This is a genomic window from Streptomyces gilvus, from assembly GCF_022513565.1.
In the GTDB taxonomy this organism is placed as follows: domain Bacteria; phylum Actinomycetota; class Actinomycetes; order Streptomycetales; family Streptomycetaceae; genus Streptomyces; species Streptomyces gilvus.
The window spans coordinates 1-56,237 of the sequence record NZ_JAKWBE010000027.1; the positions used below are offsets into that span (position 1 = coordinate 1).

General features: G+C 72.1%; 51 protein-coding genes and 4 pseudogenes (1 of these 55 running past the window's edge). 21 read left to right on the plus strand and 34 right to left on the minus strand.

Translation table 11 applies throughout. From position 1 onward, the window contains the following. From MKW14_RS31355 to MKW14_RS31365, 3 genes and pseudogenes are all read left to right on the plus strand, one after another. Positions 1-132, plus strand: a pseudogene (locus tag MKW14_RS31355) (RNA-guided endonuclease TnpB family protein); the annotation flags it as partial. Between the two features lie 124 nt (positions 133-256). Then, entirely contained in the window at positions 257-670 is a 414-nt protein-coding gene (locus MKW14_RS31360; protein WP_133046906.1) for a roadblock/LC7 domain-containing protein, read from the plus strand. A 123-nt stretch (positions 671-793) separates the two neighbouring features. Further along, positions 794-1,771, plus strand: coding sequence for a DUF6397 family protein (locus tag MKW14_RS31365; RefSeq protein WP_240868327.1), 978 nt, complete (start codon positions 794-796; stop codon positions 1,769-1,771). A gap of 1 nt (position 1,772) precedes the next feature. Here the strand turns inward: MKW14_RS31365 and MKW14_RS31370 are convergent, their stop codons facing one another. Next, positions 1,773-2,639 (minus strand): acyl-CoA thioesterase, encoded by an 867-nt coding sequence (locus MKW14_RS31370; protein WP_240868330.1) that lies wholly within the window; start codon positions 2,637-2,639, stop codon positions 1,773-1,775. A gap of 19 nt (positions 2,640-2,658) precedes the next feature. Next, entirely contained in the window at positions 2,659-5,172 is a 2,514-nt protein-coding gene (locus MKW14_RS31375) for a DEAD/DEAH box helicase (protein WP_240868332.1), read from the minus strand. A 145-nt stretch (positions 5,173-5,317) separates the two neighbouring features. On the opposite strand from MKW14_RS31375, the gene MKW14_RS31380 reads away from it, so the two are divergent. Then, positions 5,318-6,112: a metal-dependent hydrolase gene (locus MKW14_RS31380; protein ID WP_240868334.1), complete on the plus strand. Its 795-nt coding sequence runs from the start codon at positions 5,318-5,320 to the stop codon at positions 6,110-6,112. Positions 6,113-6,151: 39 nt separating this feature from the next. Here MKW14_RS31380 and MKW14_RS31385 read toward each other — a convergent pair whose 3' ends face one another. The 5 genes from MKW14_RS31385 to MKW14_RS31405 all read right to left on the minus strand — a co-directional run bounded on the left by MKW14_RS31385 (position 6,152) and on the right by MKW14_RS31405 (position 11,791). Next, positions 6,152-6,631 (minus strand): carboxymuconolactone decarboxylase family protein, encoded by a 480-nt coding sequence (locus MKW14_RS31385; protein ID WP_240868336.1) that lies wholly within the window; start codon positions 6,629-6,631, stop codon positions 6,152-6,154. A gap of 104 nt (positions 6,632-6,735) precedes the next feature. Continuing rightward, positions 6,736-6,996 (minus strand): type B 50S ribosomal protein L31, encoded by a 261-nt coding sequence (locus MKW14_RS31390; protein WP_240868338.1) that lies wholly within the window; start codon positions 6,994-6,996, stop codon positions 6,736-6,738. A 32-nt stretch (positions 6,997-7,028) separates the two neighbouring features. Next, positions 7,029-7,505: a DUF5709 domain-containing protein gene (locus tag MKW14_RS31395; protein WP_240868341.1), complete on the minus strand. Its 477-nt coding sequence runs from the start codon at positions 7,503-7,505 to the stop codon at positions 7,029-7,031. A 720-nt stretch (positions 7,506-8,225) separates the two neighbouring features. Beyond that, the gene (locus MKW14_RS31400) at positions 8,226-10,007 is read right to left on the minus strand and encodes an ABC transporter ATP-binding protein (RefSeq protein WP_240868344.1); all 1,782 of its coding nucleotides are present in this window, start codon (positions 10,005-10,007) and stop codon (positions 8,226-8,228) included. Next, entirely contained in the window at positions 10,004-11,791 is a 1,788-nt protein-coding gene (locus MKW14_RS31405; protein WP_240868346.1) for an ABC transporter transmembrane domain-containing protein, read from the minus strand. Before MKW14_RS31405 ends, MKW14_RS31400 begins: the two co-directional genes overlap by 4 nt. A 185-nt stretch (positions 11,792-11,976) precedes the next feature. Here MKW14_RS31405 and MKW14_RS31410 point away from each other — a divergent pair, with 185 nt between their 5' ends. Then, the gene (locus MKW14_RS31410) at positions 11,977-13,575 is read left to right on the plus strand and encodes a peptide-N4-asparagine amidase (protein ID WP_240868348.1); all 1,599 of its coding nucleotides are present in this window, start codon (positions 11,977-11,979) and stop codon (positions 13,573-13,575) included. 153 nt (positions 13,576-13,728) lie between these two features. Here the strand turns inward: MKW14_RS31410 and MKW14_RS31415 are convergent, their stop codons facing one another. Continuing rightward, positions 13,729-14,187, minus strand: coding sequence for a MarR family winged helix-turn-helix transcriptional regulator (locus MKW14_RS31415; RefSeq protein WP_240868350.1), 459 nt, complete (start codon positions 14,185-14,187; stop codon positions 13,729-13,731). A 111-nt stretch (positions 14,188-14,298) separates the two neighbouring features. Between MKW14_RS31415 and MKW14_RS31420 the strand changes: the two genes are divergently transcribed. Together MKW14_RS31420 and mltG are read left to right on the plus strand one after the other, a co-directional pair. Then, positions 14,299-16,101 (plus strand): ABC transporter ATP-binding protein, encoded by a 1,803-nt coding sequence (locus tag MKW14_RS31420; protein ID WP_240868352.1) that lies wholly within the window; start codon positions 14,299-14,301, stop codon positions 16,099-16,101. 43 nt (positions 16,102-16,144) lie between these two features. After that, the gene (gene mltG, locus MKW14_RS31425; RefSeq protein ID WP_240868354.1) at positions 16,145-17,002 is read left to right on the plus strand and encodes an endolytic transglycosylase MltG; all 858 of its coding nucleotides are present in this window, start codon (positions 16,145-16,147) and stop codon (positions 17,000-17,002) included. A gap of 12 nt (positions 17,003-17,014) precedes the next feature. On the opposite strand, the gene MKW14_RS31430 is transcribed toward mltG, so the two are convergent. From MKW14_RS31430 to MKW14_RS41655, 6 genes are all read right to left on the minus strand, one after another. Next, positions 17,015-18,100 carry an NAD(P)-binding domain-containing protein gene (locus MKW14_RS31430; RefSeq protein WP_240868355.1) on the minus strand — a complete coding sequence of 362 codons (1,086 nt, stop codon included), beginning with the start codon at positions 18,098-18,100 and terminating at the stop codon, positions 17,015-17,017. A 42-nt stretch (positions 18,101-18,142) separates the two neighbouring features. Continuing rightward, positions 18,143-19,297, minus strand: coding sequence for an LLM class flavin-dependent oxidoreductase (locus MKW14_RS31435; protein ID WP_240868358.1), 1,155 nt, complete (start codon positions 19,295-19,297; stop codon positions 18,143-18,145). 4 nt (positions 19,298-19,301) lie between these two features. Then, entirely contained in the window at positions 19,302-20,324 is a 1,023-nt protein-coding gene (locus MKW14_RS31440) for an ABC transporter substrate-binding protein (protein WP_240868360.1), read from the minus strand. Between the two features lie 75 nt (positions 20,325-20,399). After that, a complete protein-coding gene (locus MKW14_RS31445) occupies positions 20,400-21,170 on the minus strand; it encodes an ABC transporter ATP-binding protein (protein ID WP_240868362.1) in 771 nt (256 codons plus the stop codon). After that, positions 21,143-22,054, minus strand: coding sequence for an ABC transporter permease (locus MKW14_RS31450; RefSeq protein ID WP_240868365.1), 912 nt, complete (start codon positions 22,052-22,054; stop codon positions 21,143-21,145). The genes MKW14_RS31445 and MKW14_RS31450 overlap by 28 nt, the downstream gene beginning before the upstream one ends. 135 nt (positions 22,055-22,189) lie before the next feature. Beyond that, the gene (locus MKW14_RS41655) at positions 22,190-22,273 is read right to left on the minus strand and encodes a putative leader peptide (RefSeq protein WP_343234701.1); all 84 of its coding nucleotides are present in this window, start codon (positions 22,271-22,273) and stop codon (positions 22,190-22,192) included. 121 nt (positions 22,274-22,394) lie between these two features. Here MKW14_RS41655 and MKW14_RS31455 point away from each other — a divergent pair, with 121 nt between their 5' ends. Further along, positions 22,395-22,823 (plus strand): YjbQ family protein, encoded by a 429-nt coding sequence (locus MKW14_RS31455; RefSeq protein ID WP_240868366.1) that lies wholly within the window; start codon positions 22,395-22,397, stop codon positions 22,821-22,823. A 13-nt stretch (positions 22,824-22,836) separates the two neighbouring features. On the opposite strand, the gene MKW14_RS31460 is transcribed toward MKW14_RS31455, so the two are convergent. Then, complete coding sequence (locus MKW14_RS31460) at positions 22,837-23,460, minus strand: hypothetical protein (RefSeq protein ID WP_240868368.1); 624 nt, start codon at positions 23,458-23,460, stop codon at positions 22,837-22,839. Between the two features lie 143 nt (positions 23,461-23,603). Between MKW14_RS31460 and MKW14_RS31465 the strand changes: the two genes are divergently transcribed. Then, on the plus strand, positions 23,604-24,509 hold the full coding sequence (locus MKW14_RS31465; protein WP_240868369.1) for a Sco1979 family transcriptional regulator: 906 nt from the start codon (positions 23,604-23,606) through the stop codon (positions 24,507-24,509). Positions 24,510-24,530: 21 nt separating this feature from the next. Here the strand turns inward: MKW14_RS31465 and MKW14_RS31470 are convergent, their stop codons facing one another. After that, positions 24,531-25,346: an SAM-dependent methyltransferase gene (locus MKW14_RS31470; protein WP_240868371.1), complete on the minus strand. Its 816-nt coding sequence runs from the start codon at positions 25,344-25,346 to the stop codon at positions 24,531-24,533. A gap of 259 nt (positions 25,347-25,605) precedes the next feature. Between MKW14_RS31470 and MKW14_RS31475 the strand changes: the two genes are divergently transcribed. Further along, positions 25,606-26,868 (plus strand): MFS transporter, encoded by a 1,263-nt coding sequence (locus MKW14_RS31475; RefSeq protein ID WP_240868373.1) that lies wholly within the window; start codon positions 25,606-25,608, stop codon positions 26,866-26,868. Between the two features lie 86 nt (positions 26,869-26,954). Beyond that, the gene (locus tag MKW14_RS31480) at positions 26,955-27,383 is read left to right on the plus strand and encodes an OsmC family protein (RefSeq protein ID WP_240868375.1); all 429 of its coding nucleotides are present in this window, start codon (positions 26,955-26,957) and stop codon (positions 27,381-27,383) included. Here the strand turns inward: MKW14_RS31480 and MKW14_RS31485 are convergent. Beyond that, complete coding sequence (locus tag MKW14_RS31485; RefSeq protein ID WP_240868377.1) at positions 27,380-27,790, minus strand: VOC family protein; 411 nt, start codon at positions 27,788-27,790, stop codon at positions 27,380-27,382. The two genes, MKW14_RS31480 and MKW14_RS31485, sit on opposite strands and share 4 nt — an antisense overlap. A 166-nt stretch (positions 27,791-27,956) precedes the next feature. Here MKW14_RS31485 and MKW14_RS31490 point away from each other — a divergent pair, with 166 nt between their 5' ends. Beyond that, positions 27,957-29,681 carry a hypothetical protein gene (locus MKW14_RS31490; protein ID WP_240868379.1) on the plus strand — a complete coding sequence of 575 codons (1,725 nt, stop codon included), beginning with the start codon at positions 27,957-27,959 and terminating at the stop codon, positions 29,679-29,681. 68 nt (positions 29,682-29,749) lie between these two features. On the opposite strand, the gene MKW14_RS31495 is transcribed toward MKW14_RS31490, so the two are convergent. The 7 genes from MKW14_RS31495 to MKW14_RS31525 form a co-directional block, all read right to left on the minus strand. Then, on the minus strand, positions 29,750-30,391 hold the full coding sequence (locus tag MKW14_RS31495; protein WP_240868382.1) for a cutinase family protein: 642 nt from the start codon (positions 30,389-30,391) through the stop codon (positions 29,750-29,752). A gap of 95 nt (positions 30,392-30,486) precedes the next feature. Next, entirely contained in the window at positions 30,487-31,746 is a 1,260-nt protein-coding gene (locus MKW14_RS31500) for a PucR family transcriptional regulator (RefSeq protein ID WP_240868384.1), read from the minus strand. A gap of 119 nt (positions 31,747-31,865) precedes the next feature. Beyond that, positions 31,866-32,813, minus strand: a complete 948-nt coding sequence (locus tag MKW14_RS31505; protein ID WP_240868386.1) for an alpha/beta hydrolase — start codon at positions 32,811-32,813, stop codon at positions 31,866-31,868. Between the two features lie 9 nt (positions 32,814-32,822). Then, positions 32,823-36,755, minus strand: coding sequence for a type I polyketide synthase (locus MKW14_RS31510; RefSeq protein ID WP_240868388.1), 3,933 nt, complete (start codon positions 36,753-36,755; stop codon positions 32,823-32,825). Continuing rightward, on the minus strand, positions 36,752-38,494 hold the full coding sequence (locus MKW14_RS31515; protein WP_240868390.1) for a fatty acyl-AMP ligase: 1,743 nt from the start codon (positions 38,492-38,494) through the stop codon (positions 36,752-36,754). The genes MKW14_RS31510 and MKW14_RS31515 overlap by 4 nt, the downstream gene beginning before the upstream one ends. 87 nt (positions 38,495-38,581) lie before the next feature. Next, on the minus strand, positions 38,582-40,123 hold the full coding sequence (locus MKW14_RS31520) for an acyl-CoA carboxylase subunit beta (protein WP_240868392.1): 1,542 nt from the start codon (positions 40,121-40,123) through the stop codon (positions 38,582-38,584). 170 nt (positions 40,124-40,293) lie between these two features. After that, a complete protein-coding gene (locus tag MKW14_RS31525; RefSeq protein ID WP_240868394.1) occupies positions 40,294-40,815 on the minus strand; it encodes a CGNR zinc finger domain-containing protein in 522 nt (173 codons plus the stop codon). 26 nt (positions 40,816-40,841) lie between these two features. Here MKW14_RS31525 and MKW14_RS31530 point away from each other — a divergent pair, with 26 nt between their 5' ends. Next, on the plus strand, positions 40,842-41,339 hold the full coding sequence (locus MKW14_RS31530) for a GNAT family N-acetyltransferase (RefSeq protein WP_240868396.1): 498 nt from the start codon (positions 40,842-40,844) through the stop codon (positions 41,337-41,339). Positions 41,340-41,381: 42 nt separating this feature from the next. Here the strand turns inward: MKW14_RS31530 and MKW14_RS31535 are convergent, their stop codons facing one another. Then, a complete protein-coding gene (locus tag MKW14_RS31535; RefSeq protein WP_240868398.1) occupies positions 41,382-42,281 on the minus strand; it encodes an amidohydrolase family protein in 900 nt (299 codons plus the stop codon). A 112-nt stretch (positions 42,282-42,393) separates the two neighbouring features. Here MKW14_RS31535 and MKW14_RS31540 point away from each other — a divergent pair, with 112 nt between their 5' ends. Together MKW14_RS31540 and MKW14_RS31545 are read left to right on the plus strand one after the other, a co-directional pair. Continuing rightward, on the plus strand, positions 42,394-43,560 hold the full coding sequence (locus tag MKW14_RS31540; protein WP_240868401.1) for a cytochrome P450: 1,167 nt from the start codon (positions 42,394-42,396) through the stop codon (positions 43,558-43,560). Positions 43,561-43,612: 52 nt separating this feature from the next. Next, positions 43,613-44,818 carry a cysteine desulfurase-like protein gene (locus MKW14_RS31545; protein ID WP_240868403.1) on the plus strand — a complete coding sequence of 402 codons (1,206 nt, stop codon included), beginning with the start codon at positions 43,613-43,615 and terminating at the stop codon, positions 44,816-44,818. Positions 44,819-44,822: 4 nt separating this feature from the next. Here MKW14_RS31545 and MKW14_RS31550 read toward each other — a convergent pair whose 3' ends face one another. Beyond that, positions 44,823-45,644 carry a DUF1684 domain-containing protein gene (locus MKW14_RS31550; RefSeq protein WP_240868405.1) on the minus strand — a complete coding sequence of 274 codons (822 nt, stop codon included), beginning with the start codon at positions 45,642-45,644 and terminating at the stop codon, positions 44,823-44,825. A gap of 95 nt (positions 45,645-45,739) precedes the next feature. Further along, positions 45,740-46,348, minus strand: coding sequence for a nucleoside deaminase (locus MKW14_RS31555; RefSeq protein ID WP_240868408.1), 609 nt, complete (start codon positions 46,346-46,348; stop codon positions 45,740-45,742). A 177-nt stretch (positions 46,349-46,525) separates the two neighbouring features. Between MKW14_RS31555 and MKW14_RS31560 the strand changes: the two are divergent. Continuing rightward, positions 46,526-46,798: pseudogene (locus tag MKW14_RS31560) on the plus strand (amidohydrolase family protein); the annotation flags it as partial. Positions 46,799-46,883: 85 nt separating this feature from the next. On the opposite strand, the pseudogene MKW14_RS31565 reads toward MKW14_RS31560, so the two are convergent. The 4 genes and pseudogenes from MKW14_RS31565 to MKW14_RS31580 all read right to left on the minus strand — a co-directional run. Continuing rightward, positions 46,884-47,029 (minus strand): annotated as a pseudogene (locus MKW14_RS31565) (alpha/beta hydrolase); the annotation flags it as partial. 17 nt (positions 47,030-47,046) lie between these two features. Further along, on the minus strand, positions 47,047-48,018 hold the full coding sequence (locus tag MKW14_RS31570; protein WP_240868560.1) for an alpha/beta hydrolase: 972 nt from the start codon (positions 48,016-48,018) through the stop codon (positions 47,047-47,049). Between the two features lie 186 nt (positions 48,019-48,204). Further along, positions 48,205-48,576: pseudogene (locus tag MKW14_RS41370) on the minus strand (tetratricopeptide repeat protein); the annotation flags it as partial. Positions 48,577-48,710: 134 nt separating this feature from the next. Continuing rightward, positions 48,711-49,358, minus strand: coding sequence for a TetR/AcrR family transcriptional regulator (locus tag MKW14_RS31580; protein ID WP_240868410.1), 648 nt, complete (start codon positions 49,356-49,358; stop codon positions 48,711-48,713). 58 nt (positions 49,359-49,416) lie between these two features. On the opposite strand from MKW14_RS31580, the gene MKW14_RS31585 reads away from it, so the two are divergent. The 5 genes from MKW14_RS31585 (at position 49,417) to MKW14_RS31605 (ending at position 54,625) form a co-directional block, all read left to right on the plus strand. Continuing rightward, positions 49,417-50,103, plus strand: coding sequence for a class II aldolase/adducin family protein (locus MKW14_RS31585; protein ID WP_240868412.1), 687 nt, complete (start codon positions 49,417-49,419; stop codon positions 50,101-50,103). Beyond that, positions 50,100-51,026 carry a carbohydrate kinase family protein gene (locus tag MKW14_RS31590; protein WP_240868417.1) on the plus strand — a complete coding sequence of 309 codons (927 nt, stop codon included), beginning with the start codon at positions 50,100-50,102 and terminating at the stop codon, positions 51,024-51,026. Before MKW14_RS31585 ends, MKW14_RS31590 begins: the two co-directional genes overlap by 4 nt. An 87-nt stretch (positions 51,027-51,113) precedes the next feature. Beyond that, complete coding sequence (locus MKW14_RS31595; protein WP_240868419.1) at positions 51,114-52,667, plus strand: MFS transporter; 1,554 nt, start codon at positions 51,114-51,116, stop codon at positions 52,665-52,667. A 93-nt stretch (positions 52,668-52,760) separates the two neighbouring features. After that, positions 52,761-53,693: an NAD-dependent epimerase/dehydratase family protein gene (locus tag MKW14_RS31600; RefSeq protein WP_240868421.1), complete on the plus strand. Its 933-nt coding sequence runs from the start codon at positions 52,761-52,763 to the stop codon at positions 53,691-53,693. Beyond that, positions 53,690-54,625 (plus strand): RNA polymerase sigma-70 factor, encoded by a 936-nt coding sequence (locus tag MKW14_RS31605; RefSeq protein WP_240868423.1) that lies wholly within the window; start codon positions 53,690-53,692, stop codon positions 54,623-54,625. The genes MKW14_RS31600 and MKW14_RS31605 overlap by 4 nt, the downstream gene beginning before the upstream one ends. 9 nt (positions 54,626-54,634) lie before the next feature. Here the strand turns inward: MKW14_RS31605 and MKW14_RS31610 are convergent, their stop codons facing one another. The 3 genes from MKW14_RS31610 to MKW14_RS31620 form a co-directional block, all read right to left on the minus strand. Further along, entirely contained in the window at positions 54,635-55,060 is a 426-nt protein-coding gene (locus tag MKW14_RS31610; RefSeq protein WP_240868425.1) for a VOC family protein, read from the minus strand. After that, positions 55,057-55,830: a helix-turn-helix transcriptional regulator gene (locus tag MKW14_RS31615; protein ID WP_240868562.1), complete on the minus strand. Its 774-nt coding sequence runs from the start codon at positions 55,828-55,830 to the stop codon at positions 55,057-55,059. The genes MKW14_RS31610 and MKW14_RS31615 overlap by 4 nt, the downstream gene beginning before the upstream one ends. Before the next feature lie 351 nt (positions 55,831-56,181). After that, positions 56,182-56,237 carry the end of a glucarate dehydratase family protein gene (locus MKW14_RS31620; protein WP_240868428.1) on the minus strand. The gene runs 1,192 nt beyond the window's last position, so only the last 56 of its 1,248 coding nucleotides appear in the window; the start codon falls outside the window, past its right edge; its stop codon occupies positions 56,182-56,184.

Consider the following 56,237-nt stretch of genomic DNA (forward strand, 5'->3'; position numbering starts at 1 on the left):
ATTCTGGCGGCCGGGCTGGCCGTGTCTGCCTGTGGAGACGGTGTAAGACCTCAACGGGAGTCCTCCCGGACGGGGCGGTCGTCGGTGAAGCAGGAAGCCTCACCTGCGAGGGTGGGAATCCCCCGCCCTTAGGCGGGGGAGGAAGTCAACTTCTGTGCCATGCCCCTATCCTCCTTGCCCGCGGGCGCGATCGTGGGGAAGGGTGGCGGGGAGTTCCTCCGGCCAGGGGGAGTCGTCACACGGGGAGATCCGGAACATGGCGCAGAACCAGACACTTGGCTGGCTGCTGGACGACCTGACCGAGCGCGTCGAACATGTGCGTCACGCGCTGGTCCTGTCCAACGACGGGCTGGTGACGGGAGCGAGCACGGGACTGCGGCGCGAGGACGCCGAGCATCTGGCCGCCGTCTCGTCCGGGCTGCACAGCCTGGCCAAGGGCTCGGGACGCCACTTCGGCGCGGGCAGAGTACGCCAGACGATGGTCGAGTTCGACGACGCGGTGCTGTTCGTCACCGCAGCCGGCACCGGCAGCTGTCTGTGCGTGCTCAGCGCCGCGGAGGCCGACATCGGGCAGATCGCTTACGAGATGACCCTGCTCGTCAACCGCGTCGGCGAGCACCTCGACGTGGAGGCCCGACAGCCCGACCGGTCCCCGTTCCCAGACGCCTGACCTGCTGATTCTCCCTCACCCGTGGAGTTATCCACAGGCCCGCCACGAGATCCGCCCCGGCGGCTACGGTTTTTCCGAGGCCGCACGAACGGCGGCGGCCACCTACTCCACGGGGGAGAGATCATGTCGGGCAACATCGTCACACCATCGACCGCCCAGGCGTACACGCCCAGCCGCGCCGCACGGGAACTGGGGCTGAAGCGAGGCGAGTTCGACCTCGCGGCCGATCTCGGACTCGTCCGTACCGTCCCCGACGAGGGCGGGGGCGGACGGCGCGTCACCCGCGCCGAGATCGACCGGCTGCGCGCCGGGGACGGTTTTCCCGGGACACTGCTGCAACGCGTCGACGTCGTCGGCACCACGGCGGGCGCGGCTCTGCTGGAGGTCTCCTCCGGCAGGTTCACCCGCCTCGCCCGGCTGGGCATGATCGTGCCGGTGCGCTTTTACCTCAACCGCTATCGGGCCGTGGTCTGGCTCTATCTGGCCGAGGAGCTACGGCAGTTCGCGGCCGACGACGACAACAAGCCCCTCCTGAGCGGCCGTACGCCGGCCGATCTGCGCCAGAAGCTGGAGGAGGGCATGGACGCGCGGCGGCGCAACTGGCGCGGTCGCCGGCTCGGGTTCCTGACCCGGCAGGCCGCGGGCCACCCCTGGGCCAGGGCAGCGGCCGTCGCCTCGATGCTCGACCCCCTCCAGGTCGCGGACATCGTCAAGGACCCGTACGAGCACGCCCACCTGAGCCGGTTCCTGCCCAAGCCCCTGTCCTACGGCGCCCCCGGCTCTCCCGCCGCACAGCTCGCCGAGCGGATCCTGAAGGCCGACGAACCGGACGAGATCAGCTGGTTCCGCGCCGACCTCGCGCACGCCCTGGACATCGCCCGCGCACAGCACCCGGCGCCACGGCCGCGGCAGGCGCGGACGGTTGCGGAAGAGCCGAGGCCGGCCCCCGCGTCGGCCGAGGAACCGAAGCAGCCCGCGCCCCGGGCGCGGGAGGAACGGATGCACCCGGTACCACCGGCGGCGCAGCCGGCCCCGCCCGCCGTCGACGCAGGCGACCGCTCCCGGGGGCTGCTCGGCTGGCTGCGCCGCAGAAACCCCTGACCTACAACGGACGGAACAGACCCTCCTGGACCACGGACACCAGCAGGCGTCCCTCCACGTCGTAGATCCGCCCACGGGCCAGGCCACGGCCGCCCGTCATGACCGGCGACTCCTGGTCGTACAGGAACCACTCGTCCGCGCGGAACGGCCGGTGGAACCACATGGCGTGGTCCAGCGACGCGATGTCGAAGCTGCGCGGACCCCACAGGGGCTGGACCGGGATGCGCACGGCGTCCAGCAGGGTCATGTCGCTGGCGTAGGTCAGCGCGCAGGTGTGCACGACCGGATCGTCGCCCAGCGGTCCGACCGCGCGCATCCACACGGCGCTGCGCGGCTCGGCGTCCTTGATCTCCTCCGGGGTCCAGCGCAGGCGGTCCACGTAGCGGATGTCGAAGGGCTGACTGCGCGCCATGCGCTGCAACTGCTCGGGCAGCGCGCCGTGATGCTCCTGGATCTCCTGCGTGACCGTCGGCAGGGACTCCGGGTCCGGGACCTTGCGGGTCGGCGGCAGCTGGTGCTCGAAGGGACCTTCCTCAGGCTTGTGAAAGGAGGCGGTGAGATTGAAGATCGTGCGGCCCTGCTGCACGGCGGTGACCCGGCGCGTGGTGAACGACCTGCCGTCGCGGACCCGCTCGACCTGGTACACGATCGGCACGCCCGGCCGGCCCGGGCGCAGGAAGTACGCGTGCAGCGAGTGCACGGGGCGGTCGCCCTCCGTGGTGCGAGCGGCGGCGACCAGCGCCTGGCCCGCCACCTGGCCGCCGAAGACCCGCTGCAGGGACTCGTGGGGGCTCAGGCCACGGAAGATGTTGACCTCGATCTGCTCCAGGTCGAGCAGGTCGACCAGTCTCTCGGCCGGGTTCGTCATGGGTGCGTCGCTCCTTGGCTCACAGCTGTCCGACGTCGGTGACACGGACGACCGCACGTCCCTCCGCGTCGGAGGCCGCGAGGTCGATCTCCGCGCTGATGCCCCAGTCGTGGTCGTCGTTCGGATCGTCGAAGATCTGCCGGACCCGCCAGAGACCGTTCCGCGGCTCCTCCTGGATGACCAGCAGCTTGGGGCCGCGGGCGTCGGGGCCGGTGCCGAGGTCGTCGTACTCGTCCCAGTACTTGTCCATCGCCTCGCCCCACGCCTCAGCGTCCCAGCCGGAGTCGGCGTCCAACTCGCCCAGCTCCTCCACCTGGTCCAGGGCGGCGAGCTCGACCCTGCGGAACAGGGCGTTGCGGACCAGGACACGGAAGGCGCGCGCGTTGGCGGTGACGGGCTTGACCTCGTCCGCCTTCTCCTGGGCCTCCTCGGCGGTCATCTCCTCCGGGTTCGCCAGCTGCTCCCACTCGTCCAGCAGGCTGGAGTCGACCTGGCGGACCATCTCGCCGAGCCACTCGATGAGGTCCTGCAGGTCCTCGGACTTCAGGTCGTCGGGGATGTTGTGGTCGAGGGTCTTGTAGGCGCTGGCGAGGTAGCGCAGCACGATGCCCTCGGTGCGGGCCAGTTCGTAGAAGGACACCAACTCCGTGAAGGACAGCGCCCGTTCGTACATGTCGCGGATGACGGACTTCGGCGACAGCGGATGGTCGCCGACCCACGGATGGCTCTTGCGGTAGGTGTTGTACGCGTGGAAGAGCAGTTCCTCCAGGGGCTTGGGGTAGCTGATGTCCTGGAGCCGCTCCATGCGCTCCTCGTACTCGACGCCGTCCGCCTTCATTGCGGCCACGGCTTCGCCCTTCGCCTTGTTCAGCTGGGCGACGAGGATCTGCCGGGGGTCGTCCAGCGTCGACTCGACGACGGAGACCATGTCCAGGGCGTAGGACGGCGACTCGGGGTCGAGGAGCTCGAACGCGGCCAGCGCGAAGGTGGACAGCGGCTGGTTGAGCGCGAAGTCCTGCTGCAGGTCCACTGTGAGACGGACGATGCGGCCGCTGGCGTCCGGCGTGTCGAGCTTCTCGACGATGCCGCCGTCCAGCAGCGAGCGGTAGATCGCGATGGCCCGGCGGATGTGCCGCAGCTGCTGCTTGCGCGGCTCGTGGTTGTCCTCCAGCAGATGCCGCATCGCCTCGAAGGCGTTGCCCGGGCGGGCGATCACCGACAGCAGCATCGTGTGCGTCACCCGGAACCGGGAGGTCAGCGGCTCCGGCTCGGAGGCGATGAGCTTCTCGAAGGTGTTCTCCGTCCACCCGACGAAGCCCTCCGGCGCCTTCTTGCGCACGACCTTGCGACGCTTCTTCGGGTCGTCGCCCGCCTTCGCGAGTGCCTTCTCGTTCTCGATGACGTGCTCGGGCGCCTGCGCGACGACGAAGCCCGCAGTGTCGAAGCCGGCCCGCCCGGCCCGGCCCGCGATCTGGTGGAACTCACGCGCCCGCAGCGTGCGCACCCGGTTGCCGTCGTACTTGGTCAGCGCCGTGAACAGCACGGTGCGGATGGGGACGTTGACGCCGACGCCGAGGGTGTCCGTACCGCAGATGACCTTCAGCAGGCCGGCCTGGGCGAGCTTCTCCACCAGTCGCCGGTACTTGGGCAGCATGCCGGCGTGGTGGACGCCGATGCCGTGCCGGACGTAGCGGGAGAGGTTGCGGCCGAACTTGGTGGTGAAGCGGAAGTTGCCGATCAGCTCGGCGATCTGCTCCTTCTCCTCCTTCGAGCACATGTTGATGCTCATCAGCGCCTGCGCCCGCTCCACGGCCTGGGCCTGCGTGAAGTGCACGATGTAGACCGGTGCCTGCCGGGTCTCCAGCAGGTCGGTGAGGGTCTCGGTGAGCGGGGTGAGCCGGTACTCGTAGGAGAGGGGCACCGGGCGGGTGGCCGAGCGGACCACCGACGTGGGGCGGCCGGTGCGGCGCGTGAGGTCCTGCTCGAAGAAGGACACGTCGCCGAGCGTCGCCGACATCAGGATGAACTGCGCCTGCGGGAGTTCCAGGATCGGGATCTGCCAGGCCCAGCCGCGGTCGCCCTCCGCGTAGAAGTGGAACTCGTCCATGACGACCTGGCCGACGTCCGCGTCCTTGCCGTCGCGCAGCGCGATCGACGCCAGCACCTCGGCGGTGCAGCAGATCACGGGAGCGTCGGCGTTGACGGAGGCGTCGCCGGTCAGCATGCCCACGTTCTCGGTGCCGAACAGCTTGCACAGCTCGAAGAACTTCTCCGAGACCAGCGCCTTGATCGGCGCCGTGTAGAAGGTGACCTCGTCCCGGGCCAGCGCGGCGAAGTGGGCACCCGCCGCGATCATGCTCTTGCCGGAGCCGGTGGGCGTCGACACGATCACGTTCGCGCCGGAGACCACCTCGATCAGCGCCTCCTCCTGGTGGGGGTAGAGCGTCAGACCGCGCTCCTGGGCCCACGAGTCGAAGGCTTCGTAGAGGGCGTCGGGGTCGGCGGTCGAAGGAAGCTGATCGATGAGTGTCACGGACCCATCTTGCCTGGCGTCCTCCTTCATAGGGGAATCGGATGCGAGGTCGAAGATCACGACCAGTACGCTGTGTCACCGACGGAGCGTCAGCGCACCCGGTCAACTGGACAGCGGCACACGAGGAATGGGGCGGGGAACGGCCATGATGGGACCAGCACACTCACTGTCGGGCGCCGCGGCCTGGCTCGGCGTCGGTGCCGCGGCCGCCGCGGCGGGACACCCGATGCCCTGGCCGGTCCTCCTGGTCGGTGCCCTGATCTGCGCCGGAGCGGCCCTCGCCCCGGACCTCGACCACAAGGCGGCCACCATCTCCAGGGCGTTCGGGCCGCTCTCACGCGGGCTGTGCGAGATCGTCGACAAGCTCTCCTATGCCGTCTACAAGGCGACGAGGAAGCAGGGCGACCCGCGCCGGTCCGGCGGCCACCGCACGCTCACCCACACCTGGCTGTGGGCGGTCCTGATCGGTGCGGGTTCGGCGGCCGCTGCCGTGACGGGTGGCCGTTGGGCGGTCCTCGCCATCCTCTTCGTCCACATGGTGCTGGCCATCGAGGGCCTGCTGTGGCGGGCGGCCCGCGGTTCCAGCAGCGATGTCCTGGTCTGGCTGCTGGCGGCGACCAGCGCCTGGATCCTCGCCGGGATACTGGACAAGCCGGGCAACGGCTCGGACTGGCTGTTCACGCAGCCGGGCCAGCAGTACCTGTGGCTGGGGCTGCCGATCGTGCTCGGGGCGATAGTCCACGACATCGGCGACGCGCTCACCGTCTCCGGCTGCCCGATCCTGTGGCCGATACCGCTGGGCCGCAGGCGCTGGTATCCCGTGGGCCCGCCCAAGGTCATGCGGTTCCGGGCGGGCAGCTGGGTCGAGCTGAAGGTGCTGATGCCGGCGTTCATGCTGTTGGGCGGGGTGGGCTGCGCGGCGGCGCTGAACTTCATCTGAGCGGGCCCCGAGAGCCGGCCCCCACCCCGGCCGGCCGGGTCAGTCCCTCCACTGCTGGGCCGGGGACACCCCGGGCAGCGGGCGGCCGATCACGGCGAGCGGGATGTAGAAGAAGACCTGGCAGATGGCGATGATCAGGGTGGCCAGGGCCTTCTCCTCGTAGTGCTCGGCGGCCCGCGCGTACAGCTCGTCGGAGACGCGCTCGCCGTGCGGGTTGGGGGTGAGCACCGCCTCGACCAGGGCGAGGGCGACCCGTTCGGCGTCGGAGAAGCAGGGCGCGTCCTTCCAGGTCGCCACGCCCATGATCCGCTCGTCGGACTCGCCGGCCTCGCGCAGATTGCCGGTGTGCAGGGTGGTCAGATAGGTGTTCCCGACCAGCTGGCCGGCGCGCAGTTGCAGGAGGCTGATGGTGGTCTGCGGCACGGAGCCGTTGCCGGTGGCCTTGAACAGGGCGCCGTTGACGGGACCGAACTCGGGGACCAGCTTGAGCGGGTTGGACAGGCGCGACCGGGCGGTCATGGCGTTTCCTTCCGTCGTCCTCGGGATGCTTGCGTTGGACTGACGGATCCCGAGGGACGGATGTGACCGGCGAACGCCAAGAGTTTCCCGGAGGCTCCCCCCGCTCAGGCCCCCTGCCCCGCGCCCGAACCGTAGCGGCGTTCGAACTGGGCGATGCGGCCCTCCGAGTCCACGGTGCGGGCCTTGCCGGTGTAGAAGGGGTGGCTCTCCGAGGAGATCTCCACGTCCACCACCGGGTAGGTCTCGCCGTCGTCCCACTCGATGGTCTGGTCGCTGCTCGCGGTGGACCGGGTGAGGAAGGCGTAGCCGGCGGCGCGGTCGCGGAAGACGACGGGGTGGTAGTCGGGGTGCTTGTCCTGCTGCATGCCTGCTCCTTGCCGTGCGCGGTAGAGGTGGATCAGCCGGACAGCGCGTCCTCGTCGACGATGTGCATGGCGGCTTCCTCGGCGGAGGCCGCCGCGCCGTCGATGCCCACGTCGGTGGCGACCAGCGCGCTCTCCTCGTCCTCGTGCGCGCCCTCGTCGGGGGCCACGAGCCGGCCGGAGCGGACGGCGCCGACCTCGTTGTCCAGGAGTTCCCCGTCGGTGCCGTCGCAGTCGCCGAGACCGTCGCCGTCGCCCTCGCCGTCACCGAGGTCGGGCAGTTCCTCGGCGAGCCGCTGGTCCAGCGTCTCCCCGCCCCGCCGTTCGGCGGCCGTCACACCGAGGTGCTCCACGGCCCAGGGCCGCTCCGGAGGGGACCAGCCGCGGTCGAGGGGGTCGCCCACACCGTCGTACTCCAGGGTGTCCTCGGAGTCGAGCAGCCCCGTGTCCTCACGCTGGTCGTCTCCGTCGGGCTGGTAGACGTCGTCTCCCCATCCGTCGGCGCTGTTCACGGGTACCTCCAGGTGCTGGGGACCGGCCCTCACCGCGCCGGGCGTCGCCGCCGGGCGCGGAGCACAGGCTGTGCCGGGGACGCGTCCACGGTCCCCGGGCACTCCCCGAGCCGGTGCCGATATCCAGCCTTCCACCCCGGTTCGCCACCGCGCAACGGCACGGGGCGAGGAGGCGCCGGGGGACCGTGCGGAAGGGCCGTGGGCCCCACTCGGCCTTCGTGTGTCCCGCCGGAGACGTGGTGTCGGTCCGAGGGGCGCCGTCACCTCGGTGACGGGTGACGGGTAGCGGGTAACGCCACCGCGCCGGTGGCCGTCGGGCCTGTGCCGACGGGCGCGACTCACCTTTCGCCCACGGGCCCGCTCGGTCTCGGGCCTTCCGGCTCGCCGGTTCGCCTACGGGTCCTCTCGGTCCCGGGCTTTCCGGCTCGCCGGTGCGCCTGGCTCGCCCGGTCCTGCGCCTCCCGACTCCCATGGGCGCACAGGCCGACGGGTGCGGCGCCTCCCGGCTCGCGCCCGTGCGTGGGCCGACGAGGTGCCGCATGTGCTGGCTCACCCTGCGCCGCACGGCCCACCCGGTGCGGCGCCTCCCGGCTCGCGCCCGTGCACGGGCCGACGAGGTGGCGCATGTCCTGGTTCACCCCCGCGCTGCACGGTCCGCCAGGCCCCGCGCCCCCTGGTTCACCCCCGCGCCGCACGGCCGACCCGCCCCGCGCCCCCGGCTCACCCGTGCCAAGAGCGCCACAGGGCCGCGTACGCGCCCTCGGCGGCGACCAGCTCGTCGTGGCTGCCCAGTTCGCTGATGCGGCCGTTCTCCACGACGGCGATGACGTCGGCGTCGTGGGCGGTGTGCAGGCGGTGGGCGATGGCGACGACGGTGCGGCCGTCGAGGACCCGGGCGAGGGAGCGTTCGAGGTGACGTGCCGCGCGCGGGTCCAGCAGCGAGGTCGCCTCGTCCAGGACCAGCGTGTGCGGGTCGGCCAGTACCAGCCGGGCCAGCGCGATCTGCTGGGCCTGGGCCGGGGTGAGCGCGGTCCCGCCCGAGCCGACCTCGGTGTCCAGGCCGTCGTCCAGGGCCCGTGCCCAGCCGTCGGCGTCGACCGCCCCGAGGGCCGCCCACAGCTCGGCGTCCACCGCGTCGGTCCGTGCGAGCAGCAGGTTGTCGCGCAGGGAGCCCACGAAGACGTGGTGCTCCTGGTTGACCAGGGCCACATGGGAGCGGACGCGTTCGGCGGGCATGCGGGACAGTTCCGCGCCGCCGAGGGTGATGCGGCCGTCCCCGGGCGCGTAGATCCCGGCGAGCAGCCGGCCCAGGGTGGACTTGCCCGCGCCCGAGGGACCGACCAGCGCCAGCCGGGTGCCCGGGGCGACCTCCAGGGAGACCTGGCGCAGCACGTCCACGCCCTCGCGGTAGCCGAAGCGCACCCGCTCGGCGCGCACGTCCCGTCCGTCCGGTGCCAGGGACTCCTCCCCGGCGCCCGGTTCGATGTCCCGCACACCCACCAGCCGGGCCAGCGACACCTGGGCCACCTGCAGCTCGTCGTACCAGCGCAGGATGAGGTTGACGGGGTCCACGAGCATCTGGGCGATCAGGGCGCCCGTCGTCAGCTGGCCGACCCCGATCCAGCCCCGGAGCACGAACACGCCGCCGATCATGAGCACCGAGGCGAGCACGGTGGCGTGGGTGAGGGTGATGACCGGGAAGAGGACCGAGCGCAGCCACAGCGTGTAGCGCTCCCAGGCCGTCCACTCCCTGACCCGGCGCTCCGACAGCTCGATCCGGCGGTCGCCGAGGCGGTGGGCCTCGACCGTGCGTCCGGCGTCCACGGTCTCGGCGAGGGCGGCGGCCACGGCGGCGTATCCCGCCGCCTCGGAGCGGTAGGCGGACGGTGCCCGCTTGTAGTACCAGCGGCAGCCGACCACCAGCAGCGGCACGGCGACCAGCACGGCCGGTGCCAGCGGCGGCACCGTGACCACGAGCCCGCCGAGCAGCAGCACCACCCACACCACGCCGATCGCCAGCTGCGGTACGGCCTCGCGCATCGCGTTGGCCAGCCGGTCGATGTCGGTCGTGATCCGGGACAGGAGATCGCCGGTGCCGGCCCGTTCCAGGACGCCCGGGGGCAGTCCGACCGACCGGACGAGGAAGTCCTCGCGCAGGTCGGCCAGCATCCGCTCGCCGAGCATCGCCCCGCGCAGCCGCACCTCACGCACGAACACCGCCTGGACGGCCAGCGCCAGCGCGAACAGCGAGAGGACGAGCGGCAGATGAAGCTCCCGCGCGCCGTCCGACACCCGCTGCACGAGGTCGCCGAGCAGCCACGGGCCCACCAACGAGGCCATGACGGACGCCGTGTTGACGCCGATCAGGACCAGGAAGGCACGCCGGTGGCGGCGGAACAGTTCGGCCACATACGCGCGTACGGTCGCGGGGGCGCCGACCGGCAGGGTGTTCGCCGTCTTCGGTGCCGCCGGGTCGTACGCCGGTGGCGCCACGCCGATCATGCTGTCTCCTCGATCTCTTCGAGTTCCTTAAGTACGCCGCTCAGCACGGCCTCTTCCTCGGTCTCCCGGGTCACCACGGCCCGGTAGCGGGGCTCGCTGTGCACCAGTTCGCGGTGGACGCCGACCGCCACGACCCGGCCCTCGTGCACCAGCACGACCCGGTCGGCGTGGTCCAGGAGCAGCGGCGAGGAGGTGAACACCACGGTCGTGCGCCCCTCGCGCAGCCCGCGCACGCCCTGCGCGATCCGTGCCTCGGTGTGCGAGTCGACGGCCGAGGTCGGCTCGTCCAGCACCAGCACCTCCGGGTCGGTGATCAGCGACCGGGCCAGCGCGAGCCGTTGTCGCTGCCCGCCCGACAGGGACCGTCCGCGCTCGGTGATCCGCGTGCCCATGGGGTCCTCGGCGTCCAGCGACGCCTGGGCCAGCGCGTCCAGCACGTCCCCGCACTGCGCGGCCGCCAGCGCGTCCTGGGCGCTGACCTTCCCCGAGGCGGGAACATCGAGCAGTTCGCGCAGCGAACCGGACAGCAGGACGGGGTCCTTGTCCTGGACGAGGACGGCCGTGCGGGCCGTGTCCAGCGGCAGCTCGTCGAGGGGCACCCCGCCCAGCAGGACGGACGTGTCCTGTTCCGCCGGGTGGCCGCCCAGCCGTTCGGCGAGCAGGCCCGCCGCGTCCGGGTCGCCGCACACCACCGCGGTCAGCCGGCCGGCGGGGGCCAGCAGACCGGTCGCGGGGTCGTACAGATCACCGCTCGGCACGTCGGCCCCGCGCACGCCCTCGGTGTCCGTGGCCCGCTCCAGCGACAGCACCCGCGCGGCCCGCTTGGCCGAGGGGCGCGAGAAGGAGTACGCCATGGCGATCTCGTGGAAGTTCTGGAGGGGATAGCTCAGGACCATCACCGAGCTGTAGACGGTGACCAGTTCGCCGATGGTGATGCGCCCCTGCCGGGCCAGATGGACGCCGTACCAGACCACGACGATCATCAGGACGCCCGGGAGCAGGGTCTGGACGGCGGCGATCAGGGACCACATGCGGGCGCTGCGGACGGCGGCGTGGCGGACCTCCTGGGAGGCGCGGCGGTAGCGGTCGAGGAACAGGTCCTCGCCGCCGATGCCGCGCAGCACGCGCAGCCCGGCGACCGTGTCCGAGGCCAGCTCGGTGGCGCGGCCGGCCTTCTCGCGCTGGAAGTCGGCCCGCCGGGTGGCCCGGGGCAGCAGTGGCAGCACGGCCAGCGCCACCACCGGCAGGCCCGCGGCGACGACCACGCCGAGCGCCGGCTGGTAGAGCAGCAGGGCGACGCAGACGACGACCACGGTGAGGGCCGCCGCGGTGAACCGGGACACGGCCTCCACGAACCAGCCGATCTTCTCCACGTCACCGGTGGAGACGGCCACGACCTCGCCGGCCGCCACGCGCCGGGTCAGAGCCGAGCCCAGTACGGCCGCCTTGCGGGCGAGCAGTTGCTGCACCCGGGCCGCGGCGGTGATCCAGTTGGTGACGGCCGTGCGGTGCAGGAAGGTGTCGCCCAGCGCGATGCAGAAAGCGCACAGCGCCAGCAGCCCGCCCGTCAGAGCCAGCCGGGTGCCGGAACGGTCCACCACGGCCTGCACACTGAGGCCCACACAGAACGGCAGCGCGGAGACCGCCACGAAGTGCAACAGTCCCCAGGCGAGCGACTTGAGCTGTCCGCCCAGCTGATTGCGGGCCAGCCACCACAGGAATCGGGGTCCCGAACGCGCGTCCGGTACGCCGGGATCGGGATAGGGAAGGTCTTGAATCTGCATGACGACTGACGTCCCGGTGGCTCGTGTCAGGGGGGTGGAGGGAACCGCTCACGGCGGCAGCAAACCGTGACAGGTTCGCCTCGCAGCGTGGTCGCTGGCAAACGGTTTTTCTGCGCGCGGCGCTCCGGCTCTTTTGCCGGAGGCCTCATTGCCAGGAGGGGGTGATTCGCCGTAGAACACCGGCCATGAAGAGACGGATCGTCATGTTCATGCTTGCCTGGACGACCCTCCTGGCGAGTGTCCTCCTCGGGGCGGGGCCGGCCCGATCGGCCGACGTACCCGCCGAGTTCGGCACCGACTGGCACGACCCGGTCACCGCGGCCCCGCCCGTGGCGAAGCCGCACGGCAAGTCCTGCCAAGTCACCCTCGCGGAGGCACAGTTCCGGGACTTCACCCCCTACAAGGGCATCTACACCCCGCCGTCGGGCTGCGGCGACCGCTGGAGCAAGGTCGTGCTGCGCCTCGACGGCAAGGTCAAGGGGCGGCAGTACGACCGGCTCGGCTATCTGCACGTCGGCGGCGTCGAGATCCTCCGTACCTCCACCCCCGAACCCTCGCCCGACGGCATCGCCTGGTCCGTGGAGAAGGACGTCACGCGGTACAGCGACACCTTCCGCAGCAGCCAGGACGTGGAGATGCTCATCGGAAACGTCGTCGACGACACCTACACCGGCGTGATCGACGTCAAGGTCACGCTCACCTTCTACGCAGGGAAGCCGACCGCCGCCGCGACCCCCGACAAGGTCCTCACCCTCGGCGCGGGCAACACCCTCACCACCCCGCGCAACAGCGAACGCGTCCTCGCCGAGGTCTACGCCACCGGATCGGGCGGCGGCTGCGAGGAGTTCTGGTATCTCGCGGTGCCCGACAAGGCGCCGTACTCCTGCCAGGCCGACGGCGGCCCCTACCGGGAGGTCCAGATCAAGGTCGACGGCCAACTGGCCGGAATCGCCGCGCCGTTCCCCCACGTGTGGACCGGAGGCTGGTCCAACCCCTTCCTCTGGTACGTGATTCCGGGCCCCCGCGCCTTCGACGTCAAGCCGATCGAGTACGACCTCACCCCCTTCGCGGGCCTTCTCGACGACGGCCGTCCGCACAAGCTCGAGGTCTCCGTCGTGGGCGTGCCCGAGGGGCAGAGCGGCTGGAGCGCACCGGTCAAGGTGCTGGTGTGGCAGGACGCCAAGAGGGCACAGGTGACGGGCGGACTGACCGAGAACCGGTCGGGGACCCTCACCAACTCCTCCACCTACACCGCCGGTTCACCGGAGCGCGTGGACACCGTGGCAGGCCACGCGCTGACCGTCTCCGGATATGTCGACACCTCGCACGGCCGGGTGGCGACCACCGTCCGCCGCACGCTCGCCAACACCTCCGTGCACCGCTGGACCGACGGCGAGAACACCGATGCCCTCGACGCCACCTGGACGGACGACGAGTCCGTCACCGTCGCCGGACGCGGACCGGCCCGGACGACGGCCACGCACCGGACGTACACGATGAACGGCTCGACCACGATCGGCGACGACGCCCGGCTGCGCACCGTGCTGACCCTCGGCGACCGTGCCGCGGTGACCGAGACGCGGGGCGGCCGGCGCACCGGCTGGTCACGGCTGGACGACACGGTCAGCGGGGACGCCACGTACACGACCGGGGTTCCGCGCGACCAGCGGCACGCGGTCGGCACGACGAGCGAGCGGTATCGGCTGTACGGGTCGCGCGGGTGCTACGACCGTTCCCTGACGGCCGTTCAGGGGGTGCTCACGGAGGACCGTACGCGCTGCTGATCGAGCCGTGTGCGAGGCGTCACACGGGTGGGGGTCGCTCGCGCAGTTCCCCGCGTCCCTGAAGGTGGGATCACCGGTCCGACCTCGAAGGGGCGCGGGGAACCGTGCGACCAGCCACGAACCACCCGCAGCCGCCCATCAAGCGGCACCCCCCTACCCGCAGCGCGCCCCGAGTTCCGGCCCCCCGTCCACCAACGTGTCCAACAACCCCCCCAACAGCTCCCGCTGCTCCTCGCTCAACGGCGCCAGGATCTCCGCCGCGGCCGCGCGCCGAGCGCCCCGTACCTCGCTCAGCGCCTTGCGGCCCTCGTCCGTGAGCTCGATCCGGATGACCCGGCGATTCGTCGGATCCGGCACCCGGCGCACCTTGCCGTTCGCCTCCAGACCGTCGACCAGGGAGGTCACGGCGCGCGGGACCACCTCCAGGCGCTCGGCGAGATCGGCCATGCGCGGGGGTGAGCCGTAGTGCGCCAGCGTGCGCAACAGCCGGGACTGGGCCGGGGTGACCCCCAGGCCGCACTGCTCGATGTGCCGCTTCTGGATGCGGTGCACACGGCGGGTGAACCGCAGCAACTGCTCGGCGAGCAGGCCGTCTGGATCGGGCGTGGTCATACGGGAACAATATCAGGACGACATTCATTGTGAGTATAGGTAACAATGAGCTAGGCTCCGCCAGGCTTCGCCATCTCATCGTCCCAGTCGTCCCCCTCCCGTAGGAGTCCATTGCATCCCGATCGCCAACCCAGCTGGACACCGCCGGCCGACGCCAAGCAGCAGCCCCGGCAGGTGCGCCGCATCCTGAAGCTCTTCCGTCCCTACCGCGCTCGCCTCGCGGTCGTCGGACTGCTCGTCGGCGCCGCGTCCCTGGTGTCCGTGGCCACGCCCTTCCTCCTCAAGGAGACCCTGGACGTCGCCATCCCCCAGGGCCGCACCGGCCTGCTCAGCCTGCTCGCGCTCGGCATGATCGTCAGCGCGGTCCTGACCAGTGTCTTCGGTGTGCTGCAGACCCTGATCTCCACCACCGTCGGCCAGCGCGTCATGCACGACCTGCGCACCGCGGTCTACGGCCGTCTGCAGCGCATGTCGCTGGCGTTCTTCACCCGCACCCGCACCGGTGAGGTCCAGTCCCGCATAGCCAACGACATCGGCGGCATGCAGGCCACCGTCACCTCCACCGCCACCTCCCTGGTCTCCAACCTGACCAGCGTGGTCGCCACCATCGTCGCGATGATCGCCCTCGACTGGCGGCTGACCGTCGTCTCCCTCCTGCTGCTCCCGGTGTTCGTGTGGATCAGCCGGCGCGTCGGCAACGAACGCAAGAAGATCACCACCCAGCGTCAGAAGCAGATGGCCGCGATGGCCGCGACCGTCACCGAGTCGCTGTCCGTCAGCGGGATCCTGCTCGGCCGCACCATGGGCCGTTCCGACTCGCTGACCAAGTCCTTCGCCGAGGAGTCCGAGGGCCTGGTCGACCTCGAGGTGCGCTCCAACATGGCGGGACGCTGGCGGATGGCCGTCATCACCATCGTCATGGCCGCCATGCCGGCGATCATCTACTGGACCGCGGGCATGGCCCTGCAACTCGGCGGCCCCAAGGTCTCCATCGGCACGATCGTCGCCTTCGTCTCGCTGCAGCAGGGCCTGTTCCGCCCGGCCGTGAGCCTGCTGGCGACCGGTGTCCAGATCCAGACCTCGCTCGCTCTCTTCCAGCGCATCTTCGAGTACCTCGACCTGCCCATCGACATCACCGAGCGCGAGAACCCGGTGCACCTCGACCAGATCAAGGGCGAGGTCCGCTTCGAGGACGTCGAGTTCCGCTACGACGACAAGGGCGGCCCCATCCTCGACGGCATCGACGTCACCGTCCCGGCCGGCAGCAGCCTCGCCGTCGTCGGTCCGACCGGCGCCGGAAAGTCGACGCTCGGCTGTCTCGTCCCGCGCCTGTACGACGTCACCGGCGGCCGTGTCACCCTCGACGGCGTCGACGTCCGCGATCTCGACTTCGACACCCTCGCCCGCGCGGTCGGCGTCGTCTCCCAGGAGACGTACCTCTTCCATGCCTCGGTCGCCGAGAACCTGCGCTTCGCGAAGCCGGACGCCACCGACGCGGAACTCGAGGCGGCGGCCAGGGCGGCCCAGATCCACGAGCACATCGCGTCCCTGCCCGACGGATACGACACGGTCGTCGGCGAGCGTGGCCACCGCTTCTCCGGCGGTGAGAAGCAGCGCCTGGCCATCGCCCGCACCATCCTGCGCGATCCGCCGGTCCTCATCCTCGACGAGGCGACCAGCGCTCTGGACACGCGTACCGAGGCGGCCGTCCAGGACGCCATCGACGCCCTGTCGGCCAACCGCACCACGCTCACCATCGCCCACCGCCTGTCCACCATCCGGGGTGCCGACCAGATCGTGGTCCTCGACTCCGGGCGGGTGGCCGAGCGGGGCACCCACGAGGAACTCCTGGAGCACGACGGGCGGTACGCGGCCCTCGTACGCCGGGATGCCCAACTGGAACCGACAAGCTGAAAATATGCCGGGTTTGTGACGATATGCGGGTTACCGTGCCCGCATGTACCAGAACACTCCGCCACGGAGCACTCGGAGCGCGATTCGACTGACGCGCAGGGGCCGGTTCGCCCTCATCGCGACCGGAGCCGTCGTGGCCGGCACCGCCGTGGCGGTGCCGCTGCTGACCCTGGAGAGCGAGCAGCACGCCAGGCCGACATCCCTGGTCATCCCGGAGGGCTGGCGCGCGGGGCAGGTCTACGACGCCGTCGACAAGGTCCTGGCGCTGCCGGCGGGCAGCACCAGGAGGTCGGTCGCCAAGGCCGGCCTGAAGCTGCCGAACGACGCCGACGGCAACCCGGAGGGCTATCTCTTCCCGGCGACGTATCCGCTGGAGAGCAACGGCAGGAAGGCGACCCCCGAGTCCCTGCTGGCGTACATGGTCGACACCGCGAACAAGAGGTTCAACGGCGCCCCGGTCGCGGCCGGCGCCCAGCGCAACGCCATGAACGTGTACCAGGCGGTCACCATCGCGAGCATCGTGCAGGCCGAGGCCGCCTCGAAGGCGGACATGGGCAAGGTGGCACGGGTCATCTTCAACCGGCTGGAACGCGGGATGCCGCTGCAGATGGACTCCACCGTCAACTACGCCCTGAACCGTGCCTCGCTCAGGACCAGCGTCGGCGACACGCGGATCGACAACCCCTACAACTCGTACCAGCGCATGGGCCTGCCGCCCACGCCCATCGACAACCCGGGCGAGGACGCGATGCGTGCCGCGATCAGCCCGCCGCCGGGGGACTGGCTGTACTTCGTCACCGTCAAGCCGGGCGACACCCGCTTCACCGCCGACTTCGCCCAACACCAGCGCAACGTCGCCGAGTTCAACGCCAACCAGAAGAGCGCGAGCCCGGCCAGGTGACCCGACGGGACCTCAAGCGGCGACCGGCTCGGCCGACGGCGTGGCCAGCAGGCGCCTGATGTCCCGTACGGCCGCCCGGCCGGCCCGGTTGGCCCCGATGGTGCTGGCCGACGGGCCGTAGCCGACCAGATGGACGCGTGGATCGGCGACCGCGCGGGTGCCGTCGACACGGATCCCGCCGCCGGGCTCGCGCAGCCGCAGCGGCGCGAGATGGTCGATGGCCGCCCGGAAGCCGGTGGCCCACAGGATGACGTCGGCGTCGACGCGCCGCCCGTCGCCCCACTCCACACCGTCGGGCGTGATCCGGTCGAACATGGGCCGCCGGTCGAGGATCCCGTCCTCGATGCCCTGCCGGATCGCGTCGCTCAGCGGCAGTCCGGTCACGGTCACGACGCTCTGCGGCGGCAGCCCCTGCCGTACCCGCTCCTCCACCAGCGCGACGGCCGCCCGGCCGTACTCCTCGGTGAACGGGCCCTCGTGATAGACGGGCGGGCGCCGCGTGACCCAGGTGGTGGCGGCCGCGTACCGGGCGATCTCCAGCAGGTGCTGCGTACCGGAGGCGCCCCCGCCCACCACGACCACCCGCTGCCCCGCGAACGCCTCGGGCCCGGGGTACTGCGCGGTGTGCAACTGCCGCCCCCGGAAGGTCTCCTGACCCCGATAGCGCGGCCAGAACGGCCGGTCCCAGGTGCCGGTCGCGTTGATCAGCGCCCGTGTCGACCAGATGCCGTCCGAGGTCTCGACGAGCAGCCGCCCGCCCTCCCCCTCCCGCACGGCACGGACGTCGACGGGCCGCCGTACGCGCAGGTCGAAGGTGCGCTCGTACGTGGCGAAGTACTCGGCGATCACCTGGGACGAGGGCCGCTCGGGGTCGGCGTCCGTCAGCTCCATCCCGGGCAGGGAGTGCATGCCGTGGACCTTGCCGTACGTCAGCGAGGGCCAGCGGAACTGCCAGGCGCCGCCCGGCCCGGGGGAGTGGTCCAGCACCACGAAGTCGCGCTCCGGCTCGAAACCGGTGCGGCGCAGGTGATAGGCGCTGGACAGACCCGCCTGACCGGCGCCTATGACGACTACCTCGACCTCGCGTGTGTTGTTCACATTTCTACTAACGGCGGGGAGCCCGTGGATCTTCCCGCCCGCTCACCGCCCTCCGGCGACCAGGAGCGGAGCGCCGCCTGCCACGGACGTCCCCTCCAGCAGCCCGCGCGCGGCCAGCTCCGGGATCACGCCCTCCCCGAACCAGTAGGCCTCCTCCAGATGCGGATACCCCGACAGCACGAAGTGCTCGACGCCCAGCGCGTGGTACTCCTCGATCAGGTTCGCCACCTCGGCATGGCTGCCGACCAGCGCCGTCCCCGCGCCCCCGCGCACCAGCCCCACCCCGGCCCACAGGTTCGGGTGGATCTCCAGCGCCTCCCGGGAACCGCCGTGCAGGGCCAGCATCCGCCGCTGCCCCACCGACTCGCTCCGGCCCAGCGCCTGCTGCGCGGCCGCGACGGTGTCCGCGTCGAGGTCGTCGAGCAGCCGGTTCGCCGTCGCCCACGCCTCGGCCGAGGAGTCCCGGGAGATGGTGTGCAGCCGTATCCCGAAGCGGACGGTCCGCCCCTCCCGCTCGGCCAGCGACCGGATCCAGTCGATCTTCTCCTTCACCTGCGCCGGCGGCTCGCCCCAGGTCAGATACACGTCCGCGTGCCGCGCCGCGACCGGCCCGGCGGCCGGCGAGGACCCGCCGAAGAACAGCTGCGGCACCGGATCCGGCGGCAGCGCGGTCAGCCCGCCCTCGACCTGGTAGTGCACGCCGTCGTGGTCGTACGGCTGTCCCCGCCACACCCCGCGTACGACCGAGAGGAACTCGTCGGTGCGGGCGTACCGCTGGTCGTGGTCGAGCCGGTCGCCGAAGCGGCGCTGCTCGGCCGAGTCGCCGCCGGTGACGACGTTGAGCAACAGCCGTCCCCGCGTGAGGCGTTGATAGGTCGCCGCCATCTGCGCGGCGAGCGTCGGCGAGATCAGCCCCGGCCGGAACGCCACCAGGAACTTCAGCCGTTCGGTGTGCTGGGCCAGCGCCACCGTGGTCAGCCAGGCGTCCTCGCACCAGGTGCCGGTCGGCGTGAGCACCGCCTCAAAACCCAACTGCTCGGCCGCCTTGGCTATTTGGGCCAGATACTCGATGTCGGGGGCGCGGACTCCGCTGACCTTGCGGGTGGCGCCGGTCTCGTTCGACGCGTACGCGTGCCGGTCGACGAGCGTACGGCCGTCACCGCCCGTCGGCAGGAACCAGTGGAGACGTACGGTCATGTCCTCAGCCCTCCGAAGGACGCGGCGCGGTCGTGGAGGCCGGCAGCCCGTCGTTGTAGCGGGTGTCGACGAAGGCCCCGAAGTCCACCTTCCCCGGGATCAGCTTGAGTTGGGTGAAGGTGTCGGCGATCTGCTGCTCGGAGGCGATGAGCTGCGGGTCGACGGCGACCGCGACACGGGTGGTGTACGTCCGCCTCACCGCGGCCAGCGCGACGTCGTCCGGCAGCCCGGTCTCCTTCGCCCAGACCTTGGCCCACTCGTCCTCGTGGGAGTAGACCCAGGTGTAGGCCCGCCGCAGCCGCTGCAGGTAGTCCTTGACGGCGGCCGCCTTCCTCGGGTCCTTCAGCGCGCTCGGCGCCGCCACCTGGAAGGTCAGGCCGTTGGTGATCCCGTCGCCGGTGGTCAGCACCCGGCCCTGCTTGGCCTGCAGGACCTGCGAGGTGTACGGGTCCCACACCGCCCACGCGTCGATCTTGCCGGAGGTGAACGCGGCCAGCGCGTCGGCCGGCTGGAGATACTTGACCTTGACGTCGCTCAGGCTGAGCCCGGCCTTCTTGAGGGACGCCACCAACTGGTAGTTGGCGGAGGAACCCTGCGCCACGGCGACGGACTTGCCCTTGAGGTCCTGGGTGTCGGTCAGCTTGGACTTGTCGGGCACGAGGATGGCGTCGCCCTTGGAGGTGCCGTGCCAGGCGGCCACCACCGTGATCTTCGAGCCGGCGCCGGCGGCGAAGACCGGCGGGGTGTTGCCGACACCGCCGATGTCGACGGCCTTGGCGTTCACGGCCTCCAGCAGCGGCGGGCCCGAGGTGAACGTCGACCACTTGATCTTGTACTTGAGGTTCTTGAGCTCACCCGCGGCTCGCAGAATGGCCTCCGAACCACCCTTCTGGTCACCGACGTCGAGGGTCAGCGAGCCCTGGCCGTCGACCGCTCCGCCCGTGTCGGCGGCCGAGTTGCCGCCGCAGGCGGTGAGCAGCAGGGCGAGGGGGAGCAGGAGTGCGGCGGGGACGAGGCGACGTCGCATGGGGTTGTCCGTTCTGTGGAACCGATGGGGAGGTGGACGGGAAGGGGAGGGGAGGGGAGGGGAGGGAAGGGAAGTTCAGGCGGCTTCGGCGGCGGTGTCGACGCCGAGCCGTTCCAGCAGGCCGGCGCGGAGTTCGGCGAAGCGGGGGTCGGTGATGTCGCGCGGGCGGTCGAGGTCGACGGTCTGCTCGTGCGCGATGACGCCGTCGTCCATCACCAGGACACGGTCGGCGAGCAGCACGGCCTCCTCGACGTCGTGCGTGACCAGCAGGACGGCACAGCCGCGCCGCTGCCACAGCTCGCCGACCAGCCGCTGTGCCTTGATCCGGGTGAGCGCGTCGAGGGCGCCGAACGGCTCGTCGAGCAGCAGCAGATCCGGCTCCCGCACCAACGCCCGTGCCAGCGAGGCGCGTTGGGCCTCGCCGCCGGAGAGCGTCTTGGGCCAGGCGTCGCTGCGGTGGCTCAGCCCGACCTCCTCGAGGGCCTGGTCGGCGACGGCCCGCTGGGGCTTTCCGGGCAGGCCGAGCAGGACGTTGCGCCATACCTTCTTCCACGGCATCAGCCGCGGCGCCTGGAAGGCGACGGCCTTGCGGCGCGGGACCAGGACGGTGCCCCGGATGTCGCGGTCGAGACCGGCCAGGATGCGCAGCAAGGTGGACTTGCCGCAGCCGCTGCGTCCGAGCAGGGCCACGAACTCGCCCGGCCGGACATCGAGTCGCAGGTCGTCGATGACGGCACGGCCGTCGAAGGAACGGGTCAGGCCCTCGACATGGACGGCCTGCGCGGACCCTACGGCCCCGGTCGCCTCGGGGCTCGGAATCACCGGCCGGTGAACGTCGGTCGCCATTGCAGCAGCAGCCTTTCGAGGGTACGGACGACGAAGTCGGCCAGCAGGCCGAGGAAGGCGTAGACGATCAGGCAGACCACGATCACGTCGGTCCGCAGGAAGTCCCGCGCCTGCACCATGAGGAACCCGATGCCGGAGTCGGCGTTGACCTGCTCGGCGAAGACCAGCGCGAGCCAGGCGATGCCGAGCGAGTAGCGCAGCCCGGTCAGGGCGCCGGGCAGCGCGCCCGGCAGTACGACGTGCCGCACGAGCCCCCAGCGGGACAGGCCGAGCGACTCCCCGGCCTCGATGAGCTGCGCGTCCACGCCCCGGATGCCGGCGTAGACGTTGAGGTAGAGCGGGAAGGTCACGCCGAGCGTGATGATGGCGATCTTCGGCGCCTCGCCGATGCCGAACCAGATGATGAACAGCGGGATCAGACCCACGAACGGCACGGTCCGCAGCATCTGCACCGGCGCGTCCACCAGGTCCTCGCCGACCCTGAACAGGCCCGAGGCCAGGGCGAGTCCGACGCCGATGACGGTGCCCAGCAGCAGTCCGCCGGCCACCCGTCGCAGCGACGTGCCGATGGCGCCGGGCAGCGAGCCGTCGGCGATCAGGTCCCAGCCGACCTGGGCGATGCGCCCCGGTGAGGCGAGGACGTCGGGGGTCAACACGCCGGTAGTGCTGAGGAGTTGCCACAGGGCGAGCAGGAGAAGGGGGCCGGTGGTGCGGCGCAGCGAGCGGGGGACGCGGGTGCGGCGGCTGGAGGCGGGGGCGATGGGGGTGAGGTCGAGGTCGGCACCTTGCCGGGGACCCTGTTGGGAACCGTGCTGGGTACCTTGCTTGGATATTTCCGAAATATCGGGTTCACGAGGGCCGGGCGGTGCATGGCTGATGCTCATGATGCTCCGAGGAGGGGAGAGCGACCGGTGAGGGGAGCGCGCGCCTCGTAGGCGCTGCGGCGGACGGCACGGGTCAGTGCCCGCGCCGGTCAGCGCAGCGGGAGGCGGAGGGGAAACGTGGGGGGAGGGAAGGCGTCAGCAGCCGCGACAACACGCGGCGGAGGCCACCCGCAGCAGGTCGATGTGACCGCGCGTGGTGAGCAGGGCTGAACGCAACATGCGGTGAACGTAGCCAGATCGTCCGTGCACGGTCAACGGTGTCTCGCGGACTGGACCTCCCGTATCAACGGGCGGGCCATGGCGCACGTGTGAAACCCGGCGTATGGGTCAGGATGGGGTCATGTCAGATGCCTTCACCACCCGAGTCCTGAACATCACCACCGGCTCCGCGGAGAGGGTGGTCGACCTGACCCGCGATTGCGAGGCCTTCCTTCGGGAGGCGGCCGCCGGCCGTGACGGCCTGCTCAACATCTTCGTCCCGCACGCGACCGCCGGAATCGCCGTCATCGAAACGGGCGCCGGCAGCGACGACGACCTCCTCGCCGCCCTCCACACCCTCCTGCCCGCCGACGACCGCTGGCAGCACCGCCACGGCAGCCCCGGTCACGGCCGGGACCACGTCCTCCCGGCCTTCGTACCGCCGCATGCGACCTTGCCGGTGGTCGGCGGGGGGCTGGAGCTGGGGACGTGGCAGTCGGTGTGCCTGGTGGACACGAACAGGGACAACGCCGAACGGAAGGTCCGCCTCTCCTTCCTCGCCGGCTCCTGATGCCGCCCCGTGTTCACCGGGTGAGCCGCGCGGTGGCCGACGTCAACGGGTCCGGGAGGTAGCGCGCGGGCGGTGCCGTCTGTGGGCCGCCCGTCGGTTGCACGGACATGACGATCTCGGCGCGGTACCGCGCGGGGTGCGAGCGGACCTGCGCCGCTGTCGTTCCCGGGCACCACGCGTCGACGGTCAGGGACGAGACGTAGGGATGCCGGCCGATGGGGCGCATCTCGGCGGGGCGGCCGTCGACGACGGAGGACGCCGGCGGTTCGTGCCGTCCGACGATGTGTCCGGCACGCATCAGGAGGATCGTCGGGGGCGTGGGCGACACGGGGTAGGTGAGCACGGTCGTGGTGTGTGCCGAGCTGATCTCGTAGCGGGCGGTGACGCGATCGCCGTGCAACCGGACTCCGGTGACGGAGAGCCGGACCGGGTCACCCGCGGTGGACGGTTCCACCGGCGGGGCGACGGTGCTTCCGCAGGCGTAGGCGCGGTGTTGGACGGCCTGCGGTGGTGACGTGGTCAGCTGCGGTGCGGGTGGGGCGGTGGACGGGTCGGTGGCCCGTGGCGCGCACCCCACCAGGCCGATGGCGACCACGGTCGCCGCGCACACGGCCGCCCGCGGGCTTCGTGGTGACATGGCACCCCCTTCGGGAATCACGCTCGTACGACGCCGGGGTGGCCATGAACGTTCGCCGGAAGGGGCTGTCTCGGTTCGTCGAAGCCGAGTCCTGGCGCCAACCGGGCTCTACCATGGTGGAGTTCACCGCGAGGAGCATGCCCATGGGCGTCGAAGAGACCGCAAGCACACCGTCCGGCACGGGGGTTCTGGGCGGTCCGTCCGCCGGGCCCATGGTGCCGAGACTGCTGCTCGGGGCGCGGCTGCGCAGGCTGCGGGAGGGGCGGGGTGTCTCCCGTGAGGACGCGGGTCACGCCATCCGCGGCTCCCGGTCGAAGATCAGCCGGATGGAGGCCGGGCGGCACGGGTTCAAGCTGCGCGACGTGGCCGATCTGCTCACCCTCTACGGCGTCACGGACGAGGCGGAGCGAGCCACCCTGCTGACGCTGGCGGAGGCGGCCAACACCCCCGCGTGGTGGCAGGACTACCACGACGTGGTGCCCGCCTGGTCGCAGACCTACCTCGCGGCGGAACAGACGGCGGCCCTCATCCGCTGCTACGAAGTCCAGCGCGTCCCGGCCCTGTTGCAGACCCGCGACTACGCCCGTGCCGCCATCCGGCTCGCCCACCCGGACGCCTCCGAGGACGAGATCGACCGGCGGCTCGCCCTGCGGATGACCCGGCAGCGGATCCTCGACGGCCGGTCGGCGACCCGGCTCTGGGCCGTCGTCGACGAGGCGGCGCTGCGCCGCCCGGTCGGCGGCCTGCCCACGATGCGCGCCCAGCTCCGGCATCTCATCGAGATGTGCCGGCACCCGCGGGTCTCCGTCCAGGTCCTGCCGTTCCTCGCCGGTGGTCACTCCGCGGAGAGCGGTCCCATGACCATCGTGCGGCTGCCCGGCAGCGAGTTGCCCGACGTGGTCCACCTCGAACGACTCGCCACCGCGCTCTATCCCGACCGGCCCGCCGACGTCGAGTGCTACTGGGACGCCATGAACCGCCTGGTGGTGGAGGCGGAATCGCCGGAGGAAACCCCGACGATCCTCCACCGCGTCCTCCAGGAGACCTGACCCCGGCGGGCGCCTTCGCCGTCAGGGCTTGCGGGCGACACCGCCGTACTGGTGCACCTCCGCGGGCAGCCCCCAGGCGCCGTCGTCGGGGCGCCAGCGCGAACACGAGGCCACACCCGGTTCGAGCAGCTCCAGGCCGTCGAAGTAGCGGGCGATCTGCTCGGGGCTGCGAAGGATGTAGGGGACCGATCCGCCCTCGTTGTACTGCCGGATCGCCTCGAGGTAGGCCTTGCTGGTGTCGGTGCTGTCGTACTGCACCAGGAAGCTGCCCGACGGCAGTCCGGCCACGAGCCGGCGGACGATCGAGCACGCCTCGTCGTGGTCCTCGATGTGGCCCAGGATGCCCATCAGCATCAGGGCGACCGGCTTGTCGAAGTCCAGCGTCTTCGCGGCCTCCCGCAGGATCGTCTCCGGATCGCGCAGGTCGGCGTCGACGTAGTTGGTGACGCCCTCCGGGGTGCTGGTGAGCAGGGCCCGGGCGTGGGCCAGGACCAGCGGGTCGTTGTCGACGTAGACGATCCGGGACTCCGGGGCCACCCGCTGGGCGATCTGGTGGGTGTTGTCCACGTTGGGCAGACCGGTGCCTATGTCCAGGAACTGGCGAACGCCCTCCTCGCCGGCCAGGTGGCGGACGGCGCGGGCGAGGAAGTAACGGGCGGCGCGGGCACCGGTCTCGATACCGGGGAAGATCTCCCGGAACGCGTCACCGGCCACCCGGTCGACTTCGTAGTTGTCCTTCCCTCCCAGCCAGTAGTTCCAGATCCGCGCCGACTGCGGCACAGATGTGTCGATCTTGGGCAACGGCTCCTGCTCGGAGTTCTCCGTCTGATCAGCCATGGACGCTCCTGTGGGTACGGGATGGTGGAACCACGGATGGTCGAACGCCGGTCGTCGACGTCCACGTTATTCTCCCAGGCGCCGATCATGTGAATGAACGGGCCCAATTGACTTGACCTGCTTGTTTGTTGACGTCTGGTCAGCCCAATGGGCGCGGGTGGTGTTTGAGGCAATCGTGGCGCTGGTTTTGCCGGTTCTTGCGTTGTCCGCCCCTTCCCCCCGACCTAGCCTGACCTGCGGAGCCGTGGGAAGGGCCGGCATGCTGAAGACCGTCCGGGAACAGGCAACGGGTCTCACCGGGGATCAGCGCAACGCCTTCGTCGCCGCCTACCTGGGCTGGGCGATGGACGCCTTCGACTACTTCCTGGTGGTCCTCGTCTACAGCGAGATCGCCGACGACTTCGGCGTCTCCCTCACCGACATGGCGTTCCTGACCACCGCCACGCTGGTGATGCGGCCGGTCGGTGCCTTCCTCTTCGGCATGTGGGCCGACCGCCGGGGCCGCCGGCTGCCGCTCATGGTCGACGTCGTCTTCTACTCGATCGTCGGCTTCGCCTGCGCCTTCGCCCCCAACTACACCGTGCTGCTGGTGCTGCGCCTGCTGTACGGCATCGGCATGGGCGGCGAGTGGGGCCTGGGCGCGGCGCTCGCCATGGAGAAGATCCCGGCCGAGCGGCGCGGCTTCTGGTCGGGGCTGCTGCAGAGCGGCTACTCCCTGGGCTATCTGCTCGCCGCCGTGGCCTTCCTCGGCATCGAACCCGCCTTCGGCTGGCGGGGATTGTTCGCCTTCAGCCTGGTCCCCGCCCTGGTCGCCCTCTGGGTGCGCACCCGGGTGGAGGAGAGCGAGGTGTGGGAGAAGAGCGTCGCCGTCAACCGCACCCCCGCCCACCAGGTCCTCCGGAACCCCGCGGTGCTGAAGCGCTTCGTGTACCTGGTCGCGCTGATGACCGCCTTCAACTGGATGTCGCACGGCACCCAGGACGTCTACCCGACCTTCGTGAAGAAGGGCCTCGGTCTGTCCGCGGACACCTCCATCGCCATCGCGATCGTCTACAACGTCGGCGCCATGATCGGGGGCGCCCTCCTCGGCGCGCTGTCCGAGAAGCTGGGACGCCGCCGTACGATCATGATCGCGGCGACCGGGGGCCTGGTCGTCGTGCCCTTCTTCGTGCTGTCCACCACCGTCGGCTGGCTGATGCTCTCCTCCTTCCTGATGCAGGTCTGCGTCCAGGGGGCCTGGGGCGTCATCCCCGCGCATCTGACCGAGATGAGCCCCGACGCGATCCGCGGCTTCTACCCCGGCGTCACCTACCAGCTCGGCAACCTCATCGCCGCCCTCAACCTGCCGATCCAGGAGGCCGTCGCCGAACGGCACGGCTATCCGCCGGCGATGGCCTGGACCGTGGTCCCCGCGCTGGCCGCGGTGGTCGTGCTGAGCGCCGTCGGGAAGGAGGCCAAGGGCATCCGCTTCGGCACCACGGGCACCCGGGCCCCGAGCAGCGCGGCGGCCGACAGTGTGTAGCCGTCCGACGCCGTGGCTGTTTGAACCGGGCCGGTCGCTGCGGAGAGCATGACGGGGTCGGAAGACTCCGAGAGATTGGTTGGTCCATGAGCGAAGGCTCTCTGCGCGCCGTCACCGTCGAGCGCACCGGCCCGGGCCGGTTCACCGCCACGAACTCCCACGGCGCCACGATCGACTTCGGTACCGGCGACGGCACGGACTTCACCCCCGTCGAGCTGCTGCTCGCCGCGCTCGGCGGCTGCACCGCGGTCGACGTGGACGTCGCGACCAGCCGGCACGTGGAGCCCGAGGCGTTCACCGTCACCGTGAGCGGCAACAAGGTCAGCGACGAGCTGGGCAACCGGATGACCGATCTCGAGGTCAGATTCTCGGTCACCTTCCCCGACGGCGCCTCCGGCGACCGGGCCCGCGCGATCCTGCCCCGGGCGGTCGGCGTCTCCCACGACCGCCTGTGCACCGTCAGCCGCACCGTCGAGACCGGCACACCGGTCATGGCGGTGGTCGAGGACGCCTAGGCGCGCCCCGGCCAGACGGGGCCCTGGTCGGTCCAGACGACACCCTTGTTGCGGCAGAGGCAGAAGGGGTGGCCGATGGGGTCGGTGTAGACGCGGAAGCCGTAGCCGTCGGGGTCGACGCAGTCCCGTTGCAGGGTCGCGCCCAGGGCCAGGACGCGGCGCTGTTCGGCCTCGACGTCGTCGACCTCGAAGTCGAGGTGGAACTGCTTGGGGTGTTCGCTGTCGGGCCACCGCGGGGCGCGGTAGTCATCCACCTGGATGAAGGCCAGTTCGATCCCGCCGAGTTGGATACCGGCCCAGTGCTCGTTGCTGTCCTCCTTGACCGGGAGCCCCACCACCTCGGAGTAGAAGGCCGCCAGCGTCATCGTGTCCGGGCAGTCGATGATGAAGTCGGTCAGTCGTAGCATCCCGCGATCTTGTCACAGGATCGAACGAGCCGGGACTCCGGGACAGGGTCTTGGTCCGTCGGAAGGGCCCCGGCTCGCTGAGTGCCGGTGACAAGCGGGGCGTCGAGTGCTGCGTTGTTGTGAGCACTTCCGGATCGCGCGGGTGTCGCGGTCCTACCGTCCGGCTATGAACACGAGTCGGAGAACAGGAAGGACATGGCGCGGCGCCGCACTGGCCACGCTGCTGACCGCGGGCGCGCTCACCGCCGCGGCTCCGCAGGCCCAGGGGGACGGCGCGGCCCGGACCGAGACGGCCGTGGCGTCCACGCACCCGGCCGACGGTGTCGTGGAGACCGTGGTGCGGGTGAGGGTGCCGCTGCCGCAGTCGTTCGGGGCCCGCCCGGAGGCCTGCGACTGGCTGTCGTATCTGCGCTACCGCTCCGCCGACGGGCCGAGCCGGTCGGCCGACGCGGACCGGATCCTGGTCGCCCAGCCGGGCATCCTGGAGGGCGCCGGAGCCTTCGACAGCGTCGCCCGCGACACCGTCGCCCGGGCCGCGGAAGAGGGCCGGCACATCGAGTTCTGGGCCCTGGACCGCCGCTCGAACTGTCTGGAGGACCGGACGGGCATCGCCTCCGGCGACGAGCACACGGCCGTCGACTACTACTACCGCGGCAAGCAGGTCGCCGGCCGCACCTTCGCCGGGTACGCCGGCAACGGGCAGCTGGGCTGGCTGGCGAAGCTCGGCATCCAGCAGACCGTGCGGGACGAGTACGACCTGCTCACCGCCGAGTTGCCCGACCAGGGGCTGCGGAAGCGCAAGGTGCTGTGCGGCGGGCACTCCCTGGGCGGGGTGATCACCGGCTACTTCGCGGCCGCCGACTTCGACGGCGATCCGGCGACCACGGCGGACGCCGGACAGAACCAGTGCGCCGGGTACTTCGCCCTCGACACCACGATCTCCACGTCCCTCGCCGACCTCAGCGGCAGCGTGCCGGGCGACACCAACCTGCCCGACGTCGGCATCGGTTACACCGCCGTGCAGGCCGGACTCGACAGCGGAGTGCTGCCCCGCTCGCTGTCCGCGCCCGTGCTCCTCAACCCCGAGACCATGACCCTGCTCGGCATCGCCGGGCTGGGCGCCGTCAAGGCCCCGGACGCCGAGGCGGACCTGCCCTCCTATCTGCCGTCCAACGTCAACATCGAGGCCACCAACCGCTTCCTGTTCTCCAAGGACACCGCCACCTTCCTCACCGGCTCACCCGCCGTGAAGGACTTCAGGCTCACCAACGACGCCGTGCTCGGCGCGCTGATGGACGACAACTCCGTACCGCTGGCGTTCCTGCAGAGCAGCGTCGGCTTCTTCGACGGCGGGCCGATCACGGACAAGAACTTCCCGGCGGCCAACGGCAGTTCGGCGCAGCCCCAGCTGTTCGGCGTCGAGTACAAGGCCATTCCCGCCGAGCCGCACGGACCGCTGTACACCTGGCGCGACTACGACCGTGTCGGCGCCGCCGACGACCCCGGATACCGTTCCGCCGACGGCACCCCCTTCACCAACGCCTCCAAGGAGGTCACCGACATCCGGGAGCTGGCCCGCAGCCTGGCCGAGCAGCCGCTGGACTTCACCGAGCAGTACTTCCCCACCAAGCTGGTCACCGACATCGAGCTCGCCGACTCCCCGCAGATCAAGCAACTCGTCGTGCACCCCGACGGGTTGAAGGCGCACCCCACGCTCACCGTCCTCGCCGGCGACGGGCTCCTCGCGGGCCGCATCCCGACAGACCTGCACCCGGTGGTCGCCCCCGGCTACCAGCACCTCGACGTGCTGACCGCGGCGCCCGTGCAGAACGACGGCAGGCCCGAGGTGGTGTCCACCAGCCTCGTCGGCTTCGCCGCGGACCCCCGGTAAAGATCCCCCACACCCGATCGGCCCGGGAGGACAACCTCCCGGGCCGATCGGCGCTTGGACGCGCTCGCTCAGACCTTGCCCGCGGCGAACGTCGCCGCCGCGTCCGCGTCGGCGGTGTAGCCGAGGTGGGCCAGGACGTCGCCGCCGCCGTTCTCACAGATGGGGTCGCCCGTGGCGCAGAAGTCGTCGGTGCGGCTCTGGTAGGTGCCGGTGACGCTCTTGCCGAGGGCCCGGATCGGGTTGCCGAACAGCAGCACCGCCGCGACGCGCGGTTCTACCGCCGCGGGGAGGGTCGCCACGATGGGGCTGCCGACCACCGCTCCGGCGCTGCTGATGCCGATCGAGTTGTCGACGACGTTCGCGCCCTGCGAATAGCCGACGAGAACGAAACGCTGATTCGGGCAGGCGGCGGCCTGCGCGTTGACGTGGTTCACCAGATCGGCGTTTCCCTGGGCGGCCGATGTCGGGGAAAGATCGGCCGGGTAATTCACCGCATAGCTGGAGAGGCTTTTGCCCGTGAGTTTCTTCTGCAGCGCGGAGTACACCGGGTCGCCGACGATCAGGCCGAGCGTGCCCGGTTCGAAGGTGCCGCGAGCCGCCACGACGTCGATGTCCGAGCAGGTGGCGGCCGAAGCCGCGGGCTGCGAGAGAGTGGCCAGTCCGGCCCCGCCGGCCAAGGAGAGCGCGGCGAGGCACAAGCGAATACGCATGGGGATCCTTTGCGGGTCGGGCGCGTGCGGCGCCTGGGGAAAAGGACGATCCCGAAGGTATTCGCGTTTTCTGACGAGGTGTTATGGACGGTGATTCAGGAATGAGCGCTGTTTTTGTTCTGAGGTGAGTCCACCGCGGAAAGCCGGGAGCTCGTGGCCGCCGAACGCAGGGCGACGATCAGATTCAGGCGGGTGTCGGGGTCGTGCAGGGAATCCCCGAAGAGCTTCTCCAACTGGCGCAGACGGTAGCGGACCGTCTGGGGATGGACATAGAGGCGGGCGGCCACGTCCGGGACGTTGCTGCCGCTGAGGAGCCAGGCCAGCAGGGTCTCCGCGAGACGCGGGCGCTGCCCCTCGGACGCGGCCTGCAGCGGGGCCAGGGCCTGCGCCTCCAACTGGGCGAGCAGCGGTTCGTCGGCGTGCAGCAGCAGCGTCGAGAGATGGTCGGCGCAGCGCACCACGCCCTGCCGGGGCAGGACCCCGCGGCCCATCAGCCCCAACGCCCGGGTCGCCCAGCGCAGCGACTGCGCGGCCTCGGTCACCGCGACCGTCGGCCCGACCGCCGCCGGGCGCCCGCGCAGGCCCAGCACGAAGGACCGGCCGCCGAACCGGCCGGCCCCCTCGGGGTCGGGCACGAGCACCCGCGGTGGCCGGGCCTCCATGTCCACCAGCGCCCCCGGCATGGCCGGCGGCTGATCCGCGGGGTACGGCTCCGCCGTGGCCGCCAGCGCCACCACCGCGACCCGCGCGGGCACCCGCCAGCGCGCCCCGTGCGCCAGGTCCTGCACGGCCTCCGGGGCCACCGGCCCCTCGCCCAGCAGCAGATCCAGCAGCCGCCTGCGCCGCCGCTCCAGCTCGTCCGTGCTGCGCAACTGCGCCTCGGAGTACCCGGCGGCCGCCGCCTCGGCGACCTCGTGCACGGTACGGAACGCCAGCTCGCCCAGCCCTGCCACCACTGTCGAGTCCAGCCCCAGTTCCTCCGCCGTACGCCCCATCAGCCGCCAGGCGTGCAGACCGCCGACCCGTAACGCGGACTGCAGCGCGTCCAGGCTGCGGCGCTCCAGCGCCTCCCCGCGGCCGAGTTCGTAGTACGTCGCCGCGATCGCCGCTCCCTGTCCGCACGGGTCGGCGATGTGGTCGACGAAGAGGGTCAGGGCCTGCACGACCCCGGCCCGGAGATTCTCCCGGTAGGTGCCGTCGGCGGGACGCGCGTACTCGGGGACCTGTCTGCGGACCTCCTCCTCCACCTCGTCGGCGACCCGCTCCAGCTGGGCGCGCAGCAACTCGGCCAGTTCGGGCGGAACCTGGGCGGTGGCGGGGTCGGTGGGAACGCCGCGGGGTGTGGGGACGGCCACGACGGACACTCCTTTCACCCGGAGACGGCTCACCCACGGGCCGTTGCCCGTGGGACGAGAGGGACGCCCGTTGGACGGGCGTCCCCTGCGCTCCGTTCCGTGCCCCGGCTGCGCCGACATCACTCCGGAAGTCCCAGCGCACCGGCGAGCATCGGCCACGAGGCGGCGAACTCCGCCTTCCAGTAGGCCCAGCTGTGCCCTCCTCCCGCGTAGTAGTGCGTGGTGACCGGAATGCCCAGCAGGGCGAGGGTGTCGGTGAACAGGTGCGCCGAGGGCCACAGCAGACTCTCCAGCGCCTGGGGCAGCCAGTCGCCCACGCCCCCACCCGCGACACCGCTGCCCTGCGACACGTACAGCGGTGTGCCGCGCAGCCCGGTGGCACGGGCGCGCGGGTTGAAGTCGCGCCAGACCAGCGCGTCGAGGACCGGATTGCCCCACAGCGAGCCCGGCGTCAGGTTCTCGCGGGCCACGATCGCGTCCACCAGGGGCGGCACGCCGAGTGCCGTGGGGTCCAGGATGCCGCTGTAGGAGGAGGCCGCCTTGAACGCGCCGGGATGCCGGGCCGCGTGCGCCATGGCCCCGTAACCCCCGGTGGAGACCCCCGCGACGGCCCGCACGCCGGACGCCCGGTAGTCGCGGGCCAGCATGGCCGGAACCTCCTGCACCTGGAAGGTCTCGTAGTCGGGACCGCCGCGCCAGACGCTCGGGATGCCGGTGGGGCCCGCGTCCGGCATGGCCACGATCAGCTCACGGCCCTCGGTGAACGCCACGATGTCCGTCTCCCGCGTCCAGGAGGTGTAGTCGTCGTGGGCGCCGTGCAGGAGGTACAGGACGGGGTAGGTCCGTGCGGTCTGGGTGGCGAAGTCCGACGGCAGGATCAGCCGGACCGGCGCGCTGCGGCCGAGCGCGGCGGAGGACACGGACACGTCGAAGGTGCGCGGCCCCACCTGGGTCGCGGCCCGGGCGCGTCCGGTGGTGGCCGTGACGCCGAACAGGGCGGCCAGTCCCGTGACGGCCGCGGCCCTGGTGACGGCACGTCGGGACAATCCGGCGGGGTGGTGCGGCATGGCGGCTCCTCAGTCCGGTTGGGCGGGTCTCGCGAGGACCTGCCGCAGATGTGCGGCGATCTCGTCGACGTGCGGCGGGTCGAGCAGCGACAGATGGTGGCCCGGGACCTCGACCACCGTCAGGTCCGGGCACACCGCGTCCCAGCCGAGGGCGGCGTCGTCCCGTTCGTAGGCGGGGTCGCGCACGGTGTGCGGGGCGGGTTCGGTGGCCCGGTACAGCACCACCGGCCCGTCGTGGGGACCGGGGTCGTGGGCCTCGCCGACCCTCAGGTCCAGATAGGAGGCACGCTGGTGCTCCAGCGCGGCGGCCGGCACATCGGCGGCCTCCCGGAGCGCCCGGAGCACCGTGTCGATGCGCTCGCGGTCATCCTCCACCGCCACCAACTCGTCGTATGACAGCGTGAGTTGCACGCCGTAGGTGTCGGCGATGTGCCGGGCGAACCCGGTGAGGTGGGCGCGGATGCGGTCGGCCGGGCCGATACCGGGCCGGCGGAGCGGCCGTACGGAGTCGATGAGCGCGACCAGCTCCACCTCCCGCCCGTCGGCGGTGAGTTGGCGTGCCGTCTCCTGCGCGAGGAAGCCGCCGAAGGACCAACCGGCCAGCGCACAGGGTCCGTTGGGATACCGGGCGTTGATCGTCTCGGCGTAACGGCGGGCCTTCTCCCGGACGGTGGGGGCGTCCTCGATCCGCTCCAGCATGTGTACCGGGCGGTTGTCCCCGAGCCGTTCGGCGAGTGCCCGGTAGACGCCGGTGGGGGCGCCGGCCGCGGGGAACAGGAACAGGGGGGAACCGCCCGGCACGGATCGCTGGAGACGGTCGGCCACGTCCGCGACCGTGACGGCTCCCAGCAGGTCACGCAGCGGGAGTTCCGCCCGGAACTCCCGTTCCAGGGCGGTGCGGATCCGGACGGCCATGAGGGAGTCCAGGCCCAGGTCGGCGAGGGCCGTGGCCGGTGTGACGCGGGCTGCCGGATGGCCGGTGACGGCGGCGACATGCCGGCACAGTCGCGCGGCGACGGAGGAGGCCTCGTCCCCCGTGGGCGCGGCGGGCTCGGCCCATCGGCCGCTCGCCGGTGCCGTGGCGGCTGTCCGGCCGTCCGTCCACCAGTACCGCGCATGCCGCCAGCGCGGCGCGGGCAGGTCGATGACCCGGCCGGGCGGCGGGGGCAGGGGCAGGCCCGCGGCGTACAGCGCGCCCAACTCCCGCAGGAACGCGGCGGATCCGTCCGCGTCGCGTCGCAGGGTGCCGACGGCGAGGGCGTCGGGCACGTTGTCCGTGACGGACCGCGCCAGCACCGGGTGCGGCGCGATCTCGACGAACATGCCGTGGCCGTCGGCCGCGGCAGCCGCGAGCGCCCGGTCCAGACGCACCGGCCGCCGCAGGTTGGCGGCCCAGTGCGCCGCGTCGAAGGCGCAGTCGCCGCGCGGGTCGTCGAGGACGGTGGAGTACACCGGGATGCGGGGAGGCCGGCCACGGACGTCGGACAGGGCCTCGCACAGCTCCGGCAGCAGTGGGTCGACCTGGGGTGAGTGCCCGGCGCCGACCACCCGCATGGACCGGGCGGCCCGGCCCTGCTTCTCCAGCCGCTCCACCAGATGGGCGACGGCGGGTTCCTCGCCGGTGACCACCTTCTGCCGGGGCGAGGAGTGGACGGCGACCTGTACGCCCGGGAAGTCCCTCTCCAGCAGGACGAGTTCGTCGTCGTCCAGGTCGACGACGGCCATCGCGCCGCCCTGCAGCCCGCTGAGCAGCCGCGCTCGTACGGCGATCACCCGGGCCGCGTCCGGCACGTCCAGCGCGCCCGCGCAGACGGCGGCGGCCACCTCGCCCATGGAGTGGCCGATGACCGCGACCGGCTCCACCCCGTGGGAGCGCCACAGCTCGGCGAGGGTCAACTGGATCCCGAACAGGGCCGGTTGGGCGACCTTTAGGCGGTCGAGACCGTCCCCGGAGAGCAACTGCTCGCGCAGGGAGAACCCGAACTCGCCGGCCGACTGCGCGTCGAGCTTCTCGACGGCCGCCGCGAAGGCCGGTTCCTCGTCCAGCAGCCGGCGCCCCATACCGGCCCACTGGCTGCCGTACCCGGAGAACACCCAGACCGGACCTCGTCCGACGCGATCGCGGTCACCGGTGACCAGCCGCTCATGCCCCTGCCCCTGCGCCAAGGCGTCGAGCGCGTCCGCCAGTTCGTCCAGGCCGTGCGCGGCGACGGCGGCGCGCACCGGACCGCGCCCCGCCCGTCCCGCGAGGGTACGCGCCACATCGGCCGGGCGCGCTGTGCTGCCCTGGGGTGAACGGAGCCACGCGGCGAGCCGGCCCGCCGTGTCGCGGACCCGCTCGGTGTCGACGTCGGACAACAGGTGCAGATGCGCGGCGGGCTCCTGGGCCGGGAGGGAGTCGACCGGCCACTCCTCCAGCACCGCGTGGGCGTTGGTGCCCCCGAAGCCGAAACCCGAGACCCCTGCCGTCGCGGTGCCGCCGTAGTGGGGCCACGGCTCGGGCTCGGTCACCACGCGCAGCCGGGGGTCCGTGAGCGCGCTGCCGTCGGAGCAGTGCAGCGAGGGCGGGATGCTGTCGTGGTGCAGGGCGAGGACCGTCTTCACCACGCCCGCGATGCCCGCCGCGGACTCCAGATGACCGAGGTTGCCCTTGACCGAGCCGAGCAGCAACGGCTGGTCGGGATCCCGGCCCGCGCCCAGTACCGCGCCCAGCGCCCCGGCCTCGATCGGGTCGCCGAGCGGGGTGCCGGTGCCGTGCGCCTCCACGTAGTCGATCCGGGCCGGGGCCAGATCGGCTCGCCCGTAGGCCGTCGCCAACAGGGCTTGCTGGGCCGCCGGGTTGGGAGCCAGCAGCCCGTTGGAGCGGCCGTCGGAGTTCACGGCCGTGGCCCGGACGACGGCCAGGACGCGGTCGCCGTCCCGTTCGGCGTCGGACAGCCGCTTCAGGAGGAGGGCCGCGCAGCCCTCGCCCCGTCCGATGCCGTCGGCCGACGGGGAGAACGGCTTGCAGCGGCCGTCCGGCGCCAGCGCGCCCGCCCGCTGGAACGCGACCCCGACGACGGGTGACAGCAGCACGTTGACCCCGGCCGCGATCGCCGTGTCGCACTCACCGGTGCGCAGACTGACACAGGCGTGGTGCAGGGCGACCAGGGAGGACGAACAGGCCGTGTCCACCGCCATGGTGGGGCCGCGGGTGTCCAGGACGTACGCCAGTCGTCCCGCCGTCACGCTCAGGGCCGCGCCCGCCGGGGCCCGGGGATCGACGGCGGCCGGGTCGGCGCCCGTGAGCCTGCCGTACTCGGGGACCGAGACGCCGACGAAGACACCCGTGGCCGTACCGGCGAGGGAGGTGGCCGGGACGGCGGCGTGGTCGAGGGTCTCCTGGACGACCTCCAGCAGGATCCGCTGCTGGGGGTCCATCACCGCGGCCTCGCGCGGTGTGATCCGGAAGAAGTCGGCGTCGAACCCGGCGATGTCGTCGAGGTAGCCGCCGCAAGCGGGCGCGTCGGCGGGCGGGAAGGCCGTGAAGTCCCGCCAGCGGTCCTCGGGGACACGGCCGATCGCGTCCACGCCGTCGCACAGCAGCCGCCAGTAGTCGTCCGGGCCGCGCACTCCGCCGGGCAGCCGGCAGCCGACCCCGATGACCGCGACCGGTTCGTCCAGAGCCGGGGAAGGGACCACAACCGGCGGGTTCTGTGGGGCGGTTCGGCACAGGTGGGCCACCAGCGCGTCCCCGGTCGGCGCCTCCCACAGCAGCGTCGGCGGCAGTTCACGGCCCACCAGCCGGGACAGCTCCCCGGCCAGCACCACGGCGTCCCGCGAGGCCATGCCGAGGTCGGCCAGCGGCCGGTCCATCGGGACGTCGGCGACCGCGGTTCCGGTCCAGGCGGTCACCCGTTCCGCGATCAGGCGGCGCAGCGCGCCCTCGTCGGCGGCGCTCACCGAGCGGTCCCGGCCGCGTAGGCGCCCTCCAGATACCGGGTCCGGGTCAGCGCCCGCGCCACCTTGCCGCTGGACGTCCGGGGCACCGTGCCCGGCGCGACCAGCACGACGTCCGCCAGCCGCAGCCCGTGCCGCGAGGAGACCGCCGAACGTACAGCCCGCTCCAGGCCCGGCACGTCGATCTCGGCGAGGCTCGTGGTCCGCGCGTGCTCGGCCACGACGACCACCCGCTCACCCGCCTCGCCGGGCACGCCGAAGGCGGCGAGCCGGTCGCGCCGCACCGCCGGATGCGTGTCCTGGACGGTGGCCTCCACGTCCTGCGGGTAGTGGTTGCGGCCGTCGACGACGATCAGGTCCTTGAGCCGCCCGGTGACGATCAACTGGCCGTCCAGCACGGTCCCCAGGTCGCCGGTGCGCAGCCAGCCGTCCGGTGTGCCCCCGGCGAGGGCGGCGCCGAAGACGCGCCGGGACTGCGGCTCGTTGTTCCAGTAACCCCGCCCCACGTTCGGACCCCGCACCCAGATCTCGCCGACCTCCCCCTCGGGCAGCGCCGCACGCGAGACCGGGTCGACGATCCGCACCCGCTGTCCGGCCGGGGTGCCGCAGCCGGCCAGCAGCACGGCTCTGGGGTCGTCCGGCCGGGCGGGCAGCGCCTTGCCGGTGGCCAGCGCGTCCCGGTCGAGGGCGAACCGGGCGAGCGGCTCGCCGGGCCGGGCGGCGCTGACGAAGACGGTCGCCTCGGCCAGCCCGTACGACGGACAGTGGACGTCGGCGTCCAGCCCCTGGGCGGCGAAGGCGGCGTGGAAGCGGTCGGCGGTGCCGGGCCGTACCGGTTCGCTGCCGTTGATCAGCGCGGTGATGCCGGCCAGCCGCAGGTCCGCCTTCTGCGCGTCGGTGACGGCGGAGGCGCAGTAGTCGTAGGCGAAGTTGGGCGCGGCGCTCACCGCGCGCGGATGTGCGGTGAGCAGCCTGAGCCAGCGCGCCGGTTCGTGCAGGAACGCGGCCGGGTCCATCAGGACCGACAGCAGACCCCGGGCGACGGGGGCCGCGACGCTCAGCACCAGGCCCATGTCGTGGTAGAGCGGCAGCCAGCCCACACAGGTCACCGGGTGCGTGTCGGCGGCGTAGGCGCTCAGGGCCTGGTGGGCGTTGGCGACGACGTTGGCGTGGGTGATCTCCACGCCGGCCGGGGTGCGGGTGGAGCCGGAGGTGTACTGCAGGTACGCGGTCGCCTCCGGGTCCGGCTCCGGTGCCGGCCAGTCCTGGGCGGTGGCGTCGGGGACCTGGTCGGCCGCGACGACCGGCACCTCAGCGCGCTCGCAGAAGTCCGTCACCTCCGCGAGGACCCGGCTCGTGGTCAGCACGGCGGCGGGGCGGGCGTCGGCCAGGACTGCGACGAGCCGGTCGCCGTGCCCGGGAAGGCCCGGCGGATACAGGGGTACGGCGACCAGACCGGCGGTGAGCGCGGCGAGGAACCCGGTGATGTAGTCCGTACCCTGCGGGCACAGCAGCGCGACCCGCTCACCGGGTCCGGCCTCCTGGGCGAGCCGGGCGGCCAGCGCCCGGACGCGGACTTCCAGGCGGCGCCAGGTCAGGGTGCGGTGCACGCCGCGCGACCCGGAAACGGGGTGCTCGACGAAGGTGAACGCCCTGCGGTCGGGGGTGGTTTCGGCCCAGTGCCGCACATACTCGGGCAGAGTCCGGTACGCGGGCGCGAGCGGGGGGCGGCGGCTGTCCATCGGGCGTGGCTCCTCACATCGCGGTAGTGGGGGGCGGAGCGGGGTGGTGCTCAGGACGCGGAGAGTCGGCACCGGCGCGCGGCCGGTTCAGAGCGGGATGTTGCCGTGCCGGCGCTGGGGCATCGGGGCGCGCTTGCCGCGCAGGGTGCGCAGGGCGCGGCAGATGTGGGCGCGGGTCTCGCGCGGGGCGATCACCGCGTCCACGTAGCCGCGTTCGGCGGCCGGGTAGGGGGTCCCGTGGGTGGACTCGTACGCGGCGACGAGACGGGCGCGCAGGGCCTCGGGATCGCCGGCTGCGGCCAGTTCGCGCCGGTGCAGCACGCCGACGGCGCCCTCCGCGCCCATGACGGCGATACGGGCGGTGGGCCAGGCGAGGTTGACGTCGGCGCCGAGGTGCTTGGAACCCATCACAGCGTATCCGCCGCCGTACGCCTTGCGCACGACCACGGTGACCTTCGGGACGGTCGCCTCGGCGTAGGCGTACAGGAGTTTGGCGCCCCGCCGGATGATGCCGGCCCGCTCCTGGCCGACGCCGGAGAGATAGCCGGAGACGTCGGCGAAGGTCAGCAGGGGGATGCCGAACGCGTCGCAGAACCGTACGAAGCGCGCAGCCTTCTCGGAGGCGTCGATGTCCAGGACGCCGGCGGAGTGCAGCGGCTGGTTGGCGACGATGCCGACGGTGGCGCCCTCGACGCGGCCCAGCGCGCAGACGATGTTCGGCGCGAACAGCTCCTGGACGTAGAGGAGTTCACCGTCGTCGACGACCGCGTGCAGGATCTCGCGCATGTCGTAGGCCTGGCCGGTGCGGTCCGGGACCACCTCGTCGAGGAGGCCGCCGTCGGCATCGTCGCCCGGCGCGTACTGCGGGGGCCGTTCGAGGTTGTTGGCGGGCAGGTACGACAGCAGGTCGCGCACGGTGTCGAGGGCGTCCTCCTCGTCGGCGGCGAGGAAGTGGGCGTTGCCGTTGACGGTGTTGCTGGCCCGCGCGCCGCCCAGTTCCTCGGCGGTGGTGCGCTCGCCGGTGACGGCCTCGATGACGTCCGGGCCGGTGACGAACATGTGCGAGGCGCCGTCCACCATCACGGTGAAGTCGGTGATGGCGGGCGAGTAGGCGGCGCCGCCCGCGCACGGGCCGAGGATGACCGAGATCTGCGGGATCACGCCGGAGGCCTGCACATTGCGGCGCACCAGCTCGGCGTAGAGCGCGAGCGAGGCGACGCCCTCCTGGATACGGGCGCCGCCGGAGTCGTTGAGGCCGACGACCGGACAGCCGGTCTTCAGCGCGAGATCCATCAGGGCCACGACCTTCTCGCCGAAGGCCTCGCCCATGCTGCCGCCGAAGACCGTGGAGTCCTGGGCGAACACGCACACGGTCCGTCCGTCGACCGTGCCGCACCCGGTGACGACCCCGTCTCCGTGGGGGCGCTGGGCGCCGTCGCCGGTGGGCCGGGCCCGGACGAACAGGCCGGTCTCCGTGAAGGAGCCCTCGTCGAGCAGCCGCCCGATCCGCTCCCGCGCGCCGAGCGCGCCCCGTCTTCTCGGCACACCGGTGATCACCGCCTGTGCCCGGCGGTCCTCCAGGTCCGCGACGCGCTCGGCGGTGCGGTCCGCCGTGGGCGCCGCCGGCACCGTTGTCCTGCTCGCTCGGGATGTCGTCGCCTCTCGCGTCACAGCCACCTCCGAAGTTGTTTTCGAATATGGCAGCGAAACGGGGGCGGGATTGGACGATCCCTGTTCTGTTTGCGGGAGGTGAGTCCCGGGGGAGGGGAGGTTCGTCCTGAGGTGACAACGCGTCGGCGTCAGGCGGTCGTACGGGCCCGGTGACGGCGTACCGCGTCGCGGTTGGCGCAGCGCTGCGAGCAGTAGCGCTGCCGGCCGGTGCGGGAGGTGTCGGCGAAGATCGTGGCGCACTCGGCCACGGCGCAGCGGCGCAGCCGGTGCATGCCGCGGCCCGCCAGATGCAGGGCGGTGCCGACGGAGATCAACGACAACAGCAGCGCCCCGAGCGGCAGTTCGGGGTCCCGGTAGTGCACGTGCCAGCCGCTTCCGGCGTGGTTGGTCAGCCGCGGATAGGCGGCCGCCGTCGCCAGCATGGCGTTGAGCAGTTCGGCGCGCTCGCCCTCGTCCTCGGCGTCGACGACCTTCTCCCAGGCGTCCAGCGCCTCCTCGGCCCGGGCCAGATCCTGCGAGGTGACCGGGCGCTCCAGCACCAGCCCGGCAGCCAGGCAGCGGTCCGCGAGCTCCCCGGCGTCGGCGGGGCGCCGGTTGGCGAGATCCGCGGCCAGCTTCACGGTATCCTCGCCGTAAGGGTTGAGATGCATAAGACCATTACAGCAGTCTGGTCGGCATGGGACAACGCCCCGACAACCAGGCATCGGCCGTACGGCAGGCCGTGGAGTACGACCTCGTGGAGCTGCTGCGACTGCGCGCCCTGCTCTTCGAGGACCTCGGCGGAGACTTCTTCAACCCCGCCTCGGCGGACGGCGGTTGGCTGGACGCCCTGGCCGTGGTCCTCAAGGAGCAACTGACCGACGACACCGTGCGCGTCCTCGTGGTGGACGGCGACGACGGCGGGCTCGCGGCCTGCGGCATCGGCACGATCGAACAACGCCTGCCCGGACCGCACCTGACCAACGGCCGCATCGGCCACGTCATCGGCGTGATCACCGACCCGTCCCACCGACGCCGCGGCCACAGCCGCGCGATCATGCGAGCCCTGCAGGACTGGTTCCGCGACCGCGAGGCGGCCCGGGTCGACCTGCACGCCTCCCGAGAAGGCGAACCCCTCTACCGGGAACTCGGCTTCACCGACCACCCCGACCCGGCCCTGTACTGGCGCCCATGAGCCCGGATCCCCGGCGCGTCCTCCGACGGGAGTGAGCTCCGGTCAGTCGCCTCCCTTGAGCAGCCGTCGTGGGTTGTCGACCCTGAAGGCGTAGGCGGCGGCTCCGCCCAGGCCGAAGCCGGGGTGGTGCGGGGGTTCGGCGTAGGGGCGGTCCGAGCCCTGGGCGATCGCGTCCACGCCCAGGGCGCGGACGATCGACTCGACCGCGCGGGGGCCGTAGGAGGAGGTCTCGACGAACACGTCGGGGTCGACGCCGGTCTCTCCGTCGCCGCGGGCGGCGAAGCGTTCGCCGTGGAGCGGGGCGAGGCCGGCGAGGAGGGCGAAGCAGACGCGCAGGCGGGGGTGGCGGGGGCGGCCGAAGGCGCGGAAGGCGAACCAGGCGGCGTGCATCTGCTGGACGTAGGGGACCATGGCCGGCCACCAGCCCGGGCCCGCGGGTCCGCCGGGCGCGGGGCCGGGGTGGACGAAGAGGGGCAGGTCACGCTCCTGAAGCAGGTCGAGCAGCGGGGCGCAGCGCGCGTAGCCGGCCGCGTCGGCGAGGGCGTCGGCCGGGAGCTGGAGGCCGACGAAGCCCTGGTCGAGGTCCTTGGCGGTGGCGGCCGCGTCGACGTCCCGTACGCAGGCCGCGGCCCACGCGCCGAATGGCTCGGGCAGCGCTGCCGCGCCCTCGTGGTAGGCGTCGAGCAGGGGCCGGGCCGCGGCCGCCGGCAGCCACTCCACACCGATCGGCGTGGACAGGGAGACCAGCGCCCGGCCGAGACCGTCGGCGGTGGCCAGCTCCGCACGCCGGGCGATGTCGTGGTCCTCCGGCCGGACCGCGAACGGCGGCTCGCCCTCCAGGTGGAGCGTCCAGCCGTCCAGGTACGGCGGCTCGCGACGCGCGCGCAGGGCCGCCACCAGCGACGGGGTCCACAGATGCTGGTGCACGTCCACAGTGGTCATGACGCTCCTCCCGCCAAGGCCCAGTCTCCTCCTGGCCTGGCCGCTGGGACCGCTCGGCCCCGTTGTTAGGCTGAGCCGTGATCGGTTTCCCACCGTCCGGCCGGAACGCGCGATGAGCGCCGTCGATACCTTCCCCCTCGGCGCCTCCACCACGCTCGCCGAACTCGCCCACGATCCACATCCGCGCCTCGCGCTGCTGAGAGCGCACGAGCCGGTGTCCTGGCTGCCCGAGCTGGACGGCTGGCTGGTCACCCGCCGCGACCTCGCCCTGAGCGTCATGCGGGACGGCGCGACCTTCACCGTCGACGACCCCCGCTTCTCCACCGCCCGGGTCGTCGGCCCCAGCATGCTCTCCCTGGACGGCGCCGACCACACCCGCCACCGCGACCCCTTCGCCGCCCCCTTCCGGCCCCGGGCGGTGCGCGACGGCTTCGCCGCCTTCATCGAGGAGGAGACCGACCGGCTGATCACCGCCCTTGGGCCCGCGGGCGCCGGCGAACTGCGCCGCGCCTTCGCCGGACCTCTCGCGGTCGCCGTCGTGACCCAGGCCCTCGGACTGGCCGGTACGACCACGGAAACGGTCCTGACCTGGTACGACGCCATCGTGCGGGCGGTCTCGGACATCACCGCGGGACTGGATCCGGGCACCTCCGGCGCCCAGGCCTACGCGCAGCTGCGGGGCGCCGTCGAGGCCACCGTCGCCGACCCGGACACGTCCTCGCTGCTCGCTGCCGCCGCCGGACGGCTGACGGTGCCCGAGGTGGCCTCCAACGCGGCCGTGCTGATGTTCGGCGGCATCGAGACCACCGAGGCGATGATCACCAACGCGCTGCTCCACCTGCTCGGCGACGCCAGCCAACTCGCCCTGGTGAAGGACGACTTCGAGCTGCTGGACGGCGCGATGGAGGAGTCGCTGCGCCTGGAGCCCGGCGCGGCGGTCGTGGACCGCTACGCCACCCGCGACACCGTCCTCGGCCCGGCCGCCATCCGCCGCGGCGACCTGGTCACCGTCTCCCTGTCCGGCGCCAACCGCGACCCGGCCGTCTTCGCCGACCCCGACCGCTTCGACGTCCGCCGCCCCGACGCGCGCCTCCAACTGGCCTTCGCCCACGGCCCCCACCACTGCATCGCCGCCCACCTCGCCCGCCTGGAGACCCGTATCGCCCTCCAGCGCCTGCTGGAACGCCTCCCCGCCCTCCGCCTCGACCCGGACCGCCCCGCGAGCCCGCACGGCCTCGTCTTCCGCAAGCCGCCCACCCTGCACGTGCTGTGGTCGTGACACGCTGAGGCGACCGCGGCACGCAACCACCCGGAACCGACAGGAGTTCCCCGTGACGTTCGACATCACCGCCCTCCGCTCCCAGTTCCCGGCCCTGGCCGCCGGTGTCGCCCACTTCGACGGACCCGGCGGCACCCAGACCCCCGAGCCCGTCATCCGGGCGATCGCCGACGCGCTGGCGAACCCCCTGTCCAACCGCGGCCACACCGCGCCCGGCGAGCGCAACGCCGAGACCATCGTCACCGAGGCCCGCCGGGCCCTGGCCGACCTGCTCGGAGCGCGGCCGTCCGGCATCGTCGTCGGCCGCAGCGCCACCCAGCTGACGTACGACTTCTCCCGGACCCTCGCCAAGACCTGGGCGCCCGGCGACGAGGTCGTCGTCACCCGGCTCGACCACGACGCCAACATCCGCCCCTGGGTGCAGGCCGCGGCCCAGGCCGGCGCCACCGTGCGCTGGGCCGACTTCGACCCGGCCACCGGCGAGCTGGCCGTCGACGACGTCCGGGCCGTGCTGTCCGGACGCACCCGGCTGGTAGCCGTCACCGCCGCCTCCAACCTGATCGGCACCCGCCCCGCCATCCCCGAGATCGCCCGACTGGCCCACGAGGCCGGTGCGCTGGTCCACGTCGACGGCGTCCACCACACCGCCCACTCCCTGGTGGACCTGGAGTCGCTCGGCGCCGACTTCTACGTCTGCTCGCCGTACAAGTTCCTCGGCCCGCACCACGGAGTCCTCGCCGCCCGGCCGGAGTTGCTGGAGACCCTGCGACCGGACAAGCTGCTGCCGTCCACCGACGCGGTCCCCGAGCGCTTCGAACTCGGCACTCTGCCCTACGAGTTCCTCGCCGGCACCCGGGCGGCGGTCGACTTCCTCGCCGGCCTCGACACCGCCGCCGTGGGAAGCCGACGCGAGCGCCTGGCCGCCGCCTACACCGCCCTGGAGGCGCACGAACACGTCCTGCGCACCCGGATCGACAAGGGACTGGCCGCCCTCGACGGCGTCGTCGTGCGCTCCCGGGCGGCCGACCGCACCCCCACCCTGCTGCTGACCTTCGAACGGCACAGCACCGTGGACGCCTACGCCTTCCTCGCCGAGCGCGGCGTCCACGCCCCCTCGGGCTCCTTCTACGCCATCGAGGCCTCCCGCCGCCTGGGCCTCGGCGACACCGGCGGCCTGCGGGTCGGGCTCGCGCCGTACAACAGCACGGAGGACGTCGAACGGCTGCTGACGGGGCTGTCCGACTTCCTCGCGCGATAGTCCCTCAGAGCTGTCCGCCCCGCTCCAGCGGGATCTTCTCGCCGGCCTCGACCGCGAGGGGCAGACGGTTCTCGGCCGGCGGCAGCGGGCAGGTGGCCAGGTCCGTGTAGGCGCAGGGCAGGTTGGCGGCGCGGTTGAAGTCGACCCTCACCCCGCCCTCGGCGTCGGGGGCGGCGATCTGCAGGGCGCGGTTGGCCGCGTAGGTGGTCACGCCGGAGGTCTCGTCGGTGAACAGCACCATCAGCGAGCCGGGCTCCCCGCCGTTGAAGGCGGTGAGCCGGTGCGCGGTGCCGTCCAGCTCGAACTCGACCTGTCCGGGGGAGTCGTACACGTGCTCAAGACCCTCGACGGCGGCGCCCACGGTCACCGGGCGCGGCGCGTCGAACGGCAGGAAGCGGCCGGTGAGCGCCCAGCGCGGGTCGGGCTCGTAGGCGGGCGTGAACGTGAAGGCCGTACGCAGGGCGTTCTCGGGGTGGCGGGGGCGCAGGATGTCGTGGCCGCCGCGCTTGGCGACCTCGATCACCGCGTCGCCCCAGCCGACGTGGACACTGGCACGCTCGGCGAGCACGCCGAAGTCGTGACGGCCGCGCACGACCTGCCCGTCCACCGTCACCTCCTCGCCCTCGGCGAGGTCGACGACCACGCCGTCGCCCGTGGCGGCCCAGGCGCCCGGCGCGTCCTCGAAGCGGGTGGGCTCCTCGGTCAGCCAGCGGAGGCTGGTGATCGCGAGGAAGCCGTGCGGGGCGGAGAGCACGGCCTCCTTGCGCCGGTGCCACTCCTCCCACTCCTGGACGAAGCTCACGCGGTCGACGTCTTGGACGGTCATGTCGGTCCCCTCTCGCTGCACGGGCTCGTGCTGGGTGCAACCGTCGCGCCGGGGCGGGTCATCCAGGCTGATGTTGCAATCGTATGAAATGGGCGTCAGTCGGATCCCCCGCGGGCGTTGTAGACCGTGATCTCGCCGGCGTCGATGGCCTCGCGGTAGCCCCGGAACACCGCGATCGCCTCGTCCCGGAGCACGTCCCCCGTGACCTTGATGCCGCGTGCCTCGAACTGCTCCGCCCAGTCGTCGGGCAGGGGGCCCTCGTCGAAGGTGGTGAGCTGTTCCAGTTCCTCTCCGGCGCCGGCCACCACCAGCCCGCGCACCCCGGACCACAGTGCCGCGCCGTAACACTGCACGCACGGACGCCAGTTGACGACCAGCTCGTGGGCCGGCAGGCCCTCGGCGCCGAGATCCCAGCCGCCGACCGACGTCTGGGCCAGCGCGAGCGCGAGGACCTCGGCGTGCGCGCTGGAGACGTCGGAGGCGAGGACGACGTTCACACCGACCGACACGATCCGGCCGGTGTCCGCCTCGGCCACCAGCGCGGCGAAGGGGCCGCCGTCGCCCTCACGCCAGGTGCGGTCGGCCAGCCGGTGCACGAGCCGCATGCGGTCCTCACGACCGGGGACGACGGCGGGCACGTCCGCCAGTTCGTCCTCGATCCAGGCAGGCAGCGAGAGGCGGTACTCCCTGGCGATGTCGATCATGCTGTGACTTTCTGTCCGGGGCGGCCGGTACCGCCGTGACGACGGGACACAGGGTGTCGGGTCCCCACGTCGAACCGTTCGAGGCGCGAGGACATGGATCAGTGGCGCGATCGCCGTCACCCTCCGCGGTCGACCCCGTACCGTTTGTTGCGTCCGAGGTGACGGTTGCGCCAGGGTGTTCTGCCCGCCCGGCTCTTCGGCCTCGACCGGGACCTCGGCACCGTGGAGAAGGGCAGGCTGGCGGACCTGACCGTCGTCGACGGCGACCCCTTCACGGACTTCGACACCCTCGTGCGTACCGTCGCGGTACTGAGGGGCGGAGTGCCCTACACCACCGAGGAGTTGACCGCCGACTTCGAGCCGGCGGCCCGGAGCACGACCGAAGCCGAGGAGGACTGGCTGGCGATGGGCACGCTGATGCGCAGGGACGCCTGCTGCGACGCCCACTGAGCCGATGTCGTGCGTGCGACACGTGGGCACTGTCCCCTGCCGGTGCCCCGCAACGTCGTCGTCCGGTAGTGATCCTTTCCGGTCAGGCGGCGTCGGCCGCCTGAGCGCGCAGCGGGTTCGGCGGCGCGATCACGGGGACGCCCTGGTTCTGCAGCTCCGCGACGACACCGGCCCAGCTGCGGCGTCGGCGAAGGCGCCGTGCACGAGAAGGGCGGTGGGTGTGGGCGTCATGGCGGCTGGCTCCCGGCTCAGTCGGTGCGGAGGGCCGCGCGCAGGGTGGCGACGGCCTGGTTGATGGCGGCCTCGGCGGCGTGGGTCTCGCGCAGGGCGTCGAGCATCACGAAGTCGTGGATGATGCCCTGGTAGCGCACGGCGGTCACGGGGACTCCGGCCTCGCGCAGCTTGTTGGCGTAGGCCTCGCCCTCGTCCCGCAGGACGTCCGCCTCACCGGTGATCACCAGGGCCGGGGGCAGCCCGGCCAGCTGCTCGGTGGAGGCCCGCAGCGGCGAGGCGGTGATCTGCGCCCGCTCGGCCTCGTCGGTCGTGTACTGGTCCCAGAACCACCGCATGCCGTCCCGGCGCAGGAAGTAGCCCTCGGCGAACTGGTGGTAGGACGGCGTGTCGAAGCTCGCGTCGGTCACCGGGTAGAACAGCACCTGCTGCACCAGCGGGACATCGCCGCGCTCCTTGGCCTGCAAGGTCAGCGCCGCCGTCATGTTGCCGCCCACCGAGTCACCGGCCACCGCCAGCCGCGAGCCGTCCAGGTCCTTGGTGGAACCCTGCTCGACGACCCACTTCGCGACCGTGTAGTTCTGCTCGATGGCGACCGGGTAGCGCACCTCGGGGGAGAGGTCGTACTCGGGGAAGACCACGGCCGCGCCCGCGCCGACGGCGAGTTCGCGCACCAGCCGGTCATGGGTGTGGGCGTTGCCGAAGACCCAGCCCGCGCCGTGGATGTAGAGGATGACCGGCAGGGTGCCGGCGGCCCCGGCGGGGCGGACGATGCGGGCCCGGACACTGCCGGTCGGGCCGCCGGAGACGGTGATCCACTCCTCGTCGACCGCGGGCTTGGCGATCTCACCCGACTGCACCTCGTCGACGGCCTTGCGGCCCTCGGCGGGCGGCAGGTCGAAGAGGTACGGCGGGTTGGCGGTGGCCTCGACGAAGGCCTGGGCGGCCGGTTCGAGGACCGGCTTGACCGGTTCGGCGGTCTGGGACATCACGTTCTCCCGAAGTGTGTGGCTGGTGATGCGCGAGCGCGTCGACGAGCACGCTAGGAGCGCAGGGCGTGGGCGAGTTGACTGCCGGCGCATGACAGCTGGTCCCGCAGCGCACTGGAACTCCCGCCCGCGCTCTCGCGCCACTCGCTCCTGCGCGGCCCGGTCGCCGCTCGCCCGGAACAGCTCCAGCGCCCGCTGGTTGTGGTGCAGGGCGCCGGGAAGGTCGCCCTCCTGGTCCGCCTCCCAGCCGAGGCTGCGATGGGTCTGGGCCCGGCCGATCGGGTCGCCCAGCTCCGTGAAGAGTTCCAGGGCGCGGCGCAGCCGGGGCCGGGAGCGGTCGTGCAGGCCCAGCCGGCCCTCCGCCCGGCCCAGACCGCGCAGGCCGTGCGCCTCCCACACCGGGTCGGACAGCCGCAGCGCGCCGGCGAGCGCGGTGTGCTGGGCGGCCAGCCCGTCGTGCACCAGCAGGGCACGTTCGCGCGGCCCGCCCAGTGCGAGTTCCGCCCACTCCCGACGTACCCGAACCGGCCCCAGGACCGAGAACTCCACCGGCCCCACCCACCTTGTTGATCTTCAGCCCCCGTCCGACCCTCCGTGACGTCCCGGGTTACCCAGGGTCACGGCAGGAAGGGGCGCCGCACGGGGGAGCCGACCTGCCCGGCGCGGTCACGCAGGCGTCCGGGACAGCGCGCCTAGCGCCGATAGCGAGCCGTCACGGCCGTGAGGTACCCCCGCAGCATCACCTTCGCCTCCTCCAGCAGCCGCTCGTCGCCCTGTGCGTCGCGCCGGAAGGCCTCCTGGGCCAGCGCGTCCGCGGCCAGGACCGAGGCGTGGCAGGCGCGGGCGAGGGCCTCGTCGTCGGCGGCGAGGTCGAGGGCGAGCAGGACGCGGCGGATACCGTCGGCCATCCGGAGCTTGTGCTCGCGGTCGGCGGCCCGGGTCCGCTCGGTCAGACCACTGCCGAACCACAGGGCGCGGAAGCCGTGTTCGCCGCGGTAGATCGCGGCGTACGCGTCCAGGAGCAGGCCGACCGGGTCCGCCCACCGCTCGGTCGCCGCCGCCTCGGCGAAACCGTCCATGGCGGCCTCCAGCTTGGCGAAGTACCCGGCCGCCAGGGCGTCGATGATCGCGTCCCGGTCGGGCAGGTACTGGTACAGCGAGCCGACCGACACCCGGGCCGCCGCGGCCACCCGGGTCGTGGTCAGCGCCTCGACCCCGTCCCGGATCAGGATGTGCTCGGCCGTCTCCAGCACCCGGGCCAAGCGGGCCTTGCTGCGCGCCTGTTGCGGGGTCCGGCGCAGGGGGAGGGCTCCGCCGGGATCCGCGGTCGGCTCTCCCACGAAGGAACCTCCGAACGTGAACGTGACATTGTTTCATGTTTAGACTACGGTCGCGCCCATGACCGACTCAAGCTCGGCGCTGGGGCCGCAGCGGGCCGCCGTGGCCGACGCCTGCCGGCGTCTGGGGGCCGAGGGCCTGCTCATCGGTACGGCCGGGAACGTCAGCGTGCGCGTCGAGGACCAGGTCGCGATCACCGCCACCGGCGCGGTGCTCGCCGAACTGACCCCGGACCAGGTCAGCGTGGTCGACCTGGACGGCAGGCTCGTGGCCGGGACGCTGGCGCCGACCTCGGAACTGGACCTGCATCTCGGTGTCTACCGCCGCTACGGCACCGGGGCGGTCGTCCACACCCACGCCCCGATGGCCACCGCGCTCTCCCTCGTCCTCGACGAACTCCCCTGCGTCCACTACCAGTTGCTGACGCTGGGCGGCACCGTCCGAGTCGCGCCGTACGCCACCTTCGGCACCCCCGAACTCGCCGAGTCGGTGATCGCCGCGCTGGAGGGCCGCAGCGCCGCCCTGATGGCCAACCACGGCGCGGTCACCCACGCGACCACGCTCGACAAGGCCGTCGAGCACGCGCTGCTGCTGGAGTGGGCCTGCGGCGTCTACCAGCACGCCGCCGCGCTCGGCACCCCCCGCGTCCTCGACGAACAGCGGCAACTCGCGGTCATCGAGGCCGCCATCGCCCGTGACTACGGCACCACCCACCCCGTACCACCCGCGCAGGAGGAGAAGCGATGAAGGTCGTCACGATGGGCGTGCACGTACTGGACGTGCTGGTACGGCCGGTTGAGGCGATACCCGAGGGCCAGGGCGCCACCCTCGTCGAGGACATCAGGATGACCGCCGCCGGGACGGCAGCCGGGACCGCCCTGACCCTCGCCAAGCTCGGCGCCGAGGTCCGCACCGCCGGCGCGATCGGCACCGATCCGACCGGCGATCTGCTCCTGCAACTGCTGGAGCGGGCGGGAATCGACACCGGGCTGGTCGTCCGCCGGACCGACACCTCCACCTCCGCCACCGTCCTGCCCATCCGCCCCAACGGCGACCGCCCCACCCTCCATCTGCTCGGCGCCAACATCACCTACGGCCTCGACGACGTCCCGTGGGACGCGCTGGCTGAGGCGACACATCTGCACCTGGGCGGACCGGAGTTGATCGGCGCCGAGGTCGCCGCGCGGATCCTCGCCCACGCCAAGGAGCACGACGTCGTCACCTCCGTCGACCTCCTCGCGCCGGGCGAGCTGGGCACCTTCGACCAGATCGAACCGATCCTCCCGTACATCGACCACCTGCTCCCCAACGAGGACCAGGTCCTCGGCTTCAGCGAGGAGCAGGACCTCGTCACCGGCGCCAGGAAGTTCCTCGCGGCCGGCACCGGTCTCGTCGCCGTCACCCGCGGCGGCGAGGGCGCGCTCCTGATCACGGCCGAGGGCACCCAGGCGGTCCCCGCCTTCGACGTCGACGTCGTCGACACCACCGGCTGCGGCGACGCCTTCTCGGCCGGCTTCCTGCGCGGCGTCAGCCTCGACCGCACCCCGAAGGAGGCCGCCGTACTCGGCAACGCGGCGGCGGCCCTGGTGGCGCAGGGCCTCGGCAGCGACCACGGCGCCTTCGACCTCCCGGAGGCCGACGAGTTCGCGATGACCCACAAGACCCGGTGACCGCGGCGCCGCCCATCGAGTGGTGACGGTCGCGGCACGGGCGTACGGTCGGACAGTGGACGGCACCGTTCACCGAGAGCACGCACCATGAGCAGCAGCCCGCAGCCGACCTCCCCAGCACAGACCACCTCCCGAGCACCGGGCGGCGGCGGGAACGGCATGGCGCTGCTGGTCATCGCGTCCTGCCAGCTGATGGTGGTCCTCGACATCACCATCGTGAACATCGCGCTGCCGCACATCCAGAGCGCGCTGGACTTCTCCACCACCAGCCTGTCCTGGGTGGTCAACGCATACACGTTGACCTTCGGCGGGCTGCTGCTGCTCGGCGGCCGCACCGGCGACATCCTCGGCAGACGGCGCATGTTCATCGTCGGGGTGCTGTTGTTCGCCGTCGCCTCCCTGCTCGGCGGCCTCGCCCAGAACTCCGGCGAACTGCTCGCCGCCCGCGCCCTGCAGGGCGTCGGCGGCGCGATCGCCTCACCGACCGCGCTCTCCCTGGTCAGCACCACCTTCCCGGAGGGCCCGGAACGCAACCGGGCCTTCGGTGTCTTCGCCGCCGTCTCCGCCGGCGGCGGCGCCATCGGACTGCTGGCCGGCGGCATGATCGTCGAGTGGCTGAACTGGCGCTGGGTGCTCTTCGTCAACGTCCCCATCGGCGTCCTCATCGCCCTCGCCGCGCCCCGCTGGATCAGGGAGTCCGAACGACATCCCGGCCACTTCGACATCGCCGGCGCGCTGACCTCGACCCTGGGCATGGTGCTGCTGGTGTACGGCTTCATCCGGGCCGCACAGGAGGGCTGGCGGGACGCGCTGACGCTGGCCTCGTTCGCCGGGGCCGTCGTCGTCCTGGCCGCGTTCATCCTGATCGAGCGGGGTTCGGTCCAGCCGATCACCCCCCTGCACATGTTCGCCGACCGCAACAGAGCGGGCACGTACGGCATGATGCTCAGCCTGGCCGCCGCGATCTTCGGCATGTTCTTCTTCCTGACCCTCTTCGTGCAGGACGTGCTGAACTTCAGTCCGCTGCGGGCCGGACTCGCGTTCCTGCCGGTCAGCGCCGTCATCGCGGTCGGGGCAGGGCTCGCCTCGCGGTTCCTGCCCCGGTTCGGCCCCAAACCGTTCCTCGTGGTCGGCGCCCTGCTCGCGGCGGGCGGTCTGGCCTGGCTGACCCTGACCGACGTGCACTCCACCTACGCCGGCAGCATCCTCGGCCCGATCCTCGTCTTCAGCCTGGGCATGGGCATGGAGTTCGTGTCGCTGACCCTGATGGCGCTGTCCAACGTCCCCGTCCAGGAGACCGGCGCCGCCTCCGGGCTCCTCAACGCCACCCAGCAGGTGGGCGGTTCGCTCGGTCTGTCCATCCTGGTCACCATGTTCGGCACGGCCAGCACCAACGAGGCCCACAAGCAGGTCCCGCTCTTCCTCGCCCAGGCGACCCCGGCCGAACGGCTGCGCTTCCGGCGCACCGGACAGCTCCCGAGCCCCTGGTCCGACCAGGTCCTCACCCATGGGATCTCCGCCGCGTTCGTCGTCGCGGCGATCTTCACCGTGGTCGCGGCGCTGATCGCGGTCGTCGTCATCCAGGTCCGCCCCTCCGACCTGGAACGACTCCAGGGCGGCATGGGCCCCGGCCCGGTCTGAGACCGTCCTCGTCAGGATTTTCCCGCCCCCCATGTCACAGACACGGGGGGCTGTCTCGTCCACAGGGCAGAGACAATTCCAGGAACGGGAAGGGTGATCGTCGTGCGGGTGTTCGTGGCAGGTGGGACGGGGGTCCTGGGACGGCGGCTGATACCGCAGCTCGTCGCCCGGGGCCATCAGGTAACGGCAACGACGACCAACGCGGCCAAACTGGGGCTGCTGGCGGAGCTCGGCGCGGACGGCGTCGTTATGGACGGCCTGGACGCGGCCTCCGTCGGCGAGGCGGTGGCCACGGCACGGCCGGACGCGATCGTGCACCAGATGACCGGGCTCGGCGCCGGTGAACCCGACATGAAGCACTTCGACCGGTTCTTCGCCACCACCAACCGGCTGCGCACCGAGGGCACGGACCATCTGCTGGCCGCCGCCGAGGCGACCGGCGTGTCCACCTTCGTCGCGCAGAGCTTCGGCAGCTTCAACGGCATCCGCGAGGGCGGCTGGATCAAGACCGAGGACGACCCGCTCGACCCGATGACGGGCACGGTGCTGCGCCCGATGATCGAGGCGGTCAACCACCTCGAGGACGTGGTCGTGCGGGCCGGCGGCGCCGTCCTGCGCTACGGCGCGTTCTACGGACCGGACGCCATCGACGACCAGGTCGAGCTGGTCCGCAGGCGGAAGTTCCCGCTCGTGGGACGCGGCACCGGACACAGCTCGTGGATCCACCTCGACGACGCCGCCCACGCCACCGTCCTGGCCGTCGAACAGCACGCGAAGGGCGTCTACTGCATCGTCGACGACGAACCGGCCCCGGCCGCCGAATGGCTGCCCCACCTCGCGGCCGTCGCGGGCGCCAAGCCGCCGATGCGGGTGCCGAAGTGGCTGGCGCGGCTGCTCGCGGGAGACCTGCCGGTGATCATGATGCTGGAGGGCCGCGGCTTCTCCAACGCCAAGGCCAGGCGCGAACTGGGCTGGGAGCCGCGCCACCCCTCGTGGCGCCAGGGATTCAAGGAGGAGCTGGCGTGAGTCGCGCGGAGGAGTTCGAGGAACTGCGGCCGCTGCTGTTCGCGATCGCCTACCGCATCCTCGGCAGCGTCAGCGAGGCGGAGGACGCCGTCCAGGACACCTGGCTGCGCTGGGAGCGCACCCCGACCCTGCCGAGATCGACCAAGGCGTATCTCTCGGCCGTGGTCACCCGGATCTCCGTCGACGTGCTGCGCTCGGCCCGGGTCCGGCGCGAGGAGTACGTCGGCCCCTGGTTCCCCGAGCCGCTGCTCACCGACCCCTACGAGGACCCCGAACGCTCGGCGGAGCTGTCGGACTCGCTGTCGATGGCGGCGCTGCTGCTGCTCGAACGGCTCTCCCCGCTGGAGCGCGCCGTGTTCGTGCTGCGGGAGGTGTTCGGCTTCGGCTTCCCGGAGATCGCCTCGGCCGTCGACCGGTCCGAGACGGCGTGCCGGCAGCTCGCGGTGCGGGCACGGCGGCACATGGACGCGGGCCGGCCGCGCTTCGAGGCCGACCGCAAGGAGCGCGAGGAACTCGCCGAGCGGTTCTTCGGCGCCTTCCGGGAGGGCGACGTCGACGGGCTGCGGGAGCTGCTCGCCGCCGACGTCCAGCTGGTCGGCGACGGCGGCGGCAAGGCGCCCGCGCTGGCCAACGCCGTCCGCGGCCCGGAGAACGTGGCCCGGCTGATCTCCTCGTTCGTGTCGATGTGCGTCGCGACGGGTGTCGTGGCCGAGCCGCACCAGGTGAACGGCCAGCCCGGCGTGCTCTTCCGCGACCGGGACGGCAAGGTCGTGAGCATCCTGGCCCTGGACATCCTCGGCGGCCGGATCCAGACGATCCGCGGGGTCGTCAACCCGGACAAGCTCGGGCACCTCGGCCCGGTGGCGGACGTGTGGGCGCTCAAGGACGAGGCGATGCGGACGCGCCGGCGCCAGCCCGACCCCACGGGCTGAGCGCACCGCTCAGGACGCGGACGTGCCGCCCCACTCCTCCGGGGCCACGTCCGCCAGCGTCTGGGAGAACGTCCAGTGGTGGCCGGCCGGGTCCTCGGCCGAGTACTGGCGCTCGCCGTACTCGAAGTCGGTCGGCTCCATGAGGATCCGGGCGCCGTGCGCGCGGGCCCGCTCGCAGTGCGCCCGGGCGTCCTCCACGCGGACCATGACCGAGTGCGTGACCTCGCCGGAGCGCGGGGGACGGCGGTCCTGCCGGACGTCCCCGATGATCACCGCACCGTCGCCGACCGTGAGCTGGGAGCGGTGGTCCTCGCCGATGCGCACCCGCTCGGTGAACCCGAAGGCCTCGCCGAGCCAGGCGACGGCGGCCCGCACGTCGGGATAGATCAGGACGGGGATGACCGTCGCGGAGGGGATGGAGCGGTTCGGCCTCATGACTGGCTCCCGGCGTTCGTGTCCCGTGGCGCGGAGGGCGCGGGCACCAGGCCGAGCCGCTGGGCCCGCAGCACCGTACTGATGCGGTCGCGTGTGCCCAGTTTGCGGTAGATCTTCTCGACGTGCTTGTGCACCGTGCGATCCGATATGCCGAGGCGTCGGCCGATCGCGGCCGCGGTCAGCGCGTCCGCCAGCAGCACCAGGACCGCCGTCTCGCGGGGCGTCAACCCGCAGTCCGGGGCCGCCGTGGGGTCGGTCGAACGCCGGTGGCGTTCCAGGAGCTGCCGCTGCTGTTCCACGGCGGCCAGCAGCGGCTGGAGCTGGGCCGCCAGCCGGAGATGGTCGTCGGTGAAGTCCGTGCCGGAGCGGTAGACCATGCACCCGGTGACCGGGGTCGTCGTTCCGGGCAGCGGGATCGCCAGGACGTGGTCGGCGGCCATGAGGTCGCCGATCAGCTCCGCGGTGGGGCTCGACGACCAGGCCCGGCCCGCCGCCCGGCGCGCGGTCAGCGGGGTCCGGTCCGGGCCGGAGGAGTACAGGGGCGCGAACGGGTAGCCCTCCCGCAGCAGGCCCACGGCCTCGTCCCCGAGCACGGCGAACTCGGCGGCGACCGCGGGGGGCATACCGACCGCGCCCCCGGACTCGGTCCAGTCGTCCAGCTTGTAGATCAGGCTCTCGCCGTCGCACAGGCCGGGCAGGGCGTCCGCGAGCATCGGCCACAGGCGCTCGGGGTCCCGTTCGTGCAGGGCCGCGACCGCCACCGACAGCATGCGTTCCTGCGCCCCGACCGACACCTGTGCCACGTTCCCACTCCGCTCGTGCGCCGCGTACGCAGTTGTACCCATACCGGCGACGTCCAGCCTGCCTCAGACTGCAACGGAGCAACAAGGACGTTCACGGATGTACTCCAGCACAACGGCGCACCAGCGGCCGCGGCGGGGAGACCCGGCGGTTCGGTGGGGGACAGCCGGTGCTCCCCGAGGCCCGGGCCCGTGCGGGCCGCCGGAGCGGGGGACCGGCGGCCCGTCGCGGGTTCGAGCACCTCGGACTCCGCGAGCCCGGTGGCATCCGCGGCGCGGGGTGCTGGATCCCGAGCAGCGGACCGGTGGCTTCGCCATCCTTCACCAGCGAGGCAGCCTCAGCTCGTACTCCGGTTGCACGCGCCGCATGTAACCCG

Bases quoted from the DNA above. Each gene is read 5' to 3' on its own strand.
- MKW14_RS31555 (WP_240868408.1), bottom strand. From the start codon at position 46,348: ATGATCGACATCGCCAGGGAGTACCGCCTCTCGCTGCCTGCCTGGATC.
- MKW14_RS31540 (WP_240868401.1), top strand. From the start codon at position 42,394: ATGAGCGCCGTCGATACCTTCCCCCTCGGCGCCTCCACCACGCTCGCC.
- MKW14_RS31405 (WP_240868346.1), bottom strand. From the start codon at position 11,791: ATGCAGATTCAAGACCTTCCCTATCCCGATCCCGGCGTACCGGACGCG.
- MKW14_RS31515 (WP_240868390.1), bottom strand. From the start codon at position 38,494: ATGGACAGCCGCCGCCCCCCGCTCGCGCCCGCGTACCGGACTCTGCCC.
- MKW14_RS31525 (WP_240868394.1), bottom strand. From the start codon at position 40,815: ATGCATCTCAACCCTTACGGCGAGGATACCGTGAAGCTGGCCGCGGAT.
- MKW14_RS31450 (WP_240868365.1), bottom strand. From the start codon at position 22,054: ATGAGCATCAGCCATGCACCGCCCGGCCCTCGTGAACCCGATATTTCG.
- MKW14_RS31480 (WP_240868375.1), top strand. From the start codon at position 26,955: ATGAGCGAAGGCTCTCTGCGCGCCGTCACCGTCGAGCGCACCGGCCCG.
- MKW14_RS31410 (WP_240868348.1), top strand. From the start codon at position 11,977: ATGAAGAGACGGATCGTCATGTTCATGCTTGCCTGGACGACCCTCCTG.
- MKW14_RS31550 (WP_240868405.1), bottom strand. From the start codon at position 45,644: ATGACCGTCCAAGACGTCGACCGCGTGAGCTTCGTCCAGGAGTGGGAG.
- MKW14_RS31445 (WP_240868362.1), bottom strand. From the start codon at position 21,170: ATGGCGACCGACGTTCACCGGCCGGTGATTCCGAGCCCCGAGGCGACC.
- MKW14_RS31380 (WP_240868334.1), top strand. From the start codon at position 5,318: ATGATGGGACCAGCACACTCACTGTCGGGCGCCGCGGCCTGGCTCGGC.
- MKW14_RS41655 (WP_343234701.1), bottom strand. From the start codon at position 22,273: ATGTTGCGTTCAGCCCTGCTCACCACGCGCGGTCACATCGACCTGCTG.
- MKW14_RS31610 (WP_240868425.1), bottom strand. From the start codon at position 55,060: ATGAGGCCGAACCGCTCCATCCCCTCCGCGACGGTCATCCCCGTCCTG.
- MKW14_RS31440 (WP_240868360.1), bottom strand. From the start codon at position 20,324: ATGCGACGTCGCCTCGTCCCCGCCGCACTCCTGCTCCCCCTCGCCCTG.
- MKW14_RS31370 (WP_240868330.1), bottom strand. From the start codon at position 2,639: ATGACGAACCCGGCCGAGAGACTGGTCGACCTGCTCGACCTGGAGCAG.
- MKW14_RS31365 (WP_240868327.1), top strand. From the start codon at position 794: ATGTCGGGCAACATCGTCACACCATCGACCGCCCAGGCGTACACGCCC.
- MKW14_RS31400 (WP_240868344.1), bottom strand. From the start codon at position 10,007: ATGATCGGCGTGGCGCCACCGGCGTACGACCCGGCGGCACCGAAGACG.
- MKW14_RS31615 (WP_240868562.1), bottom strand. From the start codon at position 55,830: ATGCTGTCGGTGGCGGTCGCGGCCCTGCACGAACGGGACCCCGAGCGC.
- MKW14_RS31475 (WP_240868373.1), top strand. From the start codon at position 25,606: ATGCTGAAGACCGTCCGGGAACAGGCAACGGGTCTCACCGGGGATCAG.
- MKW14_RS31530 (WP_240868396.1), top strand. From the start codon at position 40,842: ATGGGACAACGCCCCGACAACCAGGCATCGGCCGTACGGCAGGCCGTG.
- MKW14_RS31435 (WP_240868358.1), bottom strand. From the start codon at position 19,297: ATGACCGTACGTCTCCACTGGTTCCTGCCGACGGGCGGTGACGGCCGT.
- MKW14_RS31535 (WP_240868398.1), bottom strand. From the start codon at position 42,281: ATGACCACTGTGGACGTGCACCAGCATCTGTGGACCCCGTCGCTGGTG.
- MKW14_RS31415 (WP_240868350.1), bottom strand. From the start codon at position 14,187: ATGACCACGCCCGATCCAGACGGCCTGCTCGCCGAGCAGTTGCTGCGG.
- MKW14_RS31465 (WP_240868369.1), top strand. From the start codon at position 23,604: ATGGGCGTCGAAGAGACCGCAAGCACACCGTCCGGCACGGGGGTTCTG.
- MKW14_RS31470 (WP_240868371.1), bottom strand. From the start codon at position 25,346: ATGGCTGATCAGACGGAGAACTCCGAGCAGGAGCCGTTGCCCAAGATC.
- MKW14_RS31485 (WP_240868377.1), bottom strand. From the start codon at position 27,790: ATGCTACGACTGACCGACTTCATCATCGACTGCCCGGACACGATGACG.
- MKW14_RS31385 (WP_240868336.1), bottom strand. From the start codon at position 6,631: ATGACCGCCCGGTCGCGCCTGTCCAACCCGCTCAAGCTGGTCCCCGAG.
- MKW14_RS31590 (WP_240868417.1), top strand. From the start codon at position 50,100: ATGAAGGTCGTCACGATGGGCGTGCACGTACTGGACGTGCTGGTACGG.
- mltG (WP_240868354.1), top strand. From the start codon at position 16,145: ATGTACCAGAACACTCCGCCACGGAGCACTCGGAGCGCGATTCGACTG.
- MKW14_RS31495 (WP_240868382.1), bottom strand. From the start codon at position 30,391: ATGCGTATTCGCTTGTGCCTCGCCGCGCTCTCCTTGGCCGGCGGGGCC.
- MKW14_RS31490 (WP_240868379.1), top strand. From the start codon at position 27,957: ATGAACACGAGTCGGAGAACAGGAAGGACATGGCGCGGCGCCGCACTG.
- MKW14_RS31595 (WP_240868419.1), top strand. From the start codon at position 51,114: ATGAGCAGCAGCCCGCAGCCGACCTCCCCAGCACAGACCACCTCCCGA.
- MKW14_RS31585 (WP_240868412.1), top strand. From the start codon at position 49,417: ATGACCGACTCAAGCTCGGCGCTGGGGCCGCAGCGGGCCGCCGTGGCC.
- MKW14_RS31460 (WP_240868368.1), bottom strand. From the start codon at position 23,460: ATGTCACCACGAAGCCCGCGGGCGGCCGTGTGCGCGGCGACCGTGGTC.
- MKW14_RS31505 (WP_240868386.1), bottom strand. From the start codon at position 32,813: ATGCCGCACCACCCCGCCGGATTGTCCCGACGTGCCGTCACCAGGGCC.
- MKW14_RS31390 (WP_240868338.1), bottom strand. From the start codon at position 6,996: ATGCAGCAGGACAAGCACCCCGACTACCACCCCGTCGTCTTCCGCGAC.
- MKW14_RS31360 (WP_133046906.1), top strand. From the start codon at position 257: ATGGCGCAGAACCAGACACTTGGCTGGCTGCTGGACGACCTGACCGAG.
- MKW14_RS31455 (WP_240868366.1), top strand. From the start codon at position 22,395: ATGTCAGATGCCTTCACCACCCGAGTCCTGAACATCACCACCGGCTCC.
- MKW14_RS31570 (WP_240868560.1), bottom strand. From the start codon at position 48,018: ATGTCCCAGACCGCCGAACCGGTCAAGCCGGTCCTCGAACCGGCCGCC.